Below are 57175 nucleotides of genomic sequence, written 5' to 3'. Positions count from 1 at the left end.
AGACCCTGGATGAATTTTTAACACAAAGCTACAGTGCTAATGAAAACATTCTCGGCAATGCCCACGGATTTTGGGAATATGATGGTCGAAAGAGGGGGCTTACACACGGGGGGAATACAGAAGCTTTCTCCAGCAACCTTCATATTGTTCCAGAAGAAAACTTTGCTGTGATTATACTGACAAATCAATCAGGAGAAATGGATATTTGCTACGGCTTAACAAAGGAATTGGTCGGGGAAGAGCCTGTCTCTGTTGCAGCTTCAAATGAAAACATGCCAGATGCCTCAGAACTTGAGGGAACCTATACATCTGCCCGCAGAGCGTATCATGGTTTTTTAAACATCTATTATGAATTGATTCCGTTGAAAATTACGGCTGTTAATGATCGTGAAATCCAACTGGGCATGTCAGGGTTAAGTGCTAATTATATTCAAACAAGTCCTTATGTGTATAAAAAAATAAAAGGTCATACGCTATTTGATGCTATGGAGGCCATATACTTTCATGTGGAAAATGGGAAAGTAACACAAATTTCCGCCCCCATTTCAGATTATTTGCCGGTATCTACAGGGAAATCACTACCGTTTCTGATTATGTATTTAATTTTGGCTGTTCTTTCTGTTAGTTATTTAATCGTTTCGCCTTTGATTTTGCTTTTCCACGGAATTCGCCAGAGAAGAAAGAAACATCCTGCATCACTGCTGCAAAGGTGGAATAGTATCTTAATTTTAACTGGGACGGCAATCGTTATAAATAATTTCATATTAATAGCTAGAATGCTTATTGATAATTTAAGGGCTTATTCGGAAATCGCAGCACATATTATAATAAATTATGGATTAACTGCTTCAGGTGTCATATCCATTGTCTTTATGCTAGTAAAAGGCCGAAAAACAGAGTTAACTAAATTACAAAAATTCTATTATGGATTGTCAATAATCATGTTCTTCATTCTCGTCTTCCTGTTGATTGTTTGGCAGTTTTATAGATAGACTGATTTAATTGCTGAAGGACCTTTACTTTAGTGGAACAAGAATTAAACAATTGTATTATTTGTTTTAATTTTAGAAGTAAAACTTAACTGAATATTTACACGAACTTTAAAAGGAGGTACTGCAATTTAAGTAGTACCTCCTTTTTATTTTTAATAATAAATTCAGTTTAAGATCATGTGAAATCAGACTAAGATCACATAGATTCATCCTAAATATTGCTAAAATAAAGGGAAAATGTTGTAAAAATATTTATAAAATGTTAATATTATATTAATCAGTACCTTATTTTACACAGTACTAAACAAACTGGTGGTGTACTTACATGAATATTCAATTTAAAAAAGGTGTGTTAGAACTATGTGTACTCGCATTAACGGTAAAAAAAGACCGCTACGGCTATGAACTGGTGGAGGAAATTTCAAAAAGATTCGAAATTTCAGAAGGAACCATTTATCCATTGTTAAGAAGGCTTACGAAGGAAGGATTGTTTTCAACATATTTGATGGAGTCAACTGAAGGACCTCCGCGAAAATATTATAAATTAACAGATAAGGGAGAAGAGCTAAAGAACAGCTTAGTTTCCGAATGGAAACAGTTCACAAAGGGTGTTAATGAGATGATCAAGGAGGGTGAGATCGGTGGATAAACAACAGTATTTGTTAGAGTTAGAGAAAGAGCTGCGTTCTCTTTCAAAAGGAGAACAGCAGGAAATTCTAGCTGATTACGAAGAACATTTTGAATCAGCAAGGGCAAAAGGGAGATCGGATGCCGATATTATCGAAGGACTCGGTCAGCCTGAGAAAGTGGCAAAAGAAATAATTACTCAAGCTAAAATGGTAAAAACATTAGAAGCATCTTCTGGAAATAGTATGCCAAGAGCTGTATTTTCTACGGTAGTATTAAGTTTATTTAATTTAACATTTATTTTAGGTCCGGCTATCGTATGTTTTGTTATTCCGATTGTGTTGTATGTGTGTGCAGTTGTTTTGTTTATTTATCCATTATTACTATTATTCCAAGACGGATTTACACTCATATATGCAAATAAAATCTTTTTGATGCTTGGTTCTATCGGGTTTGGTCTCCTAAGCTTTGTAGGGGGTTCATCATTAATGAAATTAGTGTATCGATTATTCGTTAATTATGTGAAATTCAATGTAAGGATCGTAAGGGGGAGATCAGCATGAGTACGAAGAAAATATTGAATGTTGCATTCATTCTTATTCTCGTTTCTATTATTGGAAATATCGTTTTATTTTTCTTCGGCAATTCTCCTTTCAATTTAGTAGATTTAAATGAGAAGCGAGTCATCTCCGCAGAAAATATAGAGAATCTTGCTGTTTCATCAAGTGTAAGTAATATTGAAATAGTGCCTCATGATAGTGATGAAATTGAGATTTATATGAAGGTGAAAGTAACAAAAACGGAAAGAGATGATTATAAATTATTTGTAGAAGAAGGAAAGAATGAATTAAAAGTACAAACACATAAAAGAAGAGAAATTCGATTTTTCAATTTCTCAGGACCTTCCAAACTCTATGTGAAATTACCAAAAAAGCAATATGAAACACTTACCGTCAGTGCGGAAGTTGCTAATATTAAACTTGAACATATACAAGCAAAACAGTTCAGTTTGACAACAGATGTTGGGAATATTAACGGAAAAGAATTAGAAGGTAAAATAGATGGCCAAGTAGATGTCGGAAATATTAAATTAAATATGAAAAAACTTGAACATGATATTAATTTAAGAGTTGACGTTGGAAATATTGCAGTGAAGACGAAAGAAGCACCTAAGGCTCTGCAAACAGATTTAAGAAATGAAGTAGGCAAGGAAACAATAAAACTGCCTAATGAACGAAATGGTTTAATAGGTAATGGAGGTCCGCTTGTAAAGTTAACGGCAGATGTCGGAGATGTAGCGATATTGATGGACGAGGAATAATTCATAAAAAACGAGGATTTCTGGAAGGGTCCGCCTTTCAGAAATCCTCATTTTCACATTACATTATAACATCTTTTTAATATCTTTTATAAGTTCTTCCTCTTGTTTTTCACCTTGAATAAGATTATATTCCTTTTTGATTTTGCCATTCTCATCAATTAAATAAGTTTTAGACACATGGATTACCTGATCTGAGCTTTTTGGTTTTTGAACGATTGCCTGAAATTGTTCTCTTGCGAACTTTTCAATAAATTCCTGTGAAAAACCGGTAAGCATATTCCAGTTTGAATCATCATCAGTAAACTGTCCCATGTACTCTTTTAATTTTTCCGGTGTATCAACAGTCGGATCGACACTGAAAGAAACGATCTGTACATCAAGCTCCTCTGCTTTAAATTCTTTCTGCAATGCCGCCATATTCACACTCATTGGAGGGCAGACAGTAGTACAATTTGTAAAAATAAAGTCTGCAATCCATACTTTTCCTTTTAAATTTTCTGTTCCAAATTCTTGTCCGTTCTGATTTTTAAATGTGAACTCTTCCATTGCATACGATTGATTACAGCCAGCTAAGATCAGAAAAACGGCAGCTGTTAATAATAATAATCTTTTCAAAGTTTAATACCTCATTTCATCTTTTATATAATTATAAGTACAAAAGTATTTAAAATAAGGATAACATGGAATTGTGAAGAAAATATGTGCAAACCTTTACAAAAGTGGTAACTCAATTACAATGGTTGTCGTTCCCTTATGAGAGTTACTCGAAATAGAGAATTGTCCACCATGAAGCCTAATTATTTCTTTTACAATGGATAAACCTAAACCAGTTCCCCCAGTAATTCTTGAACGTGCCTTATCCGTTCTAAAAAAACGTTCTCCAATCTGTCCTATATCTTCTTTTGCAATGCTGACTCCTTTATTTGTCACTTTCACAACTGTACTTGTTTTTTCTTCTGTTAAATGAATATGAATGGTTGAGTATTCTAATGAGTATTTAATTGCATTATCGATAATATTGTACAATACTTGCTGTATTCTTTGAGCATCACCATTAATGATAAGATCTTCCTGAATTATTAGATCTGTTGTTAAGTTTTTCTCAGTAAGATGGATTTTAAAAAGATCGAGTGTATCGAAAAGCAATTGTGCAATAGCAATTGGTTCTGTTTGTAAACTATACATGTTTTCTTCAAGATGATTTAATTCAATTAAATCATGAATCAGTTTTTTTAATCGCTCTGTCTCTTTTTCAATCGTCATTAAATAGTTTTTTGCTTCCTCAGGTGAGGTATAGAGTTCTTGCTGTAATGCAGCAGTATAGCCGCTAATATAAGTAAGCGGTGTTCTAAGTTCATGAACGACATTCGATAAAAACTCACTTTTACGGATTTCCTGTTTTTGAAGAGATTCACTCATTGAATTGAAGGCTTGTGCCAGCTCTCCGACTTCATCTTTATTTTGGATATCCAGTCTGTTTGAATAATTACCTTGTGAAACATCCTTTGAAAATTGCTGAATGTCTTTAAGAGGCTTAAACATAGAGTGGCGAATCCGATTGACGAAGAGAAAAAGAATAATAAAATAAATGGTCCCAACTAAAATTAAAATGGGCAGACTGCCTTGAAAAACTTCTTGAATCGCGGCGAGAGGGACAAAAATATAAATAAATCCGATCAGTCCTGTCTCACTTTTAATTGGGAAAATAGCTCCGATAATTTTGCGTTTAAATTCTTTTACATAGCCGTCTTTCATTACATAATAGCCGTCTTCTAACTGCTTGCGGTCATGGTCATTCACCAGTGCCTCATAATCAATTTTATAAGGAAAATAAGTAGAGAGTTCATCTAATTTATCGACAACGATAATTTCATATTCTGAGACGACATTATACCAATGTATCTTTTTTATAATTTCTTCACTTAAGGAACCGTAATGATAGTGGGATGCCGTCTGTTCCCCTTGATAAATAATCGATTCTTTAATACTGTTAAAATATAATTCTTTATATAGAAAATGAAGAAAGAAAAAAGAAAAAATGATAGTGAAAACAATACTTATTACAATAAGAAGCAATACTTTTTGGCTTAATGTTATATCTTTTTTCTTAATCATTATTACACCTCAAGCTTATAGCCAATTCCCCAAACGGTTTTGATAAGAACTGCATTTTCCTTCAATTTTAATCTTAATGTTTTAATATGTGTATCAACGGTTCTTTCACTTCCACTGTAGTCTGCTCCCCAAACGGAAAGCAGAAGCTGTTCTCTTGAAAAAACCTTTCCTTTATTTTTTGCCAGTAGTGAGAGCAGTTCAAATTCTTTCAATGTCAGGGACAGCTCATTATTATTCATTTTTACTTTATAAGATTGGAGATCAAGAGAAAGTTCACCAGCTATTAATTGAGCGGCAGGCTGGAAAGATTTATTCGTTCTCCGCAGAACAGATTCCATTCTTGCAAGTAGTTCGCCAGGATGAAACGGTTTAATGATGTAATCATCACCCCCAAGCTTGAGTCCGTGAATTTTATCCCATTCTTCTCCTTTTGCTGATAGAAAAATAAGGGGAATCGAATATTTCTTCCTTAATTCCTCTGTAAATGTAAAACCGTCCATAAAGGGCATCATGACATCAACGATTAGAAGATCTGGAGCAGTCTTATTTATGATCATAAGCGCATCTATTCCATTTGCTGCTTCCAGCACTTTATAGCCGGCTTTTACTAAAAAAGTTTTTAATAAGGACCGCATCGTATCTTCATCATCAATAATCATCACTGTTAAATCATTCATATAAACACCACCTATATTACTCTTATTTTACATGAAAATTGTGAAATATTTATGAGATTTGGCATGGTAAAAAGAAAAGCCCTCCATGAAAGAAGGGCTTGTACTAACTTATTTTACTGCTTTTAACTAATTTATTATCGTCCGCGGTTTCATTTTTGATAAAAAATGAAGTAAGTAAGGCGAAGATACTGCCGATAAATCCGAATAGGAACACATAGTGAATACCGTGCATGAAATCGGTACTGCTTGTAAGCAATGCACCCATTATCGTTACACCGATTGCCGTTCCGATGTTTCTGCAAAACATAAAAAATGATGTTGAAATTCCTTTTTCATGTGCTCCGACCAGTTGCTGTGAGCCGATTAGACCGACAGTTGAGATAAGACCGTAAGCTAAACCTTGGATAATTAAGGAGAAAAAGACATAGAAAAAGCCGTGATTTTCATTTAAAAAGAATAGTGAAATACCAGAACATAAAAGCAATGTATTCCCGATAATTAGAAGATTGCGATAACCATATTTAATAATCCATTTACCAGCAGGTACAGAGACGACCATCCAGCCGATTGCAACACCGAGAAGGGCAACACCGCTCATGAAAAGCGAAAGTTCAGCAACATTTTGTAAGAATAATGGGATATAACTTGATGTTCCGAATAAAGCTACCGTTCCGATGAATGTGTTTATATTAATCCATGATATCGTTTTATTTTTAAAAATAGAGAGCGGGACAATTGGTGAAATCTGTTTCTTCTCATAGAAATAAAAAGCGATGATAAAAGCTATACCGATAGTTCCATATAGTATTTGATTTTTCTCCACAACTGTAGTTAAAAGAAGAGAGGTAACACCAAGAGCAAACAGAATTGCTCCAACATAATCAACAGCTGCTTTTTTCGGCTCATATTTTTCTTTATAAGGAAGAAGTGCTAAAAATGCAATGAAGCAGACGGGCAGATTAACATAGAAAATCCATCTCCATGTCATATATTCAACGAAAAATGCACCAAGAAGTGGGGCGAGTATAGCAGAAAGTCCCCACATGCTTGTAAATAAAGCTTGAATTTTCCCGCGTTTTTCAATTGGAAATAAGTCCCCGGCAATAATAGCGGGAAATGGGATCATAAACCCTGCTCCAATTCCTTGGATAGCACGGAAAATAATAAGCTGAACCATACTTCCGGATATCCCGCATAGAAGAGACCCAATTAAAAATAAAATAATACCGCAGCCGAATACTTTTTTTCTACCGAATAAGTCTGATAATCTCCCGGCTACAGGAGAAAGAATCGTACTTGTAATCATATACGAGGCGAAAGACCAAGCGTATAGATCGAAGCTCCCAAGTTCACGAGTAATAATTGGCATCGTTGTGTTCATAATCGTCGTATCGATTGATGCAACTAACATTGCAAGAACGATACTTGTCATAACTAATGCTCTACTTTTCATAACTAACCACCTTCTCACAATTCACAAAGATACATCATTATAACCTATTAAATATGGGATAATAAAGCGAGAAGGTCATAAAGTCTGGGAGAAATGAAATGGAAACATTATATAAAATGTATGAACATCTAAATTGGGCTAATTCACGTATTTTACAAAGAATTCAAATAGGTAAAGATGCCGCAAGGGAAGCGAGAAGATTATTTTCCCATCTCCTTTTTGCTGAGAGAGTATGGTTTATGAGATTAAAAGGAGAGGACTGCTCGTCTCTTAATATTTGGTGTGAGCTTGATATAGAAGGGTGTGAAATATTAGTAAAAGAAAATGAAGAAATGATAAGAGCCTATTTTACATATTTAGAGGATGGGATACTTGATAAAGAAATAGTCTATAAAAATAGTAAAGGGATCGAGTACATATCTTCGATTAGGGAAATACTGACCCATGTTGCACTGCATGGGCATTATCACCGAGGACAAATTAATTTCCTGCTCCGTACAAATGATCTTGAGCCGGTAGAGATTGATTTTATTACTTGGACGAGATAAAAAATAAAGGGAATATCTCAAGTACTGACAGCTTTACGTTGAGATATTCCTCTTCTTCTCATTAAGAGGAAGAAGCTGACGGATATGTTTTGTTCTTGTCTCACATACAACATCATTTGTGGAACCGATGTGAAAAGCAGAGGAGGTGGAAACACCATGGATTTTTACTGCATTGACCTGGATTTTACCTCTTTTGTTAAAAAAGACAGCTGAAATTTGTTCATCTAAAACCGGCTGTGGAAGAGCTTTATTAAAGATTGAATATTTAGAAAAATTCCCTTCTTTCGTATAGAAGGTTTCTACTTGTCTTTGGACCGCGAACACTTTTGACCGAAGAAGTATATTTTTGGAATCACCAATTTGAAAAATAGAGCTGATCCCGACTGCGTTGACGTATGCATAATTCACATATGAGAGCCGTCTATTCAGCATTTGTATTCTCTGCTTCAAGAGGCTGGAATGGACCGATAATTAAAGACTCCGGGGGCGTATCAAATGCCGAAGAAAGGGAGATCGTATTGGCATCACCGATAAGAAAAAGGGAAGAGCTCGCAACCCCGACTATTTGGATTGCTCCGACTTGAAGATTTTTATTCGTAACTGTGAAATTCATTTTATTCATTCCCTTTCATGTTCGTTGGTAAATGATTTAGAAAGTGGGTAATCGAGTTTTCTACATCTTTTTTTACATTTGTAACGATTGCTTTTTTATGATCATCAAGTGAATCATTCTCTGTTAGATGAATTCCATTTACATAATAATGAATACGGCTGTCAATTTGTTTGCGAATATCTTCAATAATATGGCGTCGGTGCGGCTCATCTAAACGGTAATTAAACTTCTCTTCAATATTTCCTATTAAACTCAAACACTCTCCATTTAGGAATTGATGAAGTTCTTCGCTTACTTGTGCCCCGAGTTGTTCTCTCAGTTCTTTTTGCATACCATGTATATTTACTCCATTTTGTGCTACGTCAAAGTTTTCAACTTGATTTGGATCAGTAGGATTTAAGCCGATATTTAATGTACCTTCAAGTCTTTCGATTTTAAGTTGATCAAATTTATATTCAATTTTCTCAATTTTTGTTGCTGAATTATCTTTTAATTTTCTCATTTCAGACTGTAATAGCTGAATTGTTTTTTCCAGCTCTGTAATTTTGTTATTTTGCGCTTGGATTTGTTGGAAATAATTATTGTACTGATACATTTTATCCCACCTTTTGCATTTCACTGCTTACTTGTTACGATACATTATGCAAATAGGGGAAAATAGGTGTTAGCCTATTAAGAGGACCTAGCGGAGCCTGGAGATTGAAGCGGCACAACAGGACTAAAAGTATCATCAGTTTGTGCTTCCGGTGCTGGTCCTGTAAATCCTCCTGTATTATAGTTATTGGAAAGCGCCTTTATAAGGCCCGAACTACCGATCTGAAATACCGAAGAATTAGCTACAGAGTTGACTTTTAAGTAGTTGATTGAAATGGATTGATTAATGTAAAAGTTCAAGGTGAATTCCTCCCTACATATTTCCAACTACAGGCTGATCGACTATATCCTGATCATACATATTTGTGACACTGTTTTGATTATAAATATTCAGTCCATCACCAGTACTAAATGATCCGGCGCCTGCAAAAGTTTTAACCTCGCTATAAGGGGAGATCGTAATAACGTCTCCGATATGAACGATGCTGCTTGTTCCGACACTATTTACTTTAAAAACACCTACTATCGCTGGCATAAACAACATCCTTTTTCATTAGTCTATGTTTTAATGTAGTTTATGAAAAAAATAGGTAAATGTGTAATATAAAAAATCGCCAAGCAAATGCCGGCGATGATTTATTATGCATTAATAATTTCATACGTCTCTGGAACTTCAATATTTCCAATGACTGATTGCGTCATAGAACAGTTTTTTCTTGATAAAGCCATTGCCTTTTCAACTTTTTTTATTTAAATCTTTACCTGTAATGCGAAAGTGTATATTAATTTTCTCGAAGCGCCCCGCCTCTTCCATATTACGTTCATCTTTAGCACTAATATGTAAATCTTTTATATCGATCTGTATGCAGATCCGTAAAATATACCGCTTCTTTCATCGTAAATTCCACTTTATAAAATCTCCTTTCTTCTGTAAAAAATATAAGCTTTCTCTGCTCTCAGCATCTTGATTAGGATTTAATCCTATCCTGTTAAGAGGAGAGCTGCTTTTTCATGCTTAGTTATGAGTGAAACATGAGAATATGTATTATGAAGAAAAATAAGGACTGTCTTCAAGAAGGGGACCGCTCCTATAAATTTTATTACTATATAGCAGGCTATGTATAATTTCTGTGCTATATCAAAATTATAGGAGAGATATCTTCTCTTTGAGACAGTCTCGATCAGTTTAGTTTTTTTATTTAACAGATTATCTTTTATAAGCAGTTTATTTAACGTCTGTTGTCAGCATTAAATTGTTTTTTTTTCTTTAGTTGTTTTATGGTTGGTTAGCTTAAGTTGTTGAAGTATAAGAGTATCAAGTTCTTGACTGCATTGAATTGTTTCCGCAGCATTTAATCCGAATCTTTTGGCTGTACTAATTAAATGTTTACGCTTTAATTCAATCTCTGTTAACAAAATCATCGTTTTCTCCATCTTTCATCCAATAATTAAAATGTCATAGAGGTTGGTATTTTTATTTTTAATAAGGCTATTATACTACTTTTTTTGACAAAAAATACATTAATTAATAGAAATATTAAATTTTTGGTGAATAATTTATAGTCATAAAGGAATATTTCTCCTCTTTTTTATAAACAAGAAGACCTTCTTATCTGTTGCATATGATAAGAATTTAAAGGAGTTTGTATAGAGAACGGCGAATAATGGCATATGAATAGAAGAGATATAAATAAAGCATTTATTTTTGAAAAAATAAAAGGTGGTTAAGATGAAATTTATTAGCGGACAAATTTATGAACATACTTTTATTGGTCTTATTCAAGGTGACAAAGTACTGGATATTCACAAGGCAGAGAGTATTTTATTCGAGCTTGCAACACTTCCGCCTACATTATTGGAATGTATTGAAATTGGTGAAAGATTTGTTACACATGTCATGCAATTAGTCGAATGGTCGAAAAAAGCAGAAGATACAGAATCTTATTTGTATCCGCTAGAAAATGTTAAGATTTTAGCGCCTATTACAAAGCTAAAGAAAAATATTTTCTGTGTTGCAAAAAATTATTATGATCATGCAGAAGAAATGGGTGACAAGGAAAATATTGATGAACATATTATGCTTTTTTCTAAGGCTCCCACAACAGTAATTGGTCCTGAGGAAGAAATCGATCCACATCTTCATTTAACGAATGAGCTGGATTATGAAGGTGAGTTAGCGATTGTAATCGGCAAAAAGGGAAAGCAAATAGAGAAAGAAGATGCGATGGACTATGTGTTTGGCTATACGATTATAAATGATATAACAGCGAGGGATCTTCAATCCCGCCATAAACAATTCTTCCTTGGAAAAAGTTTGGATACATCTTGTCCGATGGGACCTTACATCGTACATAAATCAGCGATTAATGATCCTAAAAATCTAATGATTAAAACATCAGTTAATAATGAAGTAAGACAGGATGGAAATACGAAAGAAATGATCTTTCCGATCGAGTATATTATTTCCATCATTTCTCAAGGAACGACGCTGGAAGCGGGAGATATTATTGCGACTGGCACTCCGGCTGGTGTAGGAAAAGGATTTCATCCGCCGAAGTATTTACAGCCAGGGGATGTAATTGAAATTGAAATAGAGGAAATTGGAGTTTTGAGAAATAAGGTGAAAAAATAAAGAAAGCGCCTGAGGTGCTTTCTTTATTCAATTATTTTTTTCACTTTTTCAATTGCCCAATCCAGCTCGTCTTTTTTAATAATAAGCGGTGGGGCAAAACGAATAACATTATCATGTGTTTCTTTACAAAGCAATCCTTCTTCTTTTAATTTTTCACAATAAGGCCGGGCAGATTCATATAATTCCAGTCCGATAAATAGTCCTTTTCCACGTACTTCTTTAATAAGTGCACTCTTTAATTGTTTTAGATTATCCATCATGTAGTCACCTAGCTGTCTGGAACGTTCTGCAAGCTTTTCTTCTATAATAACGTCTAAAGAAGCAATAGAAACAGCACATGCGAGAGGATTGCCGCCAAATGTTGAACCATGGGAGCCTGGATTGAACACACCAAGTATGTCCTTATTAGCAGCAACACAGGAAATTGGGAATACTCCGCCACCGAGCGCTTTTCCTAAAATATACATATCAGGTTCAATGTCTTCCCAATCACAAGCGAACATTTTCCCGGCACGGCCGAGTCCTGCTTGGATTTCATCGGCTACGAATAAGATATTATTTGTTTTACATAAATGATACGCAGCAGATAAGTAGCCATCCTCTGGAATAATAATGCCAGCTTCCCCTTGAATTGGTTCGATAATAAAAGCAGCTGTGTTTTCTGTAATAGCGTTTTCTAATGCGTGAAGATCACCAAATGGAATTATTTTAATACCAGGAAGAAGAGGGCCAAATCCTTTTTTATAGTCATCAACGGAGGACATAGAGACAGCCGTCATTGTTCGTCCATGGAAATTGTTTTCACAGACGATTATTTCCGCTTTATCCTTTTTAATATTCTTTATTTCATATGCCCAGCGGCGAACGGCTTTAACAGCAGTTTCCACAGCCTCTGCTCCAGTATTCATTGGAAGAACCATATTTTTATTTGTGAGCTTTGCTACCTTTTCATACCAGAGACCGAGCTGATCATTGTGGAAAGCTCTTGAAGTTAATGTAATTTTACCTGCTTGTTCTTTTAAGGCAGCAATAATTTTTGGATGGCAATGTCCTTGATTAACGGCGGAATAAGCACTTAGCATATCTAAGTATCTTTTGCCGTCAGCATCTTCCATCCAAACACCGGATGCTTTGGAAATAACGACTGGAAGCGGGTAATAATTATTTGCACCAAATTTTTCAGTTTGCTTTATAATTTGTACTGATTTGGACATATTTCTCCCCTCCATATGAAAATGCTTGTTTATCAGCTATATAGTACATACTACTCTCCGCTTGGGGATATAATGATCGAACATATTATTTTATTTATAATGAAAATTCATGATAACATATTAATTGAATTGAATTTAATTGAATAAAAATAAGGAGGAATTAAAAATGGTACATATGCATATTACGGCATGGGTCGTTGGATTAATTTTATTTTTCATTGCTAGCTCAATGTACAAGTCTGAAAAAATGAAGCCGGCTACTATTGTACATATGATTTTAAGACTGTTTTATTTAATCATTATTGCATCTGGAATTCTTGTCTTAAACGAATTAGGTTTCAATTTATCAAATCTCAATGGAGAATATATTGGGAAACTAATCCTTGGACTCGTTACAGTCGCTATGATGGAAATGGTTTTAGTAAAGATGAAAAAAGAAAAGCCAGCAAAGGTATTTTGGATTATTTTCATTATTGCTCTTGTGTTAACAATTCTGCTTGGTATCCGTCTCCCTGGAGGTATTTTCCATATGTAGGGTGGAAGCGCCTGATCTGCTTAAAAGCTAGATCAGGCATTTTTTTAATATTTACCAGTGATTAATATTCGTTTTCCGAGACTTGTTGTTATTTCCAGTCTATCCTGGGGATGAACGCCTCGCTCGAAGTGGTGCTGTAATGCACAAATCTCTTCTTCATTATCAAAATGAAAAAAGGAAACACCTTTCTTTTGAACGCTGTTAGTCAAAAATATTAACTGATTATACGAATATACACAGTCAAAAGGGGAAAATGACAAGAGATTTAATTGCTTTATTAATTTAATGAACGTTTTCTCATCCAATTCTTTTAACATTTCTTCTAAAGCAACTGGAAGCCTTCTACGCATTCGAATAAGATCCCCGACATTTATTTGTAATAGCCCCTTTTTTGTTTCGAGCTGTCCGAAATTGAAACAACATCCTTTAAGCCAGCTTTGATTTTTGAAAATTTCCAGTTGTTCGCCTTTTAAATTGTCTAAATAATGGAGCTCATCATTTATATTATCGTAAAAAACGAGTTGTCCGCCATCGTTTTCAACACTGCCGGTAATATAAGAGCGTTCCTGTTTAATTAAATAATCAATTCGCTGTTTTTGCTGCATTTATTTCTACCTCCATTAAAAGAAAATTGACTAGTTATCCTATTTAAAAAGCTGTTACTGTTCTTTTTTTCCAAAAAAGAGGAAATTTATTCAGAGAAAGGAGGACAGTCCCCTGAAAACTATTATGGGGAACTGTCCTTTATTTATTAATAAGCAAAAATTTAAATTCGTAAGGCTTTAATGAAATAGATAAGTTTTCTGCATGTGCAGCGAATTCTTTTTCATTACAAATATCACGGATCATCAGGTCTTTTAGATTTAGTTCCGGTATTGCTATGTTAAGAGAGTTATTGGAATTATTCATTATTACAATTAATATTTCCTTTTCATTTTCTTTCTTGTATATAATATGATTTGTTTCCTTATCTGCTGACAAAAAAGAAAATATACCGTTGTTTGCAAAAATAGGATATGTCTTTCGTAATGAAATAAGTTTCTTCACATGGTTAAGCATATTTATATCTTGATGCTGTCTATCCCAAATCATACATTTTCTGCAGTCAGGATCATCTCCACCAGCCATGCCTATTTCATCTCCATAATAAATGCAAGGTGTCCCAATAAAGCTCAGCTGAAAGGCAGTTAACAGTTTCACTTTTTCTCTATTATCTTTTGCAGTTGTTAATATTCTCGCTGTATCATGGCTTCCGAGTAAATTAAATGCGACTTCATTTACATTTCGTGGATACATATGGCATACATGTGAAATAGCGTTACAAAACTGTTCTGCATTTATTTCATCTTTTGCAAAAAAGTTTAAAGCTGCATTTGTAAAAGGATAGTTCATAACAGCATCGAATTGATCACCTGAAAGCCAAGGGATAGCGTCATGCCAAATTTCTCCGAGTATATAAACATCACGCTTTATTTTTTTCATTTCTGTTCGGAATTCCCGCCAGAACTGATGATCTATTTCATTTGCCACATCGAGACGCCAGCCGTCAATATTAAATTCTCTTAGCCAATATGCACCGACTTTTAATAAATAATCTTTCACTTCAGGATTTTGTGTATTTAATTTAGGCATTGTTTTTACAAATCCAAAAGCGTCATAATTTGGCCTCGGTTTCGTTTTAATCGGAAATTCATGAAGGTGAAACCAATTTTTATAACGAGAATTTTCCCCGTGTTTAAGTACATTCTGGAACGGTTCGAAAAAATAACCGCTATGATTAAAAACAGCATCAAGCATCACTTTTATCCCATGTTTATGGCAAGTATCGATAAGCCTTTTAAATGTTTCTGTATCCCCAAATTGAGGATCAATTTCCATGTAGTCAATCGTATCGTATTTATGATTGGAATGAGCTTTAAAAATAGGTGTTAAATAAATACCAGTAATTCCGAGTTCAACAAGGTAATCGATCCGCTGAATAATTCCTTCAAAATCACCGCCGAAAAAGTTTGTTGCTGTCGGTTCGGCACTTCCCCATGGCAAAGTATCTTTAGGATTATTTCTATCACTACCGTTTGCAAAGCGCTCAGGAAATATTTGATACCAAACTGTATTTCTTACCCATTCAGGCGGTGTGAATGCATCGTTTTCATGTAGAAAAGGAAAAGCAAAATAAAAGCCGATATCATCTTTTGGTGCCGTATCGTTAAACCCTTTTTCACCATAAAAAATTGTTTCATCACCGGAAGCAATTTTAAATCCGTATCTTAAACGACGGTAAGGCGGTTTTACTTCTGTAAACCAATAATCAAAAAGCTCATCACGGCCGCTAATTTGCATCGGAACTATTGATGAAATCCATCCTGACACATCCCATTCATAAGGATCGCCGTAAATAAGATTAACAGAGTGTGCATCTCCTCTTTTGGTACGAAGTAATATATGTAAAGTTTCTGCATCATAAATATAAGCATATTGATCTTTCGGACGATGATAAACAGCTTCTTTGTTCATAAAACAGCCCCCCTTATCTCCTTTTTTAATGTCTTACATAAATACTATGTTTATGGTTTCCAAAATGCCTCATTTTAACAGTGCTGTGACAGAAGTTTCTTTCTTAGATGGATAAAGGGTGGAGAGAGTATTCCATTGAATACTTGTACAAATATTTGCATATAAGTGAAGGGATGATGAAACATTTTAGGAGGGGGCAAAATGAAAAGGTTTTTTTCCATATTTATGATCATCTTGCTTGTGCTGGGAGTGCTGTCTGCCTGTGGTCCGAAAGAAAAAGAGAATACAAATGGAACTGCAGATAGCAAAAAACCTGAGAAATTAATCGTTTGGGAAGATACTAAAAAGGGAGTCGGATTAAAGCCGGCAGTACAATCTTTTGAAGAAAAGTATGGAATTAAAATCGAATTTAAAGAAATTGAAATGGCGAAAAAAATGCGTGATCAGCTCCGTTTAGACGGTCCGGCTGGAACAGGTCCTGATGTCGTGACATTACCACATGACCAGATCGGGCAAGTTGTTACAGAAGGACTTATTGCTGAATTAAAAGTGGATGAGTCAATCCTTGATACATTTACAGAGTCATCTGTCTTAGCACAAAAATATGATGGGAAATTATATGGATTACCAAAAGCGACAGAAACTCCAATTTTTATTTATAATAAAGAATTTATGAAAGAAGCTCCAAAAACAATGGATGGAGTGTATAGCTTTGCGAAAGGATTTACGAAAGATGGTAAATACGGATTTTTAGCGATATTAGATAATTATTATTTTTCGCATGGCTTCATCGGTGGAATGGGCGGCTATGTATTTAAAGAAAATGATGGGGCATTAGACCGTGATGATGTTGGTTTAAATAATGATGGAGCAGTAAAAGGAGCTGAATATATTCAAAAGTGGTATAAAGAAGGATTGTTCCCAAAGGGAATTATCGGTGAAAATGGTGGTTCAGCGATGGATGGATTATTTAATGAAGGAAAGGTTGCTTCTGTTATGAATGGTCCTTGGGCTGTTCAAGGAATGAAAGATGCCGGAATTGAAATTGGGGCTGCACCAATGCCGAGCCTGCCGAATGGGGAGCCGGTGAAGACGTTTATGGGTGTGAAAGGATGGCATGTATCAGCATTTTCAAAAAATCAAGAATGGGCAACAAAATTTGTGGAACATATTACGAATGAAGAGAATGCAAAAAAACGTTTTGAACTAACGAGTGAAATTCCACCGGTTAAAAGTTTAATAGAAGATCCCGTTATTAAAGAGAATGACGTAGCGTACGCTGTCGCTGAGCAATCACAAAATGCGCTGCCAATGCCAAACATTCCAGAAATGGCGGAAGTGTGGAAGCCGATGGCCGACAGCCTGCAAACGATTGTGACAGGAAAAGCGGAGCCAAAAGCTGCATTAGACAGTGCAGTAAAGGGAATCAAGACAAATATTAAAACGAATCATAAGTAAGAACAGCAGTCCCCGTGAGCAGCTTACGGGGACTATTTCGGAAAGGAAGTGAGAGACATTAAATCTCATTCAAACCATCGGAAAATTGCCCTCGTTTTATCTGTTATTCCGGGTCTTGGACAGCTGTATAATCGCCAGTTTTTAAAGGGCGGCATATTTCTCCTTTTAGCTGCTTCTTTTTTATATGTTTTTTGGGACTTGATTGATATTGGTTTATGGGGCATAGCAACTTTAGGAACAGAAGTGCCACGTGATCATTCTCTTTTCTTATTAGTTTATGGGATTTTAGCTGTCATCGTTTTATTATTCGGCCTTGCCTTTTATTTTATTAATTTGAGAGACTCCTATAAAAACGGTAAAAGACGTGATCAAGGTTTGGAGCTTAGTACAGTGAGAGAGCAGTATAGAAATTTAATTGATCAAGGTTTTCCATATTTAATGATTTCCCCGGGAGTTCTGCTACTAGTATTCGTCGTTATCTTCCCAATTATTTTTGTCGTGCTGCTAGCATTCACAAACTATGACTTATATCATTCTCCTCCTGCCAAGCTCATTGATTGGGCTGGTTTTCAAAACTTCATGGACATTTTTGAAATCGATATTTGGCGGCAAACATTCTTTGCGGTGCTGGCGTGGACAATCGTTTGGACATTCGGTGCAACGACATTACAAGTTGCTTTAGGTATTTTTCTCGCTGTTATCGTAAATCAAAAAGATTTAAAAGGGAAAGCGATTATACGGACAGTTTTTATTTTACCTTGGGCAATTCCGGCCTTTGTTTCCCTCCTCGTTTTTGCGGCGATGTTTAATGAATCATTTGGAACAGTGAATGAACATATTTTAGGAATGTTCGGGATAGAGGGAGTTCCATGGATGACTAATCCTTTTTGGACGAGACTCGCATTAATCATGATTCAGTCATGGCTCGGTTTCCCGTTTATTTTTGCTATGACGACAGGGGTTCTTCAATCTATTCCAAATGAATTATATGAAGCAGCAACAGTCGATGGTGCCTCTGTCTGGCAAAAGTTCAGAAATATTACGCTGCCACTTGTTTTATTTGCAACTGCACCAATTATTATTACACAGTATGCATTTAATTTTAATAATTTTAATGCTATCTATTTATTTAATGGTGGGGGACCTGCGATTGCTGATCAGACAGCTGGTGGAACAGATATTTTAATCTCATGGATTTACAGGCTTACAATGACATCTGCTCAATATTCAAAAGCCGCTGCAATTACGCTGCTTTTATCACTTATTGTTATTAGTGTTGCTTTGTGGCAATTTAAGCGGACAAAATCATTTCAAGAAGAGGATATGATGTGAAATGAGTATGAAAAAAGAGAGAACTATCCGGTTGACATTATCGTATCTCGTCATTTTTGTTATGTTTGCGATTATTTTATACCCGGTCCTTTGGATTATCGGTTCTTCTTTTAATCCAGGGCAAAGCTTATCTGGTTCATCCATTATTCCTGAAAATGCTACTTTAAAGCATTATCAATTTTTATTCGATCTTGAAAAAAGTAATTACTTATATTGGTATTGGAATTCATTAAAAGTAAGTTTTCTAACGATGGCTTTAACAGTCATTATGGTAAGTTTAACAGCTTATACATTTTCCCGTTACCGCTTTATTGGCAGAAAAAATGGATTACTTGCTTTTTTAATTTTGCAGATGGTTCCAAACTTTGCAGCGCTGATTGCTATTTTCGTTTTAGCTTTATTAACAGGACTTTTAGATACGCATTTAGGATTAATTCTTGTTTATGTAGGCGGACAAATTCCTATAAATACATGGCTTATGAAAGGATATTTGGATACAATTCCAAAAGAGCTTGATGAATCGGCAAAAATAGATGGAGCCGGTCATTTAAGGATTTTTCTGCAAATTATTATGCCGCTCGCAAAACCTATTATTGCCGTTGTTGCTTTGTTTTCTTTTATCGCTCCATTTGCTGATTTCATCATCGCTAATATTTTGCTCCGCTCAGAAAAAAATTTCACATTGGCAGTCGGTCTTTACAATATGGTTGCGAAACAATTCGGTGCTGAGTTTACAAAATTTGCGGCAGGCTCTGTTTTAATTGCCATTCCAATTGCGATTTTATTTTTATCATTTCAAAGATATTTCGTTTCTGGCTTAACGGCAGGGGGTACAAAAGGATAAATTTCCTATATAATAGAATTAATAAAGAGATAGGGGGGAACGGGTATGAGTAAAAGACTCTCTCAATTGCTACTTATCCCGTTTCTTCTTTTTTATGCTTCACAAGTAGGTGCTGCTGAAAAAGAAGAACAATACATAGAGGATGAAATTATTTATTCATTAATGGTAGACAGATTTAATAACGGGGATACGAGCAATGATGGCGATGGAATAAACTATAATAATCCAAAGGGATATTATGGTGGGGATATTGAAGGTATTATTAGAAAGCTGGATTATATTCAAACGATGGGATTTACAACGATTTCTCTATCACCGATTTTTGAAAGTGACAGTTTTGATGGGAATTCTGTTCACGACTTAAAAAAAGTAGATAAGCATTTTGGAACGATCGACGATGTAAAAAGACTCGTTTCGGAAGCGCATACAAGAGATATGAAAATTATTTTACAGTTTATTACTAATAATAAAGAAGAACAATACATAATCGAAACGGCAAAATGGTGGATTGAACAAACAGATATCGATGGCTATTATTTAACAGATATAGAGAAATTTTCCTCACAGTTTTGGAGCAAGTTTTCAAAGGAAATAAAGACTTTGAAAAGAAACTTTATATTAATTGGAGATGCTGAAAGGGAGAGCAGCGGTAATGATTTATTTTTAAACGGCTCCTTTTATAAAGAGGCTTCAAATGTTTTTTCAAAGCCAAATCAATCTATTAAAAGTTTACTAGATCAAGAGATAGATTCATTATCTGCAACATTTATTGATAATGAAGATGAAATTCGCTTTACGAGAAAGGCGATAGAGAATAAGTTTCATCCAGGACCGAGAATAAGAATGGCACTGGCTTATATGTATACAGCACCGGGAGTGCCGATCATTTATTACGGAACTGAAATTGCATTAGACGGTGGAAAAGCGCCGGATAATTTGAAAATGATGGATTTTCAAACTGGGGAAGAACTTATTCAATATATCGAAAAGCTCGCAAAAGTTCGTCATAGTTTGCCGGTATTAGCAAAGGGAAATATTGAATTATTATATGAAAAGAACGGAATGGCTATTTATAAGAGAACATATAGAAATGAATCAGTTATTGTCGCTTTAAATAATACGACAGAAACACAGAAAGTAATGATTTCGAATGAAGAAATTGCTGAAAATAAAGAGCTTCGAGGTCTATTAACAGGCGATATTTTTCATGAAGAAAATGGTTATTACGAGTTTATTCTCGACCGTGAATTAGCAGAAGTATATGAAATAAAAGAACAGACAGGACCAAACTGGCCGCTTATTAGCGTGTTTATTTTAGTTCCGGGATTGTTTTTATTATTTTTAATTATTGCAAAGAGAAGAGGGACTGTTCGATAAGTCCCTGATAAGGTTTAAAAGCTGAAAGGCCCTGTCACCAAATCCTTGGTTTTACTGGATTTTCATCACAAGGCCTTTCAGCAGGGTGTCTCCACAGGGTTGCTTTTACCCTTTGGGGACACCCTCTTTCATTTATCCATTTATAATTTTCCCGCCATTTACATGAATCATCTGCCCGGTAATGTAACTGGAGTCATCGCTAGCTAAAAATACATAGCTCGGTGCGAGTTCTTCAGGCTGTCCCGGTCGCGCCATCGGAGTATCTCCCCCGAAAGTAGAAACTTGATCACTTTTGAATGTAGAAGGAATAAGTGGAGTCCATATCGGTCCAGGAGCCACACCATTTACACGGATACCTTTTTCAACTAATGAGAGAGCAAGAGATCTTGTAAATGTTGTGATTGCACCTTTTGTTGCTGAATAATCAATTAATTCTTTATGACCGGCATATGCGGTAATAGATGATGTATTAATGATGGTACTTCCTTGTTTTAAGTGGGGAAGCGCCGCTTTCGTTAAATAGAAAAATGAAAAAATATTCGTTCGGAATGTTCGTTCAAGCTGTTCACTTGAGATATGTTCGATACCTTTTTGCGGATGCTGTTCCGCTGCGTTGTTTACAACAATATCGATCTTTCCGAATTGATTTATTGTATCAGTTACAACTTTTCCGCAAAATGCTTCATCGCCAATATCACCTGATATTAACAGACATTGTCTTCCTAGTTGTTCTACATGTTTCTTTGTTTCATTTGCATCATCATGCTCGTTAAAATAGATGATTGCAACATTTGCACCTTCTTTTGCATAATGGACAGCAACAGCCCGTCCAATTCCGCTGTCTCCACCGGTGATAATCGCAACTTTATCTTGCAGTTTCCCACTTGCTTTATAAGATGTACCTTCAAATTTAGGCAGCGGATTCATTATATTTTCGATTCCAGGCTGCACTGACTGTTCCTGCGGCGGTAATGTTTGTTTTGGCTGATTTGAATTTTGGCTCATTTTCATAACCTCCCAATACGTAGTATGCTGAAAAATAGGGGAAGTATGTCTGAAATAGAAAGTTACTGATATAAGAGGAGATTGCCGATATAATGGGGATTTCGCTGATATAAATTAAGAAAGCACCGACATATCTAGAAAATGGCTAATATATAAACAAAAAGAACTGAAACGAGATCGTTTCAGTTCTTCAATAATTACATTACATTGAAGTATTTCGCATCAGGGTGTGCAACAACGATTGCTGTTACAGATGCTTCTGGTTCCATCATGCAGCCTTCGGTAAGGTGGATGCCGATATCTTCTGGTGTAATGAGTTTGAATAATTTTTCCTGGTCTTCAAGATCAGGACATGCAGGATAACCGAATGAGTATCGCTGACCTTGATACCTTGCTTGGAAGCGCTGATCCATTGTGAAATCCGGTGCATCAGGGAAGCCCCAGCGGTCACGGACAAGCTGATGCGTTCTTTCAGCAAGACCTTCAGCAAGTTCAAGCGCAAGTGCCTGAACAGCGTGACTCTTCAAGAACTCTCCATTTTCTTTAAATCCTTGTGCGAGTTCACGAATCTGACTTCCTGCCGTTACAGCAAACATAGAGATGTAATCGAGCTCGCCATCTTTTTTCGGACGTACATAGTCAGAAATACAACGGTATGGAAGTTTATTTTGTCTTGGAAATTCAAATGTTTCGATAATTTTTGACGTATTATCAGGATCAAGAATATGCAGTTTACGATCCTCACTGTAAGCAGGGAAAAACTGATAAACAGCCGCAGGGCTAAACCAATTGTTTGCTACACCATCTTGAATGAGTTCTTGAATTAATTCATAAAGCTCCATTGTTTTTGGATCTTTGTTTTTAATTAATTCTTTTATTTTTCCTTTTAAGCCGAGATGGTGACCAATCAGCATTTGCATATTAATATATGGGAAGATTTGTGGTAAATCAATATCCCTTATAATATGACGTTTCGTATCAGCCGGTGTAAAGATAGGTGATTCCTTTATATCACCGCGTTGTTTCAGCATTTCAACAACAGCCTCATTATGTGTTCCTTTTAATTCACGTTCAACTGTAGCAGCTACTTCTTTTTTCACAAACTGTTCAGGATTTGTTCTTAAGTCATTAGCAAGCGCAAGTCCGTCCATTGCGTCTTTTGCGTATAAAACCAGTCCGTCATATTCCGGTGAAATTTTATTGTTTGTGAATTTACGAGAAAGTGCCGCACCGCCGACAAGAATCGGAATATCAATTTTCGCTTCATGTAAATCCTGTGCTGTTATAACCATTTGCTGAGCGGATTTAACTAACAGCCCAGATAGACCGATAATATCCGGGTTTTCATCACGAACAGCTTGGATAAGTGTTTGAGGTGTTACTTTAATACCTAGATCTACAACATTGTAGCCATTATTACTTAAAATAATATCGACTAAGTTTTTCCCAATATCGTGAACATCACCTTTAACAGTTGCTAAAATGATTTTTCCTTTTCCACTGTCTGTTCCTTTTTCCATGAACTGTTCAAGGAAGGCAACAGATGCTTTCATTACTTCCGCACTTTGCAGAACTTCTGCAACGATTAACTGATTCGTATTGAAAAGGACCCCAACCTCAGCCATACCTGCCATTAATGGTCCATTAATGATATCAAGCGGACTCGGATATTTTTTCAGTGCTTTTTCTAAGTCAGGAATAAGGCCTTCTTTTGTACCATCAATAACGTATTGTGCAAGGCGCTCCTCGAGTGACATTGTGTTAACAGGTTTCTTTGCTTCTTTCTTTTTGCCGCGGTAGAAGTTCGTGAAATCAGCAAGTGTTTCATCTGTTGTTCTAAATAATAAGTCTTCTGCAAGCTTTATTTCCTCTTCAGGAATCGATGCGAAACGCTCAAGCTTTTCTGTATTAACGATCGCATAATCAAGTCCGGCTTGTGTACAGTGGTATAAATAAACAGCATTTAGAACTTCACGTCCAACAGGAGGGAGACCAAATGAAACGTTACTTACACCAAGAACTGTTAAACATTCTGGAAGATGCTCTTTTATAAGCTGGATACCGCGGACTGTTTCATTTGCTGAACCGATATACTGCTCATCACCTGTTCCTACCGGGAATACAAGAGGGTCGAAAATTAGGTCGCTGCCTTTTAAACCATATTTATTTACTAAAAGATCATATGAGCGTTTTGCAATTTCTAATTTCTTTTCTGCTGTTAAAGCCATTCCGACTTCATCAATTGTTCCTACTACGACTGCACCGCCGTATTGTTTAATTAAAGGAACGACAGCCTCGAAACGTTCTTCACCATCTTCTAAGTTAATAGAGTTAATAATTGCTTTACCTTGTGAATACTTAAGTGCACGCTCAATTACTTTTTCATCCGTTGAGTCGATAACGAGCGGAGCTTTTACTTTTTTCACAACTTCTTTAATGAAGTTTTCCATATCCTCTAGTTCATCACGGTCCGGGTCTGCAAGACAGACGTCAAGAACATGTGCACCACTCTTAATTTGAGCGCGGGCAACTTCAGCAGCTTCTTCATATTTTTGTTCAGCGATAAGTCGTTTGAATTTTCTTGAACCGATAACATTCGTTCTTTCACCTACGAATAAAGGACGCATTCCATCCTCATAAATAAGCGGTTCGATACCTGATACTGTATGACCCTGTGATGAACTTTCGATTTGACGAGGCTGAACAGTGGAAACAGCTTCACTTATTGCTTTAATATGTGCAGGTGTTGTTCCACAGCAGCCGCCGACGATGTTTAACCAGCCTTGTTCAGCAAAACCAACGAGCTTTTTCGCAAGTGATTCAGGTGATTCATGATAATTTCCCTCTTCATCAGGAAGACCTGCGTTTGGATAACAGCTGACAGCTGTTTCAGCAAGACCTGATAATGTACGAATATGGTCTGTCATGAATTCAGGGCCTGTTGCACAGTTTAAACCGACTGAAATTGGCTTCATATGTTCAAGTGAAATATAAAAAGCTTCGATATCCTGACCAGCTAATGTTGTTCCCATTGGTTCAATCGTTCCTGAGATCATAAGTGGAACTTCTTTGCCGACATTTTCAAATGCTTTTTTAATTCCGATAAAGCCGGCTTTTACGTTTAGCATATCCTGACTCGTTTCAAGTAAAAGGAGATCAACGCCGCCGAGTAATAAACCGCGAGCCTGTTCTTCATATGAATCGACTAATGCATCGAAAGTCGTTCCCCCTGTAACGGATAATGTTTTCGTCGTTGGTCCCATTGCACCAGCTACAAATCTTGGCTTTTCAGATGTAGAATATTTTTCCGCAGCTTTTTTTGCAATTTTGGCAGCTTCAATGTTAAGCTCTAGTGCTAAATGTCCAAGATCATATTCATCTAAAACGAGGCTAGTTGAACCGAATGTATTTGTTTCAATAATATCTGCATCATGTGCTAAATAAGCTTCATGGATTTTTAAAATTGTGTCCGGTGAAGTAATCGTTAAATATTCATTACAACCATCATATTCTTCACCGCCGAAATCATCTGCTGTAAGATTTTCTGCTTGAATCATTGTACCCATCGCACCGTCCAGTACGAGGATACGTTTTTTTAGTTCATCTTGTATGTTATACATGCGTGATCTTCCTTTCAGCAAGCTGCTTTTCTTTTTCGTGAATGTAGTTTGTTAATTCGACCGTTATATCATACTGAAGGAAAGGAGTAATTAAATAAATACCATTAAATAAATCGAATGCTGTATCAATTAATGATTTTGCAATCGCAATCCCTTCTTGGCGTGCTTTTTCTTTATCATTGCCCGCGAGAGCCATTTTCTCACGAATAGAATCAGAAAGTTTAATTCCAGGTATTTCATTATGAATGAACTCTGCGTTTCTGCTTGAAGTAAGAGGCATAATACCGATATAAATTGGTGCTTTTAAGTCTCTTGTCTCATTATAAACATCAACAATTTGCTCACTTGAATAAAGAGGCTGAGAGATAAAATAATCTGCGCCGCATTGGATTTTCTTCTCAAGACGAAGCACCGCTTTATCTAAATGGCGAACATTTGGGTTAAATGCAGCAGCAACAGAGAAATTAGTTTTTTCACCGAGTGATTTACCTGAATAGGAAACACCTTCATTAAATTGCTTAATTAAGCTGATTAAGTCGAATGATGATAAGTCATAAACAGACGTCGCACCAGGGAAGTCACCAATCTTTGACGGGTCACCTGTAATCGCTAAAACATCAGAAAGACCTAAAGCATGAAGACCCATTAAATGTGACTGCAAACCAATTAAGTTACGGTCACGGCATGTAATGTGGATTAGTGATCTTAGATTTGCTCTTTCTTTTGCAAGCATTCCAGCTGCCACATTGCCAACTCGCGGTGAAGCAAGAGAGTTGTCAGCAAGTGTTAATGCATCAATCCCGGCCTGCTGAAGAGCTTCAGCCCCTTGTAAAAACTTTTCCATTCCGTTCAGTTTTTTCGGCGGATCAAGTTCAACGATAACAGAATGTCTTTTTTGTACGATTTCTTCTAGAGGTGTATATTCAGCTTGTTTTGCACTTGAAACAGATACCGGACTTTTATGTGGTTTTACTTCTTTCTCTGTAACAGGACTTAGATTAGCAACAGCTGCAGCCATTGCTTTAATATGTGCAGGTGTCGTACCGCAGCACCCGCCAATTAAGCGGACACCTTGTTCTCTGAATTTCAGCGCGCTTTCTGCAAAGTATTTTTCATCAGATTTATAGACGAGCTCATCTTCTTCAAATGTAGGAAGGCTGCTGTTCGGATAAACAGATAAGTAAGCTTTCTCTAAAAGCGGTACATCTTCTAATGATTGAATCATATGATGAGGACCGAAATGACAGTTTAAACCGACAATGTCAGCACCTAGAGTCTCCAATGTTTTAAATCCGTCTGCAAGCGGTGTACCATCTTGTAAAACACCTGTGTCATGTAAGGAAACATTTGCGATAATTGGTTTGTCTGTTTCTTTTCTTGCAATTTGTAAAACAGTTTGAATTTCTTCAAAGTCATAAAATGTTTCTAAAATAAGTCCGTCAATATCTTCATTTAATAATATAAACAGCTGTTCGCGGAAATTACGTTTAATTTCATCAAGAGAATGTGCACTCTTTTTAAATGTACGCACACCGCCCATCGTTCCAATAACATATGTTGAATTTCCGGCTGCTTGCTTTGCTAATTCAACAGCTCTTTTATTAATCTGTCTAATATCATCTTCCAGTCCATATCGTGAAAGCTTGATAAAATTTGCTCCGTACGTATTTGTTTGAATAATATTTGCTCCAGCTTCAATATAAGATTTATGCACACGGAGAACATCTTCAGGCTTTGATAAGTTTAACTCTTCAAAACATCGATCAACGCCATGTGAGTAGAGCAAAGTTCCCATCGCACCATCAGCAATTAATATTTTCGTTTTTAATTCATCTAAAAAGCTCATCTGTAAAATCCTCCGATTCCGAAAATAATGAATGATGAAAAAATAATAAAACAATATATATCTATTAAAAAAAGCCTTCTATAAGAAGAAGACTTTGATAAACAACGCTTCTTCTCATCTCTCAAGCATGAATAGCTTTGCTGGAATTAGCACCTTGGCATTCTAATGAGAAGAGAAGGTATCTTCCTCATTTGACCGGTTGCTGAAGCGTCGTCGGGCCAGTCCCTCAGCTTCTCTAGATAAGAACAGTATATATTTACTTTAATTGTTTTAGAAAAGTATACTGTATTTAATTTATCTAATAATTCGCAAAAGATCAATAGAAAAGTGAAAAAAGGTAAATTTCAGTATTTATAATAGAGAAATATGTTGAAAAATGTAGAGTTTATATGAAAATATTAGAAAAAAACTAGAAACATAGTTAGATTGTACGGAAATTAGGAAAAATTATAAGAGCATTACATGCTAACTAAGTAAAATTTTACTATTATCATATATAAATAAGGAAAAGCAGTGGGATACACTGCTCTCGGAAATGATTATCTGTAATTAATAAATTGGACATCGACTGATAAATCAGCCTCACGAACTAAAGCGATAATTTGCTGGAGATCGTCCCGGTTTTTTCCGGTTACACGAACTTGGTCATCTTGAACTTGGCTTTTTACTTTAAGGCCGCTGTTTTTAATAAGCGTGTTTATTTTCTTCGCATTATCTTTATCAATTCCGGATACGAGTGTTGCTCTTTGTCTCACTGTGCCGCCGGAAGCGCCTTCGATTTTCCCGTAAGAAAGATTTTTAATTGGAACATTTCTTTTAATTAATTTTGAAAGAAGTACGTCTTTTAACTGTTCAAGTTTATATTCGTCATCTGAAACGAGAACAAGTTCTTCTTTTTCTAAAGTGATACTACTTTTACTCCCTTTAAAATCATAACGTGTGCTAATCTCCTTCATTGCGATGGCAATCGCATTTGTTACCTCAGGAAATTCTACTTTTGATACGATATCAAATGAACTGTCTTTAGCCATAAATAACCCTCCTATGTATATACAGCTAGTTGATGTAAGCTGTTTTTTAATGAAATAATCTTGTTCAATTTAGATCAGAATTTAAGCCTATTTATTCTATACAAATTATAGTAAATTTAGAGCGTGATCACAACTTTTTAAGGATATGCAGTTTTACACCAAATATTAACTTTTTTAGAGGGGAGGATACTGACTATGGATAGAGAGCTGTTTAATTGAATGATAAAATTGCATATTACAGCTTATACATAGTAATGTATAGTAGCATATTAATCATAACGATATGATTAAACTATAGTAAAATAAAAGCATAGTGACAGTTTTTATACAGCGAATTGAAAAGGCAGGTAATGAATGATGAAACCAGGTACGTTTGAAACACTTAGGGTTGATGAACAAGTAGATTATGGTTATTTTTTAACAGATGGTGAAAAGAGAGTTCTTTTACATAACAATGAAGTAACAGAAGAAATACAGGTAGGGGATGAGATCGAAGTCTTCTTCTTAGTAGATTCGACAGACAGGCTTAGTGCAACGATGAAAAAGCCGTTTATTACAGAAGGAGAATACGGCTGGACTGATGTTGTTGACGTGCGCGATGAGTACGGTGCTTTTATTAATATTGGATTAGCTAAAGATGCACTCGTTGGGAAAGATAATTTGCCTTTTTTAAGGGAAGTATGGCCTGAACCGGGGGACAAATTATATTGTACATTAAAAGTAACGAATAATGGCCGCTTCTTTGTAAGGCTTGCAACAGAAGAAATTATAAAGCCGCTCCTTAAAAATGCGGATCGTGAATTATTTAATAAAGAAATTTCCGGCACTGTTTATCGAATGATCGTCGCTGGTTCATTTATTATAACGGATGAAGGGTATAAAGGATTCATTCATTCTACACAAAGAACGAGGGAGCCGCGTCTTGGTGAACGTGTAACGGGTCGGGTCATTGATGTGAAAGAGGACGGAACAGTTAACATATCACTTCTTCCAAGAAAGCATGAAGCATTAAGTGATGATGCAGAAAAGATTTTTGCTTATATGAAAGAGCGCGGTGGAGCAATGCCTTATTCTGATAAAAGTGATGCTGAGGATATAAAGGAAAGATTTTCTTTAAGCAAGGGTGCTTTTAAACGAGCAATCGGCCATTTAATGAAGGCTGGGAAAGTATATCAGGAAGGTGGATGGACATACGAGAAGAAAGAAGAGGACGTGCCAAAAGGATAAAAAGCAACCCTTTTGGCACGTCCTGCTGAAAGGCCCTGTTATGGAAATCCAGTAAAATCAAGGATTTCACGACAGGGCCTTTCAGCTTTTAAAACTTCTCCCAGCTTAACAGGCAGTAAGATCTCGCTTCAAAGTTCCAGCAATTTAAAGGAAGTTAAGTGGAAGATCCAACTTTCCGCAAAGATCCGATTCCTTTAACTAACTTTCAGTGGGGTATGAGAAAAACCCCCCAATAAAGGAAGTTTCACTTTATGGGGGGATCGTATAGTCTCTTTATAGATGATCTGTCTTCTTAGAGTATTGTCTTTCTCCGCGCTGACGGTTTTTTTCACGCATCATATTTTTTTCATGACGTTTGGCATTGTTATCTTTTGCTTTTTTATCATTATCACTTGTATGTGGCATTCATATGACTCCTTTCAGAATAAAAGTCAGTCATATGATGTCCTTTATGATCTGTTACTATGCTTCATTATTAAGGAAGAAGATCGCAATTGTTCCAGGACCAGAATGTGCTCCGATTGTTGCCCCGATCATATTAACAATAATTTCTTTAGGAGAAAATTCGTCTTCTATCATCTTCTTTATTTCAAGTGCTGCTTCTTCATCGTCTCCATGGCTGATGGCGATTGTTTGCTTATCTAAAGCCTCTCCACGTTCTTTCATTAACTCAATAATTCGACGAAAAAGCTTTTTGCGGCCTCTTATTTTTTCAAGCGGGACAAGCTGTCCGTCTTCTACATGGAGCAGTGGTTTTATACTTAGAAGTCCGCCGACAAATGCGGAAGCTTTGCTGATTCTTCCCCCGCGTGCTAAATAATCTAAGTTATCAACAGTGAAAAGATGTTCTACTTTTGTACAGTAGCTTGCTAATGTTTCCTCCAGTTCAGTGACTGTCTTTCCTTCAGCTGCCAGCTTTACAGCATGTTTTACAGCAAGACCATGACCGAGTGAAGCACATTTTGAATCAATAATGGCTATTTGAAAATTAGGATATTGTTCTAACACTTCATTTTTTATCATAACTGCTGTTTGATATGTACCTGAGAGACGGGATGAAAAGGCAATATATACACATGGAATATTTTTTTCTGCGAAACGTGTAAAAAGTTCTTTAAAATGATTTGGTGATGCCTGTGACGTTTTTGCAACTTCACCTTCCCGCATTGCATCAAAAACTGTTTTTGGCTGAATTTCAATTAAATCCTCATATTCATTTTCTTTCAGCTGAACATGTAATGGAATAAAGGAAACGGAATTTTCATTATAATATTCTAATGGTAAGTCACAGCCGCTGTCTGCAATGATTTGAACGTTCATTTGAACACCTCATTTCTCATGCTTTTTAAGTATTAGCTTCTATTATACAATATTAGGCAATAGTGAAAAAGCTTTAATCTTTTTACTCATGAGAGGAAAGGATGAGAAATATTGCGAATAATTAGCTGTGTTATTACCATCTTTCTATTAATTGGCTGTGGACAAACCGGAGGAGAAGAAAAGATGCATTTAACTATTGATGTGAAAGAAAGAGACGAACAGGCTGAATTTATTATTACATTAGTAAATGGGACAGAACAGAGTGCACAATTTGAATTTCGGTCAGCACAGAAATATGACATCATTATTAGAAATTCAGATGGAAAAGAGATATATAAATATTCGAGGGAACGAATGTTTATACAGATGATTGAATATTTAGAAGTTGACTCGACTAAGAAAAAAACCTGGAGAGAGCAGTGGGATTATAAAGATAATAATGGAAATAGAGTGGAGAAGGGAACATATGAAGTAGAAATTATCTTTTTAGGGAAGTCTGAACATATAGAACATTTGAGGCAAAAGGGAAAGATTAATATACCTTAGTGATAGAGTCCCCAAAAAAACAGTTTTGGGGACTGACTATTATTAAGAAATAGAATCAATTGTACTTTGAAGTTCTCTTAGTTGCCGTTTTTCGGCTTCTGTTGTATTTGCGTATGCAGATACTAAAGCATTTTTAGCTTTAGTAATTGCATCATCTTTATTGCCGTCTAATGTTCCGTTTGCAATTTGTTCAGCATTTAGAACATATTCGCGCGCTTCCTGGAATAAACGATTACCCATTTTTTAGACCTCACTCAAAGTGGAATCTGTTGTATTCATTGCTCTTTTCTCTGCCTCAGACATTGTGCTTCGATAAGGGAACCTTTCAGCGTGTTTAGTAACAGTATCTTTGCCTTGTTGAACAAAACGTTTTGATTTGTTACGTTTACCCATAAAAAAACGCCCCCTTTTCTAATTGACGCTTTTATTTACGTCTCTTATATTGTGTGCAGCTATTTTGAAAATATAGTCGGAAAAAATTGCTGAAAATAGTAAATAAAAAAGCTTAGCATATGCTAAGCGTGGGTATGTATATAAAAAGATAAATATTATAAATCCAATGTTTTCTTTAAATAAAGAGCAACGCCATTTTCTTCATTCGTTCTCGTTTCTTTATTTGCAACTGCTTTTAATTTATCAATTGCATTACCCATTGCAACACCGTGTCCGGCATATTCCAGCATTTCTAAATCATTATCTTCATCACCAAAAGCGATTACTCTTTCTTGGGGGATATCAAAATGTGCTGCGATTTTATCCAGACCGACAGCTTTATTAATTCCGGCTTTAATAATCTCAATCACATGCCAAGGGGCACCCCAGCGGCGATGATCAACGACTTCGGCATGGACTTCTGATAAGTAATGTCTAATTTTTTCAACTTCTGTTTCTTTTGAATGGATGAGAATACTTGTTACATTATCACCTAAATTTTCCCGTAAGTCTCCGACTGTTACGTTTGGGTCTCCCATACTAAATACATCTAATAATTTTTCATCATGATAATGAAAATACACATCATCAATTATTTCTGCCAGCATATTATGGATGTTATGCTTTTCAGCAACTTCAATAATATCTTTAACAGTATTAAGCTCAAGTGTCTTATGATGGATTCCCCAAGCTGTGTCCTTTGGATGATGTACATATGCACCATTGAAGTTTACGATCGGTGTGTTCAGCGCCAGCTCATTATAGTAAAGTGAACTTGATCTGTAAGGTCTTCCGGTTGCAATACAAACGATGTGACCTTCTGCTCTTGCTCTTTGAATAACTGTTTTTGATAAATCAGAAATCGTTTTATCATCTTTTAAAAGTGTTCCATCTAAATCAAGTGCAATTAAATAAGGTTTCATCACATTCTCCCCTTTAGATGTATTGATAATGAAAAAATCATCCAATCTAAGTGTATCTTTTTTCAAAGTTAGTTGTCTACATGTTACACTTGTTTTAAGAAAGAAATAAGAAGGTGAATCAGACGTGATCAACATAGAAGCACAGCATATTAGTGGAATCCCGCTCTTACATATTGTGAGAAACGAACTGGCAAGTGAAAAAACACCTCTTGTTATTTTTATTCACGGGTTTATGAGTGCTAAGGAGAATAACCTTCATTATGCTTATTTGCTGGCGGAAAAGGGAATGCGTGTTGTTTTACCTGAAGCAGCCTATCATGGTGAGAGGAATACTGGTTATTCAAACCATGAGTTAAGTATGAAATTTTGGCAAATTATTATTAATGAGATTCATGAATTAAAAATAGTGAAAGATCATTACGAACAGCTGGGGTTAGTCGATAAAAATCGAATTGGTGTTGCTGGTACATCTATGGGTGGAATTACGACATTTGGTGCATTAACCCAGTACGATTGGATTAAAGCAGCTGTCAGTTTAATGGGCAATCCAAAATACAGTACTTATTTAGAAGCACAAATAAAAGAGCTGAGGAATAAAGGGATTGAAATTCCTCTTACCGACCAGGAGTTAAAAGAACAGATGGATATATTGCAGAAATATGATTTAAGTATGCAAAAGGACGTTCTTAATGGAAGGCCGCTTTTAATTTGGCATGGGATGAAGGACAATGTTGTCCCCTTTGTACAAACGTATGACTTCTATAAAGAAATCATGCCAATGTATGAGCATACACCTGAGAAGCTGTGTTTTATCGCAGATAAGAAGGCAGATCATAAAGTATCAAGAGAAGGAATTCACGCAACAGTTGACTGGTTTACAAAAAATTTATAAATAAGGAGAGATTTTTTATGGATGAAACTTTAAAAGATAATATTTATGGTGCATTAGAGACAGTTATTGATCCGGAACTTGGAGTTGATATCGTTAATCTTGGTTTAGTATATGATGTGGAAATGGATGAAGAAGGATTAACAAAAATCACGATGACATTAACATCAATGGGATGTCCGCTTGCAGGGGTTATCGTTCAGAAAGTGAAAAATGCATTAGCTGATATCCCCGAAGTGAAAGAAGTAGAAGTAGACATTGTGTGGAACCCGCCTTGGAACAGACATAATATGTCACGAATTGCTAAAATTGCACTAGGTATTCAATAAGCCGCGTATTAATATTCATGGGAAGTTGGCTTTGGCAACTTCCCATTTTAATTTAGTCATTAAGTATCCTGTTTTTTATATGGAAAAATTATTTAAGAAATATTATTTATACACTTGATTTTATTTTTATACATATTTATAATGAGAAATAATTTAAAAAAATAATTTATATAAGAGAAGGTGATTCGGTGAAAGTCGGAATTATCGGTGCAACCGGATATGGCGGTGCCGAATTATATCGTATTTTATTAAACCATCCAAAAGTAGAAAATTGTATACTATATTCATCTTCAGAGGCTAATACCTTATATACTGATTCTTTTCCACATTTAAGTGAGATTAGTAATCATGTTTTACAGGGGATAGATATTGAAGAAATAAAGAAAAATATAGATGTTCTATTTCTTGCAACACCAGCGGGCGTGTCTGCGGAAATTACACCGAAATTAATTAATTCAAATGTGAAAATTATTGATCTCTCTGGAGATTTACGTATAAAAAATCGTGCTGATTATGAAAAATGGTATAAACGGGAAGCGGTTGAACAGCCAGTTCTAGATGAAGCTATTTACGGCTTGCCGGAGCTTAATCGCGAAGAAATTAAAAAAGCAAAATTGATAGCAAATCCCGGTTGTTTCCCAACAGCAACAATACTTGGTTTAGCACCGATCGTACAAGGGAACATTATAAAGGAAAGTTCGATCATTGTTGATGCGAAATCAGGTGTTTCTGGAGCGGGAAGAGGCTCATCACGGGCAACAAGTTATTCAGAAATTAATGAAAATATGAAAATATATAAAGTTCATGAACATCAGCATGTGCCGGAAATTGAGCAGGCATTGAAAAGATTAAATGAGAGTGTGGAAGCTATTTCATTCAGCACACATCTTATTCCGATGACAAGAGGCATTATGTCAACGATTTATGCTGATTTAAAGCGAGATATAACAGATGAAGAGCTGCATGAATTTTATAAACAATTTTATAAAGAGTCACCTTTCGTACGGGTTCGTCCTTTAAATCAATATCCAGCAACGAAAGAAGTATACGGTTCTAATTTTTGTGATATTGCAGTAAAGGTTGATGAAAGAACGAAAAGAGTAACGATTGTCTCAGTTATCGACAATTTAATGAAAGGTGCTGCCGGTCAGGCGGTCCAGAATTTTAATATTATAAATGGATTTGAAGAAAATACGGGATTATATTTAGCGCCGTTATTTCCATAAGTGACTATTTTGGGGGAGATTGAAGTGTTAGAAACAAAAGAACCAAAGGTGAAAAAAATCAGTAACGGAACAGTAGTTACGCCGAAAGGATTTTCTGCTGACGGTGTTCATGCAGGTTTAAGACATGCAAAAAAGGATATTGGGATCGTATTAAGTGAAGTACCTGCTAACAGTGCGGCAGTTTACACAAAAAGTCATTTTCAAGCGCCCCCATTAAAAGTCACACAGGAAAGCATCGCTAAAGATGGATTATTACAGGCAATCATCGTTAATAGTGCAATAGCAAATGCTTGTACAGGGGAACAAGGGTTAAAAGATGCATATGAAATGAGAGCAAGCTGTGCAAAGAAGTTCAATTTAAAAGATGAACATGTTGCAGTAGCATCAACAGGTGTCATTGGTGAATACTTAAAAATGGATAAAATCAATAAAGGTATTTCTGAACTTAATCCGACAGCAGATGAAAGCGGAGCAGAAGCATTTCAAACGGCAATTTTAACAACAGATCTTGTGATGAAAACATCATGCTATGAAGTTGAGATTGATGGTAAGAAAGTTGTTATCGGAGGAACTTCAAAAGGGTCAGGAATGATTCACCCGAATATGGCTACAATGCTTGCATTCGTAACGACGGACGCTAAAATCTCAAGCAGCGCTTTGCATAAAGCATTAAGAGAAATTACAGATGTATCATTTAATCAAATAACAGTTGATGGAGAAACATCTACAAATGATATGGTCGTTGTGATGGCAAACGGCTTAGCAGAAAACAATGAACTTACTGAAACACATCCACAATGGAGTCACTTTGCACAAGCACTTCAAATAGTATGTGAAGAGTTAGCGAAACAAATTGCAAAAGACGGTGAAGGTGCCACAAAACTGATTGAAGTAGAAGTAAAAGGTGCCAAGTCAAAAGAAGATGCAAATATTGCCGCGAAGAAAATTGTTGGCTCAAGTTTAGTAAAAACAGCTGTTTACGGAGCTGACGCAAACTGGGGAAGAATTATTGGAGCAGTCGGTCATAGCGATGTATCAGTAAACCCTGATAAAATTGAAATATACTTAGAAGATATTTGCATGTTTACAAAGAACAGTCCACAGCCTTTTGATGAAGAAGCTGCAAAAAAATGCCTTGAAAATGATAAAGTGAGAATCACTGTTAATTTAGGGATTGGTGAAGCAAGCGGCAGAGCTTGGGGTTGTGATTTAACATACGATTATATAAAAATAAATGCGAGCTACAGAACATAGGGAGATTTTAAAATGGGAAAAACGGTTGTCTTAAAATGCGGAGGAAGTATCATACATGAACTATCGAAACAGTTTTTCGATAGTTTAAAACAATTAATCGAGAATAAATGGCAAGTAGTCATCGTCCATGGCGGCGGTCCGGATATTACGAAAATGCTGACAGAGCTTCAGATCCAAACAGAATTTCATAACGGACAGAGAAAGACTACACCAGAAGTATTAGATGTTGTTGAGATGGTTTTATCTGGGAAAATTAATAAACATCTAACAAATCTTTTACAGCAAAATGGACTAAATGCACTTGGTATTTCGGGAACTGATTCGATTATAACAGCTGACTATTTAAATAAAGAAGCATTGGGATTAGTAGGAAGCGTAACGAATGTAGAAACGAATTTAATCCATTTATTATTAGAAAACGGTTATTTACCAGTTGTTACACCTTTAGCAAAAACGGATAATCATGAAACATTGAATGTGAATGCTGATTTAGCTGCTGCCGCAATTGCAAACGCAATCGGTGCAGAAAAATTATTATTTGTTACAGATGTCCCAGGTATTTTAGATAATGATAAAAATGTTATTACTAGTACAACACCTGAAAAGATTAATGAATTAATTGAGAATGGAACAATTACGGGTGGAATGATTCCAAAAGTAGAATCAGCGATTTCAACGCTTTCAGATAAATGCCAGGAAGTAATGATCGTTAGCGGAACACAGGCATTTGTAGAAAAGGAACAATTCTTAGGAACAAAAATTTACAATGAAAAGGAGGTAATGACATTATGAGTTACTTATTCCCAACATATGCAAGATGGAATTTCACTGTAAAAGAGGCAGAAGGTGCCTGGTTAATTGATGAAAACGATGATAAATACCTTGATTTCATTTCAGGTATTGCTGTTTGTAATTTAGGGCATGTCGATGAAGATGTAAAAAATGCTGTAGAAGAGCAGCTGCAAAAAGTATGGCATACATCTAATCTTTTTAAAGTGCCGCTTCAAGAGGAAGTAGCAAAACGTCTCGTTGAAAACAGTGATGGGGATGCAGTATTCTTTTGTAACAGTGGAGCAGAAGCGAATGAAGCTGCAATTAAGCTCGCGAGAAAGCATACAGGAAAATCAAAAATCGTAACGTTTAAACAATCATTCCATGGAAGAACATTTGCAACAATGTCAGCAACAGGACAAGAAAAAATTCAAATCGGCTTTGGTCCACTTTTACAAACGTTCGAATATTTGCCTTATAATGATACGGCAGCCCTCGAGCAATTAGAAGGTGAAGAAGTTGCGGCAATTATGCTGGAAGTCGTCCAGGGAGAAGGCGGAGTTATTCCCGCACATAAGGATTTTCTTCAAAAAGTTGCTGAAACATGTAAGAAGCTGAATGCACTTCTTATTATTGATGAAATACAAACAGGAATTGGCCGGACTGGTAAGCCATTTGGTTATCAGCATTACGGTATTTCACCAGATATTATTACGTCAGCAAAAGGACTTGGAAACGGAATTCCTGTCGGGGCGATGATCGGTAAAAAAGAATTGATTGAATCGTTCCAGCCGGGAAGCCACGGCTCTACATTTGGTGGAAACTTCATCGCAATGGCTTCAGCAAATGCGACACTTAAGAAAATTATGGATCCGTCATTTTTACAAGCTGTTGAAGAAAAAGGAAAGAGTCTTGTTCAAAAGCTGGAAGATGCTTTATATGGACATGAACTTGTAAAGGAAATAAGAGGAAAAGGACTTTTAATCGGAATTGAATGTAGTGAACAAGTGACAGATCTTATCAATACAGCTAGAGAAAATAAACTGCTTGTTTTACCTGCGGGTCCTAATGTTATTCGATTACTGCCGCCTCTAAATGTGACAGAGGAAGAAATGGACACGGCTGTTGCTATTTTAAAAGAAACATTTTCAACATATAAAAAGTGAACATTTTTATATATTGATGCATAAAAATACTAAAAGATATATAATTATACTATTAACTGGAACGAAAATAATCGAAAGGAAGTGGTTTTTAAATGGGTGGAGTTATGACAAAGCAGAAAAAAGATTTCTTGAACTTATTAGATTACACTGGAGAAGAAATTTTAGAACTCATTAATGAAGCAATTGAATTAGAGAAAAATCCAATTCAAAACGTACTTGCTGGAAAAACATTAGCGATGATTTTTGAGAAGTCTTCAACTAGAACAAGAGTATCTTTTGAAACAGGAATGTATCAATTAGGCGGAAATGCACTCTATTTAAATAGCCAGGATACGCAAATTGGCAGAGGAGAACCGATTGAGGATACGGCAAAGGTTCTTTCAGGCTATGTTGATGGTATCATGATCCGTACATTTGAACATTCAAAAGTGGAAGAACTTGCGAAGCATGCAAGCATTCCAGTTATTAATGGATTAACTGACTTTTCTCATCCATGCCAGGCTCTTGCAGATTTAAAAACCATTTTAGATTTAAAGGGAAAATTCAAAGGCCTTAAAACAACTTATTTAGGTGACGGTAACAATGTTGCCCATTCATTAATGATCGGTTGTGCGAAGGTTGGAATGGATTTTGCAATCGGTTGTCCGAAAGGATATGAGCCTGATAGTGAAGTTGTAGAAAAAGCAAAGGCAATCGGCGCTGAAACTGGTGCAACGATTACAGTTACAAATGATCCAACAATCGCAGTATTGAATGCGGATATCATTTATACAGATGTATGGGCAAGCATGGGGCAGGAAAGTGAGCAAAAAGAAAGAGAACTTGCATTTGCAGATTTCCAAGTTAATTCAAAATTAACAGCCTATGCAAAGGAAGATTATCATTTCCTACATTGTCTTCCAGCGCATCGTGAGGAAGAAGTAACAGCAGAAATTATTGACGGCCCACATTCAGCTGTATTCCCGCAAGCGCATAATCGCCTGCATGTCCAAAAAGCATTATTGAAAAAATTATTAGCATAAAAGAATAGGTATAGCGAAATGACGGAACCATTAGAGGTTTCGTCATTTTTTATATTAAAATAAAAAAGCCTAGATATTTCTAGACTTTTTCACTGTTCTTCAAGTGAAAATTAATACAACTGCCCCGACAATGAAGCAGTACATAGAAAAATAAACTAAATTTCCTTTTTCCATAATGCTCATAAACGATTTTAATGAGAAGTAGGAAGCGATGAGTGAAGCAAAGAAAGCGGCTGTATAAGATAAAATAAGTTCAGTTATTCTTGGATCATTTAAAAGGTCAGATATACTTAAAATCAAGCCGCTAAAGCTAACATGAGGAAAGAAAATTTTAATGTGGTTTCCTGCTTCATTCCGAGCGATATTGCCGCAACAATTGCAGCACCTGGCCATGCCGGGAATTAATGCAACAGTTTGTGCAAGGTTAATAATGATCGCATCTTTTACGGTTACATCCCATTATTTTTTGGCCTCGTAAATTACGGATAAACCAAAGTGTGAATTCGGTAATAACTATATGTGACAGCTACAGGCTCTACTCCTTATTTGAATACACTGGTGTGTCTTCAAATAAAGCACTGATAACTCCAGCAGGAATAGTAGCAATGTAAATGTTCGATCATTCATGAAAATTTAAGAGCTTGGAAATACTACAAACGATTGATTGAATGATTATTTAGGAGGGATTATTATGGGTCAGCAACATCGCTTTCGTCCTGGTCAAAAAGCACCGAATAACGGAATTTATGTTGAAGTAGGTGAGACCGGTGACAATGTAACTAAACCGAGACAAATTCGTTTAAAAGCGGGAGATCAGTTCCCCGAGGCAGCAAACCATAATAGACAATGGACATATAAGCGTAAACCATAAAAATGAAAAAAGTGTTATATTTGTAAAAAACCCTACTTTCTTGAAGTAGGGTTTTTAGATTTAAAGAAAGTGTAATCATTTTTTTCATATAACTTAAATACGAAAGTTTTTTACCATTTCTTAATGTTGCTCACCAGAGTGTTCCTTCACTGGAATAACCTCTGCGATAATGAAAATAAGAACAGTTACAATGACAGAGAGTACTGTTGCTATTTTAAAATCATATACACCGCCAGACATTGAAGAAACAACGTACGCCATCATTTGAACTAATAAAAAGGACCAAAAAAACGTCATAAAAAAACGCAATATAACTCACCTCTATTTCTAGACAATTCTCATTTTATTCTATCATATTATTGTTAAACAAAAAAATAATTTTATGCTTCATATGTGACGGTTTGTTCAATTTTCCAGTAGAAAAAGGAAGCAAGGCTATATTAATACGTTCAAAATTACATATTACGATGAGTGTTTTCTTGGAAAAAGGTATAGTAAAAATAAAAGAATATGCCCTTTATTCATAAAAGACAGGACAAAATCCCATTCTTTTTAAAAATGTATACATACAGTATTAGGGAATAGAAAGTTTAATGCAAGAAAGGTGGTGGGCAAGTGATGGATATTACAGAGCGTTTTTTTCAGTTAGGAAGTGAGTGGAATGTCATTCATTTACCGGAAAAGCCGAGTGGGTTTGGAGTATTAATTATTGGAGACCGCTCCCATTTTGTTAATGAAAAAACGAGTTTTTCCCTTCAACACTATGGGAGAAACCAATTATTAACAGTATTTAGAAATAAAGGTTATACGGTATTTTCATCAAATTTGTATAACCAAAACTGGGGGAGTCCGAACGCGGTTATACTTGCAAAGCAGCTTTATCAAGTCGTCTTGCGAAAAGAAATTTTAAATGAGCGGATACACATTTTAGCTGAAGGAATGGGAGCATTAGTTGCACTGCAACTAATGGAAGAACTAAAAGATAAAATCCGCTCTGTTGCAATGTTAAATCCTTGCCTGGACCTCCAAGCCCATTTGAAAAATGAAAAAGACAATAAGTTTTTCTACAAGCGCCTTCTAAAAGAAATATCCTCTGCATATGAAATGGATGTAAGAGATGTTCCTAATTTCAACTTCAAAGAAATGGATAGTTATAAATCATCTTTACCAGTTCAAATTTGGCAGAAGATGAACGAAGCATATTTCCTCTCCTCACATAACAGTAAGAAGTACGAAATACTAAGGAGGAAGCGAGGGTATCCAATACAATTAATTTATCATTTAGGTGATAATCAGTACCGGGTTAACCATTCCATTATGAAATTTTTCAAGGAACATGAAACAGTATTATAGCAGTCGTATATTTACTTCGCATAACTCGTAATAAGTCTTTTCAGGAAGAGTAGTTCAATCAGGAGGGGGCATCCAAAGTCCCTTGCTGATTGAAGGTTTGAATAATTCTAAACGAATTATAAGGAGGAAATATATTGTTCCATCATGTTGCAGTTTTTGGTGTGCATACTTCTGCTGGTTTTAAACTTTGTGAATTTTTTATAAATGCAGGAACAGAAGTAGATGCAATTATTACTGATCAGAAGGAAATGGCAGAAGAAAGACTTATGTTGATTGGAAGAAATGCTTTACTAAAGGTTCATGAGCAAATTGATTTTGATGAAGTTAATTCAAAAAATGATTTCATTTATTATTGCTGTGATGAGAAATCAGAGTATATTTCGGAGAGATTTAATGAGAATTCTCCATCTAATATCATTATTTTGAAAGTAATGGATGATGAGCAAGAGGACATTTCTGATGAGGTAATACAAGCTATTATTAATGAATCTGAGATAAATGAAAAGTATAAAATTATTCATATACAAAATGGAAGAATAGTAGATAATTAAATGAAAAGTATACGAAAAATAGATAATAATTCAAATAAAATAGGAAGAAATAGAAACATCTACTTGTACATTCAAACTTTAACAGGCTAAAATGAATAGGAACTTATTTTGATTTTAAAAGAGGGAGTGCTTGCCCATGTTGAAGTATCTTGGACTAGTTCCCATCCTTCTTCTATTATTGCTTGGATGTAGTCAAGCTACGTCAACTGGTAAACTTCATAAAGTTGGACTTTTAGTTCCTGAAACAATCAATGACCAAGTTTGGGGTACAAAGGGCTATAAAGGTTTACTGAAAATTCAATCAGAATTTAATGTTGATGTGTTTTATAAAGAAGGTATGGACAATGAACAGGCTGTCCGTCAAGCTGTTGACGAGTTTAGAACAAAAGGTGTTAATCTCGTTTTCGGGCACGGTAGCGAATATGAATCTTTTTTTAATAGTATAAGCAAAGATTATCCAGATATTCATTTTGTCTTCTTTAATGGTGAGACAGAGAATTCAAATGTTACAAGTTTGAATTTTGAATCGAATGCAATGGGATTTTTTGCAGGAATGGTTGCTGGAAAAATGACAAAGGCTAATCATGTCGGCATATTAGCTTCATTCGAATGGCAGCCCGAAGTGGATGGTTATTTCGAAGGTGCTTATTATCAAAATCAAGCTGTTGATGTTAATATAAAATTTGTGGAGCACTGGGATGATGTACATAAAGCATTACAGCTTCTTGATGAGATGATTCAAGAGGGAGTCGATGTTGTTTACGTAGCTGGTGACGGTTATAATGTTCCTGCAATAGAAAAACTGAAAGCAGAAGGTCTATTTGCAATTGGTTATATTTCTGATCAATCAGACCTTGGTGAAGGTGCTGTTTTAACAAGTACAGTTCAGCATGTTGACAAACTGTATGAGCTAATTGCGAAAAAATTCAATTCAAATGAACTTAAAAGTGGAACATTATATTTTGATTTTCAAGATGATGTCATTAGCTTAGGTCAATTTAGTCCGCTTGTTGAAGAGTCTTTTGTTAAAGAACTGGAAAAATCTATAGAAAACTATAAAAAGACAGGGAAACTGCCTAATCAATAATAAAGGAGTAGTAGAATATGCAGCAACATCCAAAAACAATGGAATTTATGCAAATTGCAATGAAATACTTACCAGAAGCAAAACAGAAATTAGATGAAACGGGGATTGAATTATCTCTTGAAACAATTCAGCCAATGATGGAATTATTTACAAAAGTGATGGCTGAAGCTTATGAACTTGGAAAACAAGATGTTGAAAACAAATAAAAGCTGCCTAACTGGTAGCTTTTATTTTTTCTTTTTTATGAAGTTTACGATTGGTGATAAATGCTCTAATACAGGCTTTAAATTATTAATTGAAGTCATAATATCATCAATCTGTCCCATAAGATGAAGATAATTTATTTCATCTGGTTCTTCTTTTATTTCTTCTTTTTGTACAGGTAGTCTATTTCTTTTTTTATAGTTCGTACCAAACATAAGTTTAGTAAATCGGTCTTCCTGTTCTTCAGTTATTTCCGTATTTTCAAGAGCATCTTCTTTTTTATTTATGAATCCATTAGACATTATGTCCACCAACTTTCCTTTAGCTCTTTATTAACTAGTTTATGCTCTCTTTTGAGAAAGGATATAGATAGAAGCACAAAGTAAAATAATTGATCATTTAGTGAAGAAAATAACAATATTGAAAAAGCGATAAAAATGCGTTAGAATTAGTACCAAGTCATAATAATTGATAATAAACTCATTTAGGGAGTTGGAAATATGCACGCTGGAGTAATAGGGGTTGGTCGGTACACACCCGAGAAAGTCGTTACAAATTTTGATTTAGAAAAGATTGTAGATACATCTGATGAATGGATTCGGACAAGAACAGGTATTGAAGAAAGAAGAATTGCTGAAGATGATATTAATACGTCAGATATGGCTTATTTTGCTGCACAGAAAGCTTTAGAAAATGCAGGGATTTCTGCCGAAGATTTAGATTTAATTTTAGTTGCGACAGTAACACCAGATCATCCATTTCCAACAGTTGCTTGTATGCTTCAAGAGAAATTAGGAGCAAAAAAAGCAGCGGCGATGGATGTCAGTGCAGCCTGTGCAGGATTTATGTATGGAATGATTACTGCAAAACAATTTATTGAGCCTGGCATATATAAAAATGTGCTTGTAGTAGGCGCAGAAAAACTGTCAAAAGTAACAAACTGGGAAGATCGTAACACAGCTGTTCTTTTTGGTGATGGAGCAGGTGCGGTCGTAATGGGACCGGTATCTGAAGATAAAGGGATTCTTTCATTTGAATTAGGGGCTGACGGTACAGGCGGTAAACATTTATATCAGGATGAACATATTATTATGAATGGCCGTGAAGTGTTTAAGTTTGCTGTTAGACAAATGGGTGAATCAAGTGTTAATGTACTAGAAAAAGCAGGTTTGACAAAGGAAGATGTTGATTTTCTAATTCCGCATCAAGCGAATATTCGCATTATGGAAGCAGCTCGTACGAGACTCGAGCTTCCGGAAGAAAAAATGTCTAAAACAGTTCATAAATATGGGAATACCTCTGCAGCTTCTATTCCAATTTCACTCGTTGAAGAAGTGGAAGCAGGAAAAATTAAAGACGGTGATCTAATTGTAATGGTAGGATTCGGTGGAGGTTTGACATGGGGCGCAATTGCGCTGCGCTGGGGTAAATAATTTTAGAAATAATCATTTTATAGAGACGAGGTGCCGTTATGGAGAAAAGACGAGTTGTTGTAACAGGGATAGGAGCAGTAACTCCACTCGGGAACGATGTAAATACAACTTGGGAAAATGCTAAAAAGGGAGTATCAGGTGTAGGTGTTTTAACACGAATTAATCCAGATAATTATCCTGCAAAAGTAGCAGCAGAATTAAAAGATTTTGATGTTGAACAATTTATGGATAAAAAAGATGCGAGAAAAATGGACCGCTTTACACAATATGCTGTTGCGGCTTCATTCATGGCAGTGAAAGATGCTGATTTAGAAATTACAGATGAAATCGCACCGCGTGTTGGTGTATGGGTTGGATCTGGAATTGGCGGAATGGAAACATTTGAAAATAACTACCGTACGTTGCTTGAAAAAGGAGCAAAACGTGTAAGTCCGTTTTTCGTACCAATGATGATTCCGGATATGGCTACTGGACAAATATCAATTGCACTTGGTGCAAAAGGAGTAAACTCTTGTACGGTTACAGCTTGTGCCACTGGAACGAACTCAATCGGTGATGCTTTTAAAGTAATCGAAAGAGGAGACGCTGATGTCATGGTGACTGGCGGAACAGAAGCGCCAATTACCGAATTATCTTATGCGGGATTCTGTGCGAATAAAGCTTTATCTACAAATCATGATCCAAAAACGGCGAGTAGACCTTTTGATGCAAATCGGGATGGCTTCGTGATGGGTGAAGGTGCAGGAGTAATCATATTAGAAGAACTTGAGCATGCATTAGCAAGAAATGCAACGATTTATGCAGAAATTGTCGGCTACGGTGCAACAGGAGATGCTTATCATATTACAGCTCCAGCTCCAGGTGGAGAAGGCGGAGCAAGAGCAATGAGAATGGCTCTTGAAACAGGCGGTCTTAAACCTGAAGATATTGATTATATTAATGCACACGGTACGAGCACGCCTTATAATGATAAATTTGAAACATTGGCAATTAAAGAAGTGTTTGGCGATCATGCGAATAAAGTTGCCATTAGTTCAACAAAATCAATGACTGGACATTTATTAGGAGCTGCTGGTGGAGTGGAAGCAATTTTCTCCGTTCTTGCAATTAAAGAGGGGATCATTCCTCCAACAATTAATTTAGAAACTCCAGATCCTGAATGTGACCTTGATTATGTTCCAAATGAAGCGCGAAAGCAGGAAGTAAATGTAGCTTTAAGTAATTCATTAGGATTCGGCGGACATAACGCTACGATTATTTTTAAAAAATATGCGAAATAAATGAGAAGCTTGCCCTCATCAAAAATGAGGGCAAGTTTTTTCTATTTTTAAATGTTATTCTTGACGATAAATTATCACTTCTCTTAATAAAATTAAATTTTTATCACCATCATATATAACCATCATACACTGCTATTAAAAAGAGGTGCTGATGATGGCTATTATTTCTACGCATAAGTGGCTGAAGAAAAATCCAGATGAGCAAAAAATTTGTAAGGAGCTTGTTTCGTATTTTCACTCGCTGAATGAAAAGGAAATTTCAAATCTTTTACATAGTTTTGGAATGTATAAAAACTCTGCGAGCTTGCCTCAAACCATTCAGGAGCTGGAAGAGAAACATATATGGAGCCTCGTTCGAAAAGAAGCAGAAGATCTAAAAACAGAGTGGAGCGGGCCGGACATACCGATTTTTATCTTTCCGACTGATGAGCGAAACAGAAAGATAATGAAAGAATACAAAGGAAGAGCTGGATTAGCTTTTAAAGATAAAATTTTCTTATTTATTTCTCCAAAAGCAAAAAAGGAAGATATAAAATCTCTGCTTACACATGAGTATCATCATACTTGCAGATTGGCTAGAGTAAAGAAAGAAGAATCTATGTTTCATTTACTAGATGTAATCATAATGGAAGGTTTGGCTGAATATGCTGTTTTAGAAAGACTAAGTGGAGAACATCTTGCTCTATGGACATCATATTATAAGGAAGAACAGGCAGTGCGCTTTTTGAAAAATATCATTTTACCAAATCAGTTTTTAAAAAGAGATGATCATAAATTTACAGAAATTATGTACGGTAGAGGTTTTTATCCGAAAATGCTAGGTTATTTTGTTGGTTTCCATATCGTAAAAAAATATAGTGAGAAAACAGGCAGGAAAACCGCTGATATGTTTGAAATAGATGCAGCTGAGTTCACTAGATACCTACTATGAGAGAAATGAAAAAATTACCTATAATTTTTACTTCAAAGAATAAATTCTGTATATTCTGCCTATACTGAGTGACAAATAGGTTGTTGAAGTGAGGGATGGAAATATGTTATTTCTTCATGATGTATGGGTTAATTGGTTTGAAGGAGAAGAAAATGGTTATAATGTCTGTCATTTTCATGAATGGAGGAAAGATGACAGTGTTGAACTGCTAGATCAAGTCCCGCTTATAAAAGTTAGTACACTTCTTTTCGATTATATTGAAAATGACTTAGCAGAGCTTCCTCCTAGTTTATTAAAAGATATTTATCAAAAAGCGTACATAAGAAAAAATCACGAGGAAATTACTCTGGACTACTGTTTTGTAGTAACGGATGGAAAAGGTATTTTAGTTGTTGATACGATAGGCTACACAATTCCAGTTCGGAAAAGCAGAATTATTCCGCGACAAGAGCAGCTTGTATATGAAATGGTTAAAGGTGTACAAGCAGAAGATTACTCGGTTGAATACGAACGCGACATAGAGAAAAAATATCATATTCTATCATTATCACCTGAAAATATGCGCGGTTTAACGAGAAAAGAACGTCAGTTAAAGCAATTATTATTTATGGCTCTTGATCAATTACATTCAACGAAAAATACAGCAGAAGTAAAGTATTGGTATACGGAATGGAATCCTACTATGTATGAGGATATCCAGCATCAATCGTTTCATGATGTATGGGAACAGCTATATGGAGAAACACTACCAGGCTGGACACCAAAACATGCCCAATTATGTGAACGTTTAATTAAAGGACAGCCGTTTTTTGAAAAGCTTTGGGAAATGGAGCACGAATCAAAAGTGAATTAAGTGAGATAAGGCGGTGTCAGGAATTCAATTTCTTCATGCCGCTTTATTTTTATTTAATGAAACAATGCAAGTAGCCGGGGCAGATAGTTTACCTATTTACTAAGATATGTTTTAAATCTTCGTTTCCGTTTCTATTAATCGAGCGGTATGATAGAGTCTGAATAATATGGTGCTGCCTTTCTTGAATATCTTCTAGTTAATGAGTTCTTTTCTTCCATTGTATTAGCATCCTTTTTAATATTAGTAATATCGTTTTCCGTATTCTTTCTTTTATTTTTATACTTTTCTCCCCAAATTAAAATAAAATTCAATTTCTTTTTTATCTCTTCTTATAGCTAATCCTATCATATCTTTGTTAAAAAAAGTAAAACCCCCACAAAGATAAAATAACGTTTGTGAGGGCAGCTTATTATTTTCGTTTTCTTCCCAATCCCATTGCATTTTCCATTTTTTTAATCATTTTGCTAGCCTGTCTATTTGCTTTTTCTGCACCTTCGTCAAGAATTCGATCAAGCTCATCGGATTCCATCAATTGCTTGTATCTTTCTTGAATTGGTGTTAATGCTTTTATGACTACTTCTGCAAGGCCCGACTTAAACTCTCCGTATCCTTTTCCTTCATATTTTTTCTCAATGTCTTCAATTGATTCATTTTCTAAAATAGAGTAAATAGAAAGGAGATTAGACACACCTGGTTTATTTTCTTTATCATACTTTACAATTCCATCAGAGTCCGTAACAGCACTTTTAATTTTTTTCTCAATCTGTTTTGGATCATCAAGCAAAGTAATGAATGCTTTTTGGTTTGCATCTGATTTACTCATTTTCTTTGTCGGCTCTGCAAGCGACATAATACGGGCACCAATCTTCGGAATACGCACTTCTGGAATAGTGAAAATATCGTTATATTTTTTATTAAAACGTTCTGCAAGATCACGAGTAAGCTCTAGATGCTGCTTTTGATCCTCACCAACTGGAACGATATCTGTATTGTATAAAAGAATATCACCAGCCATTAAAGGCGGATATGTTAAAAGTCCTGCAACAACTGCTTCTTTTCCTGCTGATTTATCTTTAAATTGTGTCATTCTTTCAAGTTCACCGATATAAGCAACACATTGAAGCATCCAGCCTGCCTGAGCATGTGCAGGGACTTCTGATTGAATAAATAAAGTTGCTTTTTCAGGATCAAGTCCTACAGCAATATATAAGGCAGCAAGACTGCGTATATTTTTTCTAAGCTCAAGGCGGTCTTGCGGAACTGTTATTGCATGTTGGTCAACGATACAGAAATAACAATTATAATCATTTTGCAGTTCTACAAATTGTTTCATAGCTCCTATATAATTTCCTAAAGTGACTGAGCCGCTCGGCTGAATACCGGAGAAAATTGTTTTCATTTTTAAAAACTCCTTTTTAAATATAAAATTTTTGTGCCAAGCTGATTTAAATTTTAAGTTTATTAAAATGAGCAGAGCACTTATATTTTTCTTGAAAAACACAAAAAAGACCCACTCATCCCATATACAGGGACGATGGACCGTGGTGCCACCCTAATTATTTCTAAATTAGAAATCACTTTTATCCTTTAACGCGGAGAATGTACGTTCATACCTACTATCAGTTCAGTATGACTGCTCGAAAGTCCATTCCATATTAGCCATTACCCATTTCCACCGATCATGGGTTCTCTAAAAATGACTTACAATATGTACTAATCTTTGTCATAGCATTCTTATTTTTTAATTCATTATAAAATTTACAACTGGAAAATGCAAATTTCTTATTCATATAAAGTGAAACTTCTATTAGGGCGGGGCCTCACTTTCCCATTGATAGTTAGTTGAAACAATCGGACCTCACCTATTTCCTCGCTTAGTTACAACTTGAGGTGGGAGTCTTACTGCCTGTTAAGGCTGGGATGAATAATGAATAAAGAGGCAGAAGAGCATAATGAAAAAAAGTGTTAGTCCACTAATAAGAATCGGGACTTGGTTAAATGTAATAACTTTAGACAATGGAATCATATTTTCAGACTCCCGTCTTGATAAATATTTTCCATTGGTAGTAAAGAAGCGGCGGAATCCGAGAGTGATCCCATCATAAAAACCGCTTTTTACAGTTATGGTAAGCAAGGTAAGAAAGAGGTAAGCCCCGCTAATAAAAAAAGTCGAATTGATGAATAATAATAAAGAGATTTTTCCGTGAAAAATAAATGGAAGAAAAATCGCTAGAACTAGAGAAACAGCAATGATAATAATAGTTTTCTTCATAAATACTTCATCCTTCACCCTTCACTGTAAAAAATTCCTTGTTAATCATTATATTAAAATAAAAGCAGAAAGCAAAATGGAATAAATAATTTACTTTTAACAGATAATTTAGAAATATACAGGTTATTTTATTTATCATAATAGCCGTCATTAGATTTTTAGAAATATAAGGAGGCTTTTACATAATGAAAAGACAAAAGCTCATTTTAATTTTAGTTGTTTCTCTCGTTTTTAGTATATTTGTAACGGCATGTGGAAATGGAAATAATGGAAATGAGAAAGGTACGGCAGGTAAAACAGCGGCACAGGAATTAAAAGCTTTGGAGCTGCAGTCTATCCCTTCGATGGACAGTGTGATGGCACAAGATACTGTTAGTTTTACAACAATGAATAATGTAATGGAAGGATTATATAGGCTTGATCCTGATCAAAATGTTGTTGAAGGAATGGCTGAGGGTGAACCGGAAGTAAGTAAAGACGGTACTGTTTATACATTTAAAATAAGGAACACAAAGTGGTCGAATGGTGATCCTGTTACTGCAAATGATTTCGTTTATGCATGGCAAAGAGCGATTGATCCAAAAATTGCTTCTCCTTATGGACCGTATATGATGGACGGAAAGATTAAAGGAGCAGCAGAAATTTCGGCTGCTGGTGCAAATAAGACAGACTATGATGTGTCATCGCTAGGTGTAAAAGCAGTTGATGATAAAACACTTCAAGTGACATTAGAAAGACCAATTCCATATTTCAAATCTTTAATGGCATTTCCTACATTTTATCCGCAAAATAAAAAGTTTGTAGAAGAACAAGGTGAAGATTACGGAAAAACTGCGGATAATCTCGTATTTAATGGACCGTTTGTCTTATCTGATTGGAAAGGAAGTACAGCAGCGGAATGGACATATTCCAAAAATAAAGATTATTGGGATGCTGATACAGTAAAACTTGAAAAAGTTCAATGGAATGTACTGAAAGACCCTCAAGCGGCAGCAAATGCACTTGAAACCGGTGAAGCAGATATTACACCGAAGCTTTCTTCTGATATTGTTCCGCAATATGAAGATGATAAAAGATTAGTGAAATGGTTGGAACCTACTGTATTCTGGCTAAAAATGAATCAAAAAGATAATAAGGCATTACAAAATACAGATATTCGCAAGGCGGTTGCACAGGCAATTAATAAAAAAGATTTTGTAGACAGCATTTTAAATAATGGTTCAATAGTCGCTAACTATGCTGTTCCGCGGGAATTTGTTAAAAATGAAGAAACAGGAAAAGACTTCAGAGAAATAAATGGGGATAAATTATTGCCATACAATGTGGATAATGCGAAAAAAGCTTGGGATAAAGGACTGGCTGCTATAGGCACTGAAGCAGTGGAATTAAGATATTTAACGGATGACACAGAAAATGCGAAAAAAACAGCTGAGTATATTAAAAATCAATTGGAAACAAATTTACCTGGTTTAACTCTGAAAGTAGAGAGTGTACCATTCAGCGTGCGAATTGATCGGGAAAACAGCCAGGATTATGATCTTCAAATGGCAGGATGGGGTCCTGATTACTTGGATCCAATGACTTTTTCTGACTTATGGTTAACTGGCGGCGGTAATAATAAAATGAACTACTCGAATTCCAAGTACGATCAGCTTGTAAAAGATGCTCAGACAACATTGGCGCAAAAACCGGTCGAGCGCTATGAAGCTCTTGCCAAAGCAGAGAAAGTTTTATTGGAGGAAGATGCGGCTATTGCTCCTATTTATCAACGATCTTCCAATTTATTAGTATCTGAAAAGGTGGAAAACTTTACTCATCATTTAGTTGGACCGGAGTACAGCTATAAATGGACATCTGTGAAATAAATTTTAAATAAAAGGAGGCTGTCTCTCAAATTAGAAATGTCAGATTTCTCTTACCGTATATGTAAGAAGAGAGGAGACATGATGAACGAGGGAGCCTTCTTTTTCACTTTGCTTATTTAGGAGTTGCTATTCATGCTGAGATATTTAGCCAGCCGTATCTTTTATATGATTATTACTTTATTTTTAATTGCAACATTTACTTTCTTTTTGATGAAAATAATTCCAGGAACACCTTTTGCGAATGCGAGCAAGCTAACAGAAGCACAGCGGGCGATTATGATTAATAAATATGGGCTTGATGAACCAATCCCTGTTCAATATATGAATTATATGGTGAATCTATTGAAAGGTGATTTAGGTGTATCATTCCAGTTTAATAACGTCGGTGTAACAGAAATTTTGATGAATAGTATAGGACCGTCAGCCACACTTGGATTCCAGGCAATTTTTTTTGGAACATTTTTTGGAATTATTCTTGGTGTAATTGCTGCTTTAAAGCAAAATACGATAGCTGATTACAGTGCCACATTTATTGCTGTTCTCGGGAAATCCATTCCTTCCTTTGTTTTTGCTGGACTTTTGCAATATTATATCGCTGTGAAATTAGGATGGTTTCCAGTTGCATTTTGGCGGGGGCCTGAATATACGGTTCTTCCGACAATTGCTTTAGCGATGTTCCCGCTTGCGACAGCAGCGAGATTTATCCGGACAGAAATGATTGAAGTATTGGCATCAGACTATATTGTACTTGCAAAAGCAAAAGGAGCAAGCTCATTTGAAGTTGCCTTTAAACACGCACTTAGGAATGCGTTAATCCCCGTTATTACAGTATTAGGACCGTTGGTCGTCAGCTTAATGACAGGTTCACTCGTAGTGGAAAAAATATTTGGTATACCAGGGCTCGGGGAGCAATTTGTTAAATCAATTACAGTGAACGATTACCCTGTTATTATGGGAACGACGATTTTATTTGCTGTTCTTTTCGTTATCGTTATTTTAGTAGTGGACCTTCTGTATGGATTGATTGATCCGCGGATTCGATTGGCAGGAGGGAAAAAATAATGGACAAAGAAATATTTACACCCGCAAAGCTTGATTTGGAGAAAAGGGGAGAAATATCCAAACCAAGTTTGAGTTATTGGCAGGATGCTTGGCTTCGTGTGAAAAAAAATAAGGCAGCGATTATCAGTTTCGTTCTTCTAATTTTACTGACGATTATGGCACTTATCGGGCCAAATATTAATGGTCATAGTTATAATGAACAAAATTTAAAACATTCTAATTTACCTCCCAAAGTCCCTGGATTAGAGAATATTAGTTGGCTGCCATTTGATGGGGAGCTAACGAGGAAAAATGGCGTTGTTTATAATGCGTACGAACAAAAGAATGTGAAAGAATATTATTGGTTAGGTACAGACAGTCTGGGAAGAGATTTATTTACGAGGTTATGGAGTGGGACAAGAATATCTTTATATATTGCCGTATTAGCTGCACTTATTGATATGGTAATTGGTGTTGTTTACGGTGCTGTCTCAGGATTTTTTGGTGGGAAAGTTGATAATGTTATGCAGAGAATTACAGAAATACTAGTAGGTATTCCAAATTTAGTTATTGTTATTTTAATGATTATCGTACTAGAGCCTGGAATTATGTCTATTACAATTGCACTTACAATTACCGGATGGGTTGGAATGGCAAGGGTCGTTCGCGCGCAAGTGTTAAAGCTGAAAAATCAGGAATATGTTTTAGCAGCGAGAACATTGGGACTATCCAAAGGGAAAATTATTTGGAAGCATCTTCTTCCAAATTTAGCTGGTGTCATTATTATTAATACGATGTTCACTGTGCCGAATGCAATATTTTTTGAAGCATTTTTAAGTTTTGTCGGTTTAGGATTACAGCCACCTCTCGCTTCATTAGGTACATTGATTGATGAAGGTTTTAAAGTATTACAGCTATATCCATATCAAATGATTATTCCGGCAATCGTTATCAGTTTAATTATGATCTGTTTTAATATGATTGCAGATGGACTAAGAGATGCATTAGATCCGAAAATGCGCGATTAAAAGGGTGGTATAAAACATAATGGAAAAAATTCTTGAAGTAAATGATTTACGTATATCATTTTTTACATTTTCCGGAGAAGTGCAAGCAATTCGCGGGGTAGACTTTCATCTATTGAAAGGAGAAACGCTTGCAATTGTCGGTGAATCCGGTTCAGGTAAATCAGTCACATCAAAAGCAATTATGAGGCTTTTACCAGAATCCAATTCGAAAATTAAAAATGGAGAGATTTTATTTGAAGGGAAAGATTTAACGAAACTGTCTGATAAAGAAATGCAAAAAATCCGTGGACAGGATATATCAATGATTTTCCAAGATCCGATGACTTCATTGAACCCGACGATGAAGATTGGAAAACAAATTATCGAACCAATTGTAAAACATCAAAAACTAAGCAAATCAGCAGCAAAACGCAAAGCACTTGATTTATTGAATCTTGTTGGTATTCCAAATCCGGAAATCCGCTTTAATCAGTACCCTCATCAATTTTCCGGTGGAATGAGACAAAGAGTTGTCATCGCGATTGCACTTGCTTGTAATCCGAAAATTTTAATTGCTGATGAACCAACAACAGCTCTTGATGTAACCATTCAGGCACAAATTCTTGAATTAATGAAAGATCTGCAAAAAAAGATTGAAACATCTATTATTTTTATTACCCATGATCTTGGTGTTGTTGCCAATGTTGCTGACAGAGTAGCGGTTATGTATGGAGGGAAGCTTGTAGAAATCGGAACAGTCGATGAAGTTTTCTATAATCCGCAGCATCCCTATACATGGGGATTAATTAGTTCGATGCCGACCCTTGATACGAAAGAAGAGGAGCTATATGCCATTCCAGGTACACCTCCGAATCTTTTATATCCTCCAAAAGGTGATGCGTTTGCTCCACGGAATGAGTATGCAATGAAAATTGATTTAGAAGAGCAGCCGCCGATGTTCCAAGTATCACCTACACATTATGCTGCAACATGGCTATTACATTCAGATGCACCGAAAGTAGAACCGCCTGCTGAAGTAAAGAGGCGCCAGATCGAATTTCAAGCGGGAGGAGGCAAGTAAATTGGCACAAGCAGAGAAATTAGTAGAAATTAAACAGTTAAAGCAATATTTTAATATCGGTAAGCCGAATGAAGTAAAGGCTGTGGATAATGTTTCTTTTACGATATATAAAGGAGAAACTTTAGGATTAGTAGGTGAATCAGGATGCGGAAAATCAACAACCGGCAGAACGATTATTCGTTTGTACGATGCAACAGACGGGGAAGTGTTGTTTAATGGGGAAAATGTGCATGGGAAAAAATCGAAGGAAGAATTGAAAAAATTTAATCGGAAAATGCAAATGATTTTCCAAGATCCACAAGCATCATTGAATCCGCGTATGAAAGTTTCAGATATTATCGCAGAAGGAATTGATATTCATGGGTTGGCGAAATCAAAAGAAGAGCGAATGGGGAAAGTATATGATCTTCTTGAAACAGTCGGTTTAAATAAAGAGCATGCAAATCGCTATCCGCATGAGTTCAGCGGAGGACAGCGTCAAAGGATCGGTATTGCACGTGCATTGGCCGTAGAGCCTGAATTTATTATCGCGGACGAACCGATCTCTGCACTTGATGTATCGATACAGGCACAGGTTGTTAATTTAATGAAAAAACTGCAAAAGGAAAAGGCGTTAACGTATTTATTTATCGCTCATGATTTATCAATGGTGAAATATATTAGTGACAGGATCGGTGTTATGTATTTTGGCAAGCTCGTTGAACTCGCTGAGGCAAATGAATTATATAATAATCCAATTCACCCTTATACAAAGTCATTATTATCTGCTATTCCTCTTCCAGATCCAATCTATGAAAGATCGAGAGTAAGAAGAACGTATGATCCGAAAGAGCATGGATATAAGCCTGATGAAGAACTCGAATTCCGTGAAGTAAAGCAAGGACATTTTGTTATGTGTTCGGAAGCTGAGTTTAAAAAATATACAGAAAAATAAAAGATGCCAGCTTAGGGGGAGGTTGTTTAGATAGTTATTTTATTCCCCGATTGTCTCCTCTCTCTACTCCCCTCGTGTTTAACTTTACGCTTATCATTCTCTTGTATTTTCACAGAAAATAGGAAATAAAACCTGTTCTAATTTATCTGCAGTCTGATACTATTAGAAAGTAGTTACTAATTAGCCGTAAACAGAAGGGATGATACGATGTTTAAAAAGATCGCTGCAGATGCTTTAGGCTTGTCTGATATTGGGACTATTATTAAGCCTGCTGATTATGATAAAACTGATGCTGATGATTATGTGATGCATGAAGATGATGAAAAAATTTATTTTTTAATTAAAACGAAAGCAGATGAATATTGTTTTACAAATTTAGCACTCATCCACGTGGACGGTGAAAGCGCCATTTCATCAAAGCGAACTTTAAAACGTTATCCTTATTCACAGCATAAAATTTCTAATGTTATGCTCGAAACAGCAGGAAAAATTGATATGGATGTAGAGATTAAATTTAATCTTGGTAACCAAAATTACGATATCGATGTTAGAAAAGATCAAATTGAAGAATTAAAAGATTTATATAAAGCATTGCTCCGAATTTCAGAGATTACCCATGAAAATGAAATTATTATGGATATGGCAGGAGAAAGCTTAAATAAAGCAGTTACTGTTCTTCATAATTCAAGAACGAATGAAGTTAATATTTCTAATCAGTATAAAGAATTAACTGAATTCGGGTTTACTTGGCTGACATCAGTTCGTGAACAATATCATGAAAAAGACTTTGGAGAAGTTTTCGAAAAATATATAAATAACTAGCTGAATCCCTTCTGAAAGGCCTCGTTATGAGAATCCAGTAAAACCAAAGGATTTCGTGACGGGCCTTTCAGCTTTAAGACTTATTAGGCATTTATCCCAGCCTTAACGAGCAGTAAGACTCCGACTTCAAAGTTGTG

General features: G+C 35.7%; 63 protein-coding genes, 1 riboswitch and 1 other annotated feature (1 of these 65 cut by a window edge). Of the genes, 35 read left to right on the top strand and 28 right to left on the bottom strand.

Annotation, left to right across the window (positions count from 1 at the left end):
* The 4 genes from BFA01S_RS00855 to BFA01S_RS00840 all read left to right on the top strand — a co-directional run.
* Positions 1-992 carry the 3' portion of a serine hydrolase domain-containing protein gene (locus tag BFA01S_RS00855; protein ID WP_066224668.1) on the top strand. It extends 958 nt beyond the left edge of the window, so 992 of the gene's 1950 nt are visible here — the last part of the coding sequence; its start codon lies beyond the left edge, outside the window; its stop codon occupies positions 990-992.
* A 325-nt stretch (positions 993-1317) separates the two neighbouring features.
* Positions 1318-1641, top strand: a complete 324-nt coding sequence (locus BFA01S_RS00850) for a PadR family transcriptional regulator (protein WP_066224666.1) — start codon at positions 1318-1320, stop codon at positions 1639-1641.
* Positions 1634-2182 carry a DUF1700 domain-containing protein gene (locus BFA01S_RS00845; RefSeq protein WP_066224663.1) on the top strand — a complete coding sequence of 183 codons (549 nt, stop codon included), beginning with the start codon at positions 1634-1636 and terminating at the stop codon, positions 2180-2182. The genes BFA01S_RS00850 and BFA01S_RS00845 overlap by 8 nt, the downstream gene beginning before the upstream one ends.
* Positions 2179-2940: a DUF4097 family beta strand repeat-containing protein gene (locus tag BFA01S_RS00840; RefSeq protein ID WP_066224660.1), complete on the top strand. Its 762-nt coding sequence runs from the start codon at positions 2179-2181 to the stop codon at positions 2938-2940. Before BFA01S_RS00845 ends, BFA01S_RS00840 begins: the two co-directional genes overlap by 4 nt.
* Before the next feature lie 63 nt (positions 2941-3003).
* Here the strand turns inward: BFA01S_RS00840 and BFA01S_RS00835 are convergent, their stop codons facing one another.
* The 4 genes from BFA01S_RS00835 to BFA01S_RS00820 all read right to left on the bottom strand — a co-directional run bounded on the left by BFA01S_RS00835 (position 3004) and on the right by BFA01S_RS00820 (position 7185).
* The gene (locus tag BFA01S_RS00835; RefSeq protein WP_066224657.1) at positions 3004-3555 is read right to left on the bottom strand and encodes an SCO family protein; all 552 of its coding nucleotides are present in this window, start codon (positions 3553-3555) and stop codon (positions 3004-3006) included.
* 96 nt (positions 3556-3651) lie between these two features.
* The gene (locus BFA01S_RS00830) at positions 3652-5055 is read right to left on the bottom strand and encodes a sensor histidine kinase (RefSeq protein WP_235842930.1); all 1404 of its coding nucleotides are present in this window, start codon (positions 5053-5055) and stop codon (positions 3652-3654) included.
* 2 nt (positions 5056-5057) lie between these two features.
* Entirely contained in the window at positions 5058-5732 is a 675-nt protein-coding gene (locus tag BFA01S_RS00825) for a response regulator transcription factor (RefSeq protein ID WP_066224653.1), read from the bottom strand.
* Between the two features lie 103 nt (positions 5733-5835).
* Positions 5836-7185, bottom strand: a complete 1350-nt coding sequence (locus BFA01S_RS00820; protein ID WP_066224650.1) for an MDR family MFS transporter — start codon at positions 7183-7185, stop codon at positions 5836-5838.
* Positions 7186-7283: 98 nt separating this feature from the next.
* Here BFA01S_RS00820 and BFA01S_RS00815 point away from each other — a divergent pair, with 98 nt between their 5' ends.
* Positions 7284-7733, top strand: coding sequence for a DinB family protein (locus tag BFA01S_RS00815; RefSeq protein ID WP_066224647.1), 450 nt, complete (start codon positions 7284-7286; stop codon positions 7731-7733).
* A 33-nt stretch (positions 7734-7766) separates the two neighbouring features.
* Here the strand turns inward: BFA01S_RS00815 and BFA01S_RS00810 are convergent, their stop codons facing one another.
* From BFA01S_RS00810 to BFA01S_RS00785, 6 genes are all read right to left on the bottom strand, one after another.
* Positions 7767-8141 carry a spore germination protein GerPE gene (locus BFA01S_RS00810; RefSeq protein WP_169800416.1) on the bottom strand — a complete coding sequence of 125 codons (375 nt, stop codon included), beginning with the start codon at positions 8139-8141 and terminating at the stop codon, positions 7767-7769.
* A gap of 13 nt (positions 8142-8154) precedes the next feature.
* A complete protein-coding gene (locus BFA01S_RS00805; protein WP_066224642.1) occupies positions 8155-8346 on the bottom strand; it encodes a spore gernimation protein GerPD in 192 nt (63 codons plus the stop codon).
* 1 nt (position 8347) lies between these two features.
* Complete coding sequence (gene gerPC / locus BFA01S_RS00800) at positions 8348-8941, bottom strand: spore germination protein GerPC (RefSeq protein WP_066224639.1); 594 nt, start codon at positions 8939-8941, stop codon at positions 8348-8350.
* A 77-nt stretch (positions 8942-9018) separates the two neighbouring features.
* A complete protein-coding gene (locus BFA01S_RS00795) occupies positions 9019-9240 on the bottom strand; it encodes a spore germination protein GerPB (RefSeq protein ID WP_066224637.1) in 222 nt (73 codons plus the stop codon).
* A gap of 13 nt (positions 9241-9253) precedes the next feature.
* Complete coding sequence (locus tag BFA01S_RS00790; RefSeq protein ID WP_066224635.1) at positions 9254-9475, bottom strand: spore germination protein; 222 nt, start codon at positions 9473-9475, stop codon at positions 9254-9256.
* Positions 9476-10188: 713 nt separating this feature from the next.
* Entirely contained in the window at positions 10189-10362 is a 174-nt protein-coding gene (locus tag BFA01S_RS00785) for an aspartyl-phosphate phosphatase Spo0E family protein (RefSeq protein WP_369690786.1), read from the bottom strand.
* Between the two features lie 307 nt (positions 10363-10669).
* Between BFA01S_RS00785 and BFA01S_RS00780 the strand changes: the two genes are divergently transcribed.
* Entirely contained in the window at positions 10670-11572 is a 903-nt protein-coding gene (locus BFA01S_RS00780) for a fumarylacetoacetate hydrolase family protein (protein WP_066224631.1), read from the top strand.
* Positions 11573-11595: 23 nt separating this feature from the next.
* Here BFA01S_RS00780 and BFA01S_RS00775 read toward each other — a convergent pair whose 3' ends face one another.
* Positions 11596-12786: an ornithine--oxo-acid transaminase gene (locus BFA01S_RS00775; protein ID WP_066224629.1), complete on the bottom strand. Its 1191-nt coding sequence runs from the start codon at positions 12784-12786 to the stop codon at positions 11596-11598.
* 166 nt (positions 12787-12952) lie between these two features.
* Between BFA01S_RS00775 and BFA01S_RS00770 the strand changes: the two genes are divergently transcribed.
* A complete protein-coding gene (locus BFA01S_RS00770) occupies positions 12953-13321 on the top strand; it encodes a YisL family protein (RefSeq protein ID WP_066224627.1) in 369 nt (122 codons plus the stop codon).
* A gap of 44 nt (positions 13322-13365) precedes the next feature.
* On the opposite strand, the gene BFA01S_RS00765 is transcribed toward BFA01S_RS00770, so the two are convergent.
* Both BFA01S_RS00765 and BFA01S_RS00760 read right to left on the bottom strand, forming a co-directional pair.
* Complete coding sequence (locus BFA01S_RS00765; protein ID WP_066224625.1) at positions 13366-13926, bottom strand: DUF2777 family protein; 561 nt, start codon at positions 13924-13926, stop codon at positions 13366-13368.
* A 139-nt stretch (positions 13927-14065) separates the two neighbouring features.
* The gene (locus BFA01S_RS00760; RefSeq protein WP_066224622.1) at positions 14066-15835 is read right to left on the bottom strand and encodes an alpha-glycosidase; all 1770 of its coding nucleotides are present in this window, start codon (positions 15833-15835) and stop codon (positions 14066-14068) included.
* Positions 15836-16036: 201 nt separating this feature from the next.
* On the opposite strand from BFA01S_RS00760, the gene BFA01S_RS00755 reads away from it, so the two are divergent.
* Genes BFA01S_RS00755 through BFA01S_RS00740 form a run of 4 tightly spaced genes read left to right on the top strand, consistent with a single transcriptional unit; the run spans position 16037 to position 20846 of the window.
* Positions 16037-17293 carry an extracellular solute-binding protein gene (locus BFA01S_RS00755; RefSeq protein WP_066224619.1) on the top strand — a complete coding sequence of 419 codons (1257 nt, stop codon included), beginning with the start codon at positions 16037-16039 and terminating at the stop codon, positions 17291-17293.
* 48 nt (positions 17294-17341) lie between these two features.
* Positions 17342-18625 carry a carbohydrate ABC transporter permease gene (locus tag BFA01S_RS00750; protein WP_066224617.1) on the top strand — a complete coding sequence of 428 codons (1284 nt, stop codon included), beginning with the start codon at positions 17342-17344 and terminating at the stop codon, positions 18623-18625.
* A gap of 1 nt (position 18626) precedes the next feature.
* On the top strand, positions 18627-19469 hold the full coding sequence (locus BFA01S_RS00745) for a sugar ABC transporter permease (protein ID WP_066224614.1): 843 nt from the start codon (positions 18627-18629) through the stop codon (positions 19467-19469).
* A 45-nt stretch (positions 19470-19514) separates the two neighbouring features.
* The gene (locus BFA01S_RS00740; protein ID WP_066224609.1) at positions 19515-20846 is read left to right on the top strand and encodes an alpha-amylase family glycosyl hydrolase; all 1332 of its coding nucleotides are present in this window, start codon (positions 19515-19517) and stop codon (positions 20844-20846) included.
* A 132-nt stretch (positions 20847-20978) separates the two neighbouring features.
* Here BFA01S_RS00740 and BFA01S_RS00735 read toward each other — a convergent pair whose 3' ends face one another.
* The 4 genes from BFA01S_RS00735 to BFA01S_RS00720 form a co-directional block, all read right to left on the bottom strand.
* A complete protein-coding gene (locus tag BFA01S_RS00735; protein ID WP_066224606.1) occupies positions 20979-21851 on the bottom strand; it encodes an SDR family oxidoreductase in 873 nt (290 codons plus the stop codon).
* 197 nt (positions 21852-22048) lie between these two features.
* Positions 22049-25471 (bottom strand): methionine synthase, encoded by a 3423-nt coding sequence (gene metH, locus BFA01S_RS00730; RefSeq protein WP_066224603.1) that lies wholly within the window; start codon positions 25469-25471, stop codon positions 22049-22051.
* Positions 25464-27317: a bifunctional homocysteine S-methyltransferase/methylenetetrahydrofolate reductase gene (locus BFA01S_RS00725; RefSeq protein WP_066224601.1), complete on the bottom strand. Its 1854-nt coding sequence runs from the start codon at positions 27315-27317 to the stop codon at positions 25464-25466. Before BFA01S_RS00725 ends, metH begins: the two co-directional genes overlap by 8 nt.
* A gap of 111 nt (positions 27318-27428) precedes the next feature.
* Positions 27429-27563: riboswitch (SAM riboswitch) on the bottom strand.
* 293 nt (positions 27564-27856) lie between these two features.
* Positions 27857-28348 carry a YajQ family cyclic di-GMP-binding protein gene (locus BFA01S_RS00720; RefSeq protein WP_066224598.1) on the bottom strand — a complete coding sequence of 164 codons (492 nt, stop codon included), beginning with the start codon at positions 28346-28348 and terminating at the stop codon, positions 27857-27859.
* A gap of 357 nt (positions 28349-28705) precedes the next feature.
* Here BFA01S_RS00720 and BFA01S_RS00715 point away from each other — a divergent pair, with 357 nt between their 5' ends.
* Complete coding sequence (locus tag BFA01S_RS00715) at positions 28706-29575, top strand: CvfB family protein (protein ID WP_066224838.1); 870 nt, start codon at positions 28706-28708, stop codon at positions 29573-29575.
* Positions 29576-29848: 273 nt separating this feature from the next.
* Here BFA01S_RS00715 and BFA01S_RS21640 read toward each other — a convergent pair whose 3' ends face one another.
* Positions 29849-29980, bottom strand: a complete 132-nt coding sequence (locus BFA01S_RS21640) for a DUF3941 domain-containing protein (protein WP_082799792.1) — start codon at positions 29978-29980, stop codon at positions 29849-29851.
* A gap of 57 nt (positions 29981-30037) precedes the next feature.
* The gene (locus BFA01S_RS00710; RefSeq protein ID WP_066224596.1) at positions 30038-30895 is read right to left on the bottom strand and encodes a DegV family protein; all 858 of its coding nucleotides are present in this window, start codon (positions 30893-30895) and stop codon (positions 30038-30040) included.
* A gap of 111 nt (positions 30896-31006) precedes the next feature.
* Between BFA01S_RS00710 and BFA01S_RS00705 the strand changes: the two genes are divergently transcribed.
* Entirely contained in the window at positions 31007-31441 is a 435-nt protein-coding gene (locus BFA01S_RS00705; RefSeq protein WP_156483493.1) for a BsuPI-related putative proteinase inhibitor, read from the top strand.
* A 42-nt stretch (positions 31442-31483) separates the two neighbouring features.
* On the opposite strand, the gene BFA01S_RS00700 is transcribed toward BFA01S_RS00705, so the two are convergent.
* The 3 genes from BFA01S_RS00700 to BFA01S_RS00695 all read right to left on the bottom strand — a co-directional run bounded on the left by BFA01S_RS00700 (position 31484) and on the right by BFA01S_RS00695 (position 32796).
* On the bottom strand, positions 31484-31681 hold the full coding sequence (locus BFA01S_RS00700) for a DUF3813 domain-containing protein (protein ID WP_066224589.1): 198 nt from the start codon (positions 31679-31681) through the stop codon (positions 31484-31486).
* 3 nt (positions 31682-31684) lie between these two features.
* Positions 31685-31834: a hypothetical protein gene (locus BFA01S_RS22705; protein ID WP_169800414.1), complete on the bottom strand. Its 150-nt coding sequence runs from the start codon at positions 31832-31834 to the stop codon at positions 31685-31687.
* A gap of 155 nt (positions 31835-31989) precedes the next feature.
* On the bottom strand, positions 31990-32796 hold the full coding sequence (locus tag BFA01S_RS00695; protein WP_066224586.1) for a Cof-type HAD-IIB family hydrolase: 807 nt from the start codon (positions 32794-32796) through the stop codon (positions 31990-31992).
* Positions 32797-32920: 124 nt separating this feature from the next.
* Here BFA01S_RS00695 and BFA01S_RS00690 point away from each other — a divergent pair, with 124 nt between their 5' ends.
* The 7 genes from BFA01S_RS00690 to argF all read left to right on the top strand — a co-directional run bounded on the left by BFA01S_RS00690 (position 32921) and on the right by argF (position 39453).
* A complete protein-coding gene (locus tag BFA01S_RS00690; protein ID WP_066224582.1) occupies positions 32921-33688 on the top strand; it encodes a prolyl oligopeptidase family serine peptidase in 768 nt (255 codons plus the stop codon).
* Positions 33689-33705: 17 nt separating this feature from the next.
* The gene (locus BFA01S_RS00685; protein WP_066224579.1) at positions 33706-34014 is read left to right on the top strand and encodes a metal-sulfur cluster assembly factor; all 309 of its coding nucleotides are present in this window, start codon (positions 33706-33708) and stop codon (positions 34012-34014) included.
* Between the two features lie 188 nt (positions 34015-34202).
* On the top strand, positions 34203-35240 hold the full coding sequence (argC, locus tag BFA01S_RS00680; RefSeq protein ID WP_066224575.1) for an N-acetyl-gamma-glutamyl-phosphate reductase: 1038 nt from the start codon (positions 34203-34205) through the stop codon (positions 35238-35240).
* Positions 35241-35264: 24 nt separating this feature from the next.
* Complete coding sequence (gene argJ, locus BFA01S_RS00675; protein ID WP_156483492.1) at positions 35265-36494, top strand: bifunctional ornithine acetyltransferase/N-acetylglutamate synthase; 1230 nt, start codon at positions 35265-35267, stop codon at positions 36492-36494.
* Positions 36495-36506: 12 nt separating this feature from the next.
* A complete protein-coding gene (argB, locus tag BFA01S_RS00670) occupies positions 36507-37286 on the top strand; it encodes an acetylglutamate kinase (protein WP_066224573.1) in 780 nt (259 codons plus the stop codon).
* On the top strand, positions 37283-38431 hold the full coding sequence (gene argD, locus BFA01S_RS00665; RefSeq protein WP_066224570.1) for an acetylornithine transaminase: 1149 nt from the start codon (positions 37283-37285) through the stop codon (positions 38429-38431). Before argB ends, argD begins: the two co-directional genes overlap by 4 nt.
* A 92-nt stretch (positions 38432-38523) precedes the next feature.
* Positions 38524-39453: an ornithine carbamoyltransferase gene (gene argF, locus BFA01S_RS00660; protein ID WP_066224567.1), complete on the top strand. Its 930-nt coding sequence runs from the start codon at positions 38524-38526 to the stop codon at positions 39451-39453.
* Between the two features lie 99 nt (positions 39454-39552).
* Here argF and BFA01S_RS21635 read toward each other — a convergent pair whose 3' ends face one another.
* Positions 39553-39855: a hypothetical protein gene (locus BFA01S_RS21635; protein WP_235842932.1), complete on the bottom strand. Its 303-nt coding sequence runs from the start codon at positions 39853-39855 to the stop codon at positions 39553-39555.
* A 289-nt stretch (positions 39856-40144) separates the two neighbouring features.
* Between BFA01S_RS21635 and BFA01S_RS00655 the strand changes: the two genes are divergently transcribed.
* A complete protein-coding gene (locus tag BFA01S_RS00655; RefSeq protein WP_066224564.1) occupies positions 40145-40324 on the top strand; it encodes a YjzC family protein in 180 nt (59 codons plus the stop codon).
* Positions 40325-40444: 120 nt separating this feature from the next.
* Here BFA01S_RS00655 and BFA01S_RS00650 read toward each other — a convergent pair whose 3' ends face one another.
* Positions 40445-40633 (bottom strand): YjzD family protein, encoded by a 189-nt coding sequence (locus tag BFA01S_RS00650; RefSeq protein ID WP_066224561.1) that lies wholly within the window; start codon positions 40631-40633, stop codon positions 40445-40447.
* Positions 40634-40942: 309 nt separating this feature from the next.
* On the opposite strand from BFA01S_RS00650, the gene BFA01S_RS00645 reads away from it, so the two are divergent.
* The 4 genes from BFA01S_RS00645 (at position 40943) to BFA01S_RS00630 (ending at position 43521) form a co-directional block, all read left to right on the top strand.
* Positions 40943-41677 (top strand): lipase family protein, encoded by a 735-nt coding sequence (locus tag BFA01S_RS00645; RefSeq protein ID WP_066224559.1) that lies wholly within the window; start codon positions 40943-40945, stop codon positions 41675-41677.
* Positions 41678-41811: 134 nt separating this feature from the next.
* The gene (locus BFA01S_RS00640; RefSeq protein ID WP_066224556.1) at positions 41812-42228 is read left to right on the top strand and encodes a hypothetical protein; all 417 of its coding nucleotides are present in this window, start codon (positions 41812-41814) and stop codon (positions 42226-42228) included.
* 136 nt (positions 42229-42364) lie between these two features.
* A complete protein-coding gene (locus BFA01S_RS00635) occupies positions 42365-43315 on the top strand; it encodes a BMP family ABC transporter substrate-binding protein (protein ID WP_066224554.1) in 951 nt (316 codons plus the stop codon).
* A 17-nt stretch (positions 43316-43332) separates the two neighbouring features.
* Positions 43333-43521: a ComZ family protein gene (locus BFA01S_RS00630; RefSeq protein ID WP_066224551.1), complete on the top strand. Its 189-nt coding sequence runs from the start codon at positions 43333-43335 to the stop codon at positions 43519-43521.
* 21 nt (positions 43522-43542) lie between these two features.
* Here BFA01S_RS00630 and BFA01S_RS00625 read toward each other — a convergent pair whose 3' ends face one another.
* On the bottom strand, positions 43543-43821 hold the full coding sequence (locus BFA01S_RS00625; protein WP_066224547.1) for a hypothetical protein: 279 nt from the start codon (positions 43819-43821) through the stop codon (positions 43543-43545).
* Positions 43822-44019: 198 nt separating this feature from the next.
* Between BFA01S_RS00625 and BFA01S_RS00620 the strand changes: the two genes are divergently transcribed.
* The 4 genes from BFA01S_RS00620 to BFA01S_RS00605 all read left to right on the top strand — a co-directional run bounded on the left by BFA01S_RS00620 (position 44020) and on the right by BFA01S_RS00605 (position 48016).
* Complete coding sequence (locus tag BFA01S_RS00620; RefSeq protein ID WP_066224545.1) at positions 44020-44952, top strand: beta-ketoacyl-ACP synthase III; 933 nt, start codon at positions 44020-44022, stop codon at positions 44950-44952.
* 38 nt (positions 44953-44990) lie between these two features.
* Positions 44991-46232 (top strand): beta-ketoacyl-ACP synthase II, encoded by a 1242-nt coding sequence (gene fabF / locus BFA01S_RS00615; protein WP_066224543.1) that lies wholly within the window; start codon positions 44991-44993, stop codon positions 46230-46232.
* A gap of 154 nt (positions 46233-46386) precedes the next feature.
* On the top strand, positions 46387-47163 hold the full coding sequence (locus BFA01S_RS00610; RefSeq protein WP_066224542.1) for a DUF2268 domain-containing putative Zn-dependent protease: 777 nt from the start codon (positions 46387-46389) through the stop codon (positions 47161-47163).
* 103 nt (positions 47164-47266) lie between these two features.
* On the top strand, positions 47267-48016 hold the full coding sequence (locus BFA01S_RS00605; protein WP_066224539.1) for a YjbA family protein: 750 nt from the start codon (positions 47267-47269) through the stop codon (positions 48014-48016).
* 134 nt (positions 48017-48150) lie between these two features.
* On the opposite strand, the gene BFA01S_RS22190 is transcribed toward BFA01S_RS00605, so the two are convergent.
* The 3 genes from BFA01S_RS22190 to BFA01S_RS00595 form a co-directional block, all read right to left on the bottom strand.
* Positions 48151-48327, bottom strand: a complete 177-nt coding sequence (locus BFA01S_RS22190) for a hypothetical protein (protein WP_156483491.1) — start codon at positions 48325-48327, stop codon at positions 48151-48153.
* A 98-nt stretch (positions 48328-48425) separates the two neighbouring features.
* Positions 48426-49415, bottom strand: coding sequence for a tryptophan--tRNA ligase (gene trpS / locus BFA01S_RS00600; RefSeq protein ID WP_066224536.1), 990 nt, complete (start codon positions 49413-49415; stop codon positions 48426-48428).
* Positions 49416-49540: 125 nt separating this feature from the next.
* Positions 49541-49752: a binding site (T-box leader), on the bottom strand.
* A gap of 173 nt (positions 49753-49925) precedes the next feature.
* Positions 49926-50288 (bottom strand): DUF3899 domain-containing protein, encoded by a 363-nt coding sequence (locus BFA01S_RS00595; RefSeq protein WP_066224533.1) that lies wholly within the window; start codon positions 50286-50288, stop codon positions 49926-49928.
* Positions 50289-50473: 185 nt separating this feature from the next.
* Here BFA01S_RS00595 and BFA01S_RS00590 point away from each other — a divergent pair, with 185 nt between their 5' ends.
* The 6 genes from BFA01S_RS00590 (at position 50474) to BFA01S_RS00565 (ending at position 57038) form a co-directional block, all read left to right on the top strand.
* Positions 50474-52153, top strand: a complete 1680-nt coding sequence (locus BFA01S_RS00590) for a peptide ABC transporter substrate-binding protein (RefSeq protein WP_066224530.1) — start codon at positions 50474-50476, stop codon at positions 52151-52153.
* A gap of 132 nt (positions 52154-52285) precedes the next feature.
* A complete protein-coding gene (opp3b, locus tag BFA01S_RS00585) occupies positions 52286-53215 on the top strand; it encodes an oligopeptide ABC transporter permease (RefSeq protein ID WP_066224526.1) in 930 nt (309 codons plus the stop codon).
* Positions 53215-54222 (top strand): oligopeptide ABC transporter permease, encoded by a 1008-nt coding sequence (gene opp3C / locus BFA01S_RS00580; RefSeq protein ID WP_066224524.1) that lies wholly within the window; start codon positions 53215-53217, stop codon positions 54220-54222. Before opp3b ends, opp3C begins: the two co-directional genes overlap by 1 nt.
* Before the next feature lie 19 nt (positions 54223-54241).
* On the top strand, positions 54242-55282 hold the full coding sequence (locus tag BFA01S_RS00575) for an ABC transporter ATP-binding protein (protein ID WP_066224520.1): 1041 nt from the start codon (positions 54242-54244) through the stop codon (positions 55280-55282).
* A 1-nt stretch (position 55283) separates the two neighbouring features.
* Positions 55284-56216: an ABC transporter ATP-binding protein gene (locus BFA01S_RS00570; protein ID WP_066224515.1), complete on the top strand. Its 933-nt coding sequence runs from the start codon at positions 55284-55286 to the stop codon at positions 56214-56216.
* Positions 56217-56423: 207 nt separating this feature from the next.
* A complete protein-coding gene (locus BFA01S_RS00565) occupies positions 56424-57038 on the top strand; it encodes a PH domain-containing protein (protein ID WP_066224513.1) in 615 nt (204 codons plus the stop codon).
* Positions 57039-57175 lie beyond the last annotated feature (137 nt).

The organism is Metabacillus fastidiosus NBRC 101226 (assembly GCF_001591625.1).
Taxonomy (GTDB): Bacteria; Bacillota; Bacilli; order Bacillales; family Bacillaceae; genus Metabacillus; species Metabacillus fastidiosus.
The sequence above is the reverse complement of the archived record's forward strand: the minus strand, read 5'-3'. Positions and strand labels throughout refer to the sequence as shown.

Excerpts from the sequence above, each read along its gene's own strand:
- BFA01S_RS00685 (WP_066224579.1), top strand. The coding sequence starts at position 33,706 with ATGGATGAAACTTTAAAAGATAATATTTATGGTGCATTAGAGACAGTT.
- BFA01S_RS00725 (WP_066224601.1), bottom strand. The coding sequence starts at position 27,317 with ATGAGCTTTTTAGATGAATTAAAAACGAAAATATTAATTGCTGATGGT.
- BFA01S_RS00785 (WP_369690786.1), bottom strand. The coding sequence starts at position 10,362 with ATGATTTTGTTAACAGAGATTGAATTAAAGCGTAAACATTTAATTAGT.
- BFA01S_RS00765 (WP_066224625.1), bottom strand. The coding sequence starts at position 13,926 with ATGCAGCAAAAACAGCGAATTGATTATTTAATTAAACAGGAACGCTCT.
- BFA01S_RS00720 (WP_066224598.1), bottom strand. The coding sequence starts at position 28,348 with ATGGCTAAAGACAGTTCATTTGATATCGTATCAAAAGTAGAATTTCCT.
- BFA01S_RS00825 (WP_066224653.1), bottom strand. The coding sequence starts at position 5,732 with ATGAATGATTTAACAGTGATGATTATTGATGATGAAGATACGATGCGG.
- BFA01S_RS00790 (WP_066224635.1), bottom strand. The coding sequence starts at position 9,475 with ATGCCAGCGATAGTAGGTGTTTTTAAAGTAAATAGTGTCGGAACAAGC.
- BFA01S_RS00850 (WP_066224666.1), top strand. The coding sequence starts at position 1,318 with ATGAATATTCAATTTAAAAAAGGTGTGTTAGAACTATGTGTACTCGCA.
- BFA01S_RS00565 (WP_066224513.1), top strand. The coding sequence starts at position 56,424 with ATGTTTAAAAAGATCGCTGCAGATGCTTTAGGCTTGTCTGATATTGGG.
- opp3C (WP_066224524.1), top strand. The coding sequence starts at position 53,215 with ATGGACAAAGAAATATTTACACCCGCAAAGCTTGATTTGGAGAAAAGG.
- BFA01S_RS00770 (WP_066224627.1), top strand. The coding sequence starts at position 12,953 with ATGGTACATATGCATATTACGGCATGGGTCGTTGGATTAATTTTATTT.
- BFA01S_RS00605 (WP_066224539.1), top strand. The coding sequence starts at position 47,267 with ATGTTATTTCTTCATGATGTATGGGTTAATTGGTTTGAAGGAGAAGAA.
- BFA01S_RS00635 (WP_066224554.1), top strand. The coding sequence starts at position 42,365 with ATGTTGAAGTATCTTGGACTAGTTCCCATCCTTCTTCTATTATTGCTT.
- gerPC (WP_066224639.1), bottom strand. The coding sequence starts at position 8,941 with ATGTATCAGTACAATAATTATTTCCAACAAATCCAAGCGCAAAATAAC.
- BFA01S_RS00700 (WP_066224589.1), bottom strand. The coding sequence starts at position 31,681 with ATGGGTAATCGTTTATTCCAGGAAGCGCGCGAATATGTTCTAAATGCT.
- BFA01S_RS22705 (WP_169800414.1), bottom strand. The coding sequence starts at position 31,834 with ATGGGTAAACGTAACAAATCAAAACGTTTTGTTCAACAAGGCAAAGAT.
- BFA01S_RS00740 (WP_066224609.1), top strand. The coding sequence starts at position 19,515 with ATGAGTAAAAGACTCTCTCAATTGCTACTTATCCCGTTTCTTCTTTTT.
- BFA01S_RS00735 (WP_066224606.1), bottom strand. The coding sequence starts at position 21,851 with ATGAGCCAAAATTCAAATCAGCCAAAACAAACATTACCGCCGCAGGAA.
- opp3b (WP_066224526.1), top strand. The coding sequence starts at position 52,286 with ATGCTGAGATATTTAGCCAGCCGTATCTTTTATATGATTATTACTTTA.
- BFA01S_RS00630 (WP_066224551.1), top strand. The coding sequence starts at position 43,333 with ATGCAGCAACATCCAAAAACAATGGAATTTATGCAAATTGCAATGAAA.
- BFA01S_RS00780 (WP_066224631.1), top strand. The coding sequence starts at position 10,670 with ATGAAATTTATTAGCGGACAAATTTATGAACATACTTTTATTGGTCTT.
- argD (WP_066224570.1), top strand. The coding sequence starts at position 37,283 with ATGAGTTACTTATTCCCAACATATGCAAGATGGAATTTCACTGTAAAA.
- BFA01S_RS00625 (WP_066224547.1), bottom strand. The coding sequence starts at position 43,821 with ATGTCTAATGGATTCATAAATAAAAAAGAAGATGCTCTTGAAAATACG.
- BFA01S_RS00715 (WP_066224838.1), top strand. The coding sequence starts at position 28,706 with ATGAAACCAGGTACGTTTGAAACACTTAGGGTTGATGAACAAGTAGAT.
- BFA01S_RS00815 (WP_066224647.1), top strand. The coding sequence starts at position 7,284 with ATGGAAACATTATATAAAATGTATGAACATCTAAATTGGGCTAATTCA.
- BFA01S_RS00610 (WP_066224542.1), top strand. The coding sequence starts at position 46,387 with ATGGCTATTATTTCTACGCATAAGTGGCTGAAGAAAAATCCAGATGAG.
- BFA01S_RS00840 (WP_066224660.1), top strand. The coding sequence starts at position 2,179 with ATGAGTACGAAGAAAATATTGAATGTTGCATTCATTCTTATTCTCGTT.
- BFA01S_RS00755 (WP_066224619.1), top strand. The coding sequence starts at position 16,037 with ATGAAAAGGTTTTTTTCCATATTTATGATCATCTTGCTTGTGCTGGGA.
- BFA01S_RS00645 (WP_066224559.1), top strand. The coding sequence starts at position 40,943 with ATGGATATTACAGAGCGTTTTTTTCAGTTAGGAAGTGAGTGGAATGTC.
- metH (WP_066224603.1), bottom strand. The coding sequence starts at position 25,471 with ATGTATAACATACAAGATGAACTAAAAAAACGTATCCTCGTACTGGAC.
- BFA01S_RS00695 (WP_066224586.1), bottom strand. The coding sequence starts at position 32,796 with ATGAAACCTTATTTAATTGCACTTGATTTAGATGGAACACTTTTAAAA.
- BFA01S_RS00760 (WP_066224622.1), bottom strand. The coding sequence starts at position 15,835 with ATGAACAAAGAAGCTGTTTATCATCGTCCGAAAGATCAATATGCTTAT.
- BFA01S_RS00590 (WP_066224530.1), top strand. The coding sequence starts at position 50,474 with ATGAAAAGACAAAAGCTCATTTTAATTTTAGTTGTTTCTCTCGTTTTT.
- BFA01S_RS00745 (WP_066224614.1), top strand. The coding sequence starts at position 18,627 with ATGAGTATGAAAAAAGAGAGAACTATCCGGTTGACATTATCGTATCTC.
- fabF (WP_066224543.1), top strand. The coding sequence starts at position 44,991 with ATGGAGAAAAGACGAGTTGTTGTAACAGGGATAGGAGCAGTAACTCCA.
- BFA01S_RS00820 (WP_066224650.1), bottom strand. The coding sequence starts at position 7,185 with ATGAAAAGTAGAGCATTAGTTATGACAAGTATCGTTCTTGCAATGTTA.
- argF (WP_066224567.1), top strand. The coding sequence starts at position 38,524 with ATGGGTGGAGTTATGACAAAGCAGAAAAAAGATTTCTTGAACTTATTA.
- BFA01S_RS00805 (WP_066224642.1), bottom strand. The coding sequence starts at position 8,346 with ATGAATTTCACAGTTACGAATAAAAATCTTCAAGTCGGAGCAATCCAA.
- BFA01S_RS00575 (WP_066224520.1), top strand. The coding sequence starts at position 54,242 with ATGGAAAAAATTCTTGAAGTAAATGATTTACGTATATCATTTTTTACA.
- BFA01S_RS00830 (WP_235842930.1), bottom strand. The coding sequence starts at position 5,055 with ATGATTAAGAAAAAAGATATAACATTAAGCCAAAAAGTATTGCTTCTT.
- BFA01S_RS00620 (WP_066224545.1), top strand. The coding sequence starts at position 44,020 with ATGCACGCTGGAGTAATAGGGGTTGGTCGGTACACACCCGAGAAAGTC.
- BFA01S_RS00710 (WP_066224596.1), bottom strand. The coding sequence starts at position 30,895 with ATGAACGTTCAAATCATTGCAGACAGCGGCTGTGACTTACCATTAGAA.
- BFA01S_RS00775 (WP_066224629.1), bottom strand. The coding sequence starts at position 12,786 with ATGTCCAAATCAGTACAAATTATAAAGCAAACTGAAAAATTTGGTGCA.
- BFA01S_RS00595 (WP_066224533.1), bottom strand. The coding sequence starts at position 50,288 with ATGAAGAAAACTATTATTATCATTGCTGTTTCTCTAGTTCTAGCGATT.
- argB (WP_066224573.1), top strand. The coding sequence starts at position 36,507 with ATGGGAAAAACGGTTGTCTTAAAATGCGGAGGAAGTATCATACATGAA.
- trpS (WP_066224536.1), bottom strand. The coding sequence starts at position 49,415 with ATGAAAACAATTTTCTCCGGTATTCAGCCGAGCGGCTCAGTCACTTTA.
- BFA01S_RS21640 (WP_082799792.1), bottom strand. The coding sequence starts at position 29,980 with ATGCCACATACAAGTGATAATGATAAAAAAGCAAAAGATAACAATGCC.
- BFA01S_RS00655 (WP_066224564.1), top strand. The coding sequence starts at position 40,145 with ATGGGTCAGCAACATCGCTTTCGTCCTGGTCAAAAAGCACCGAATAAC.